The organism is Amycolatopsis sp. NPDC051128 (assembly GCF_040682715.1).
Classification (GTDB): Bacteria; Actinomycetota; Actinomycetes; order Mycobacteriales; family Pseudonocardiaceae; genus Amycolatopsis.
The window spans coordinates 1-55,047 of sequence record NZ_JBFBBN010000012.1; the positions used below are offsets into that span (position 1 = coordinate 1).

Annotated in this window: 64 protein-coding genes (1 of these 64 only partly in view); 47 read left to right on the plus strand and 17 right to left on the minus strand. The window is 70.7% G+C overall.

The genetic code is table 11. The annotated features are described in order from the left end of the window. Nucleotides 1–145: 145 nt before the first annotated feature. From thrB to prfA, 4 genes are all read left to right on the plus strand, one after another. The gene (gene thrB, locus AB0M82_RS14880) at nt 146–1,030 is read left to right on the plus strand and encodes a homoserine kinase (RefSeq protein WP_364721681.1); all 885 of its coding nucleotides are present in this window, start codon (nt 146–148) and stop codon (nt 1,028–1,030) included. A gap of 410 nt (nt 1,031–1,440) precedes the next feature. After that, nucleotides 1,441–3,450, plus strand: a complete 2,010-nt coding sequence (rho, locus tag AB0M82_RS14885) for a transcription termination factor Rho (protein WP_364721683.1) — start codon at nt 1,441–1,443, stop codon at nt 3,448–3,450. Nucleotides 3,451–3,632: 182 nt separating this feature from the next. Then, nucleotides 3,633–3,860, plus strand: coding sequence for a 50S ribosomal protein L31 (gene rpmE, locus AB0M82_RS14890; RefSeq protein ID WP_364721685.1), 228 nt, complete (start codon nt 3,633–3,635; stop codon nt 3,858–3,860). 97 nt (nt 3,861–3,957) lie between these two features. Continuing rightward, entirely contained in the window at nt 3,958–5,028 is a 1,071-nt protein-coding gene (gene prfA, locus AB0M82_RS14895; RefSeq protein ID WP_364721687.1) for a peptide chain release factor 1, read from the plus strand. Nucleotides 5,029–5,051: 23 nt separating this feature from the next. On the opposite strand, the gene AB0M82_RS14900 is transcribed toward prfA, so the two are convergent. Genes AB0M82_RS14900 through AB0M82_RS14915 form a run of 4 tightly spaced genes read right to left on the minus strand, consistent with a single transcriptional unit; the run spans nt 5,052 to nt 8,799 of the window. Continuing rightward, the gene (locus AB0M82_RS14900; RefSeq protein WP_364721689.1) at nt 5,052–6,515 is read right to left on the minus strand and encodes a hypothetical protein; all 1,464 of its coding nucleotides are present in this window, start codon (nt 6,513–6,515) and stop codon (nt 5,052–5,054) included. Between the two features lie 18 nt (nt 6,516–6,533). Then, nucleotides 6,534–6,965, minus strand: coding sequence for a GtrA family protein (locus AB0M82_RS14905; RefSeq protein WP_364721691.1), 432 nt, complete (start codon nt 6,963–6,965; stop codon nt 6,534–6,536). Beyond that, nucleotides 6,962–7,969 (minus strand): glycosyltransferase, encoded by a 1,008-nt coding sequence (locus tag AB0M82_RS14910; protein ID WP_364721693.1) that lies wholly within the window; start codon nt 7,967–7,969, stop codon nt 6,962–6,964. The genes AB0M82_RS14905 and AB0M82_RS14910 overlap by 4 nt, the downstream gene beginning before the upstream one ends. 32 nt (nt 7,970–8,001) lie before the next feature. Continuing rightward, nucleotides 8,002–8,799, minus strand: coding sequence for a TIGR03619 family F420-dependent LLM class oxidoreductase (locus AB0M82_RS14915; protein WP_364721695.1), 798 nt, complete (start codon nt 8,797–8,799; stop codon nt 8,002–8,004). 54 nt (nt 8,800–8,853) lie between these two features. Here AB0M82_RS14915 and AB0M82_RS14920 point away from each other — a divergent pair, with 54 nt between their 5' ends. The 17 genes from AB0M82_RS14920 (at nt 8,854) to AB0M82_RS15000 (ending at nt 24,861) form a co-directional block, all read left to right on the plus strand. Then, nucleotides 8,854–9,204: a MerR family transcriptional regulator gene (locus tag AB0M82_RS14920; RefSeq protein WP_364721697.1), complete on the plus strand. Its 351-nt coding sequence runs from the start codon at nt 8,854–8,856 to the stop codon at nt 9,202–9,204. Nucleotides 9,205–9,311: 107 nt separating this feature from the next. After that, nucleotides 9,312–10,178: a peptide chain release factor N(5)-glutamine methyltransferase gene (gene prmC / locus AB0M82_RS14925; RefSeq protein WP_364721699.1), complete on the plus strand. Its 867-nt coding sequence runs from the start codon at nt 9,312–9,314 to the stop codon at nt 10,176–10,178. Between the two features lie 581 nt (nt 10,179–10,759). Next, entirely contained in the window at nt 10,760–12,733 is a 1,974-nt protein-coding gene (locus tag AB0M82_RS14930; protein WP_364721701.1) for a M6 family metalloprotease domain-containing protein, read from the plus strand. Nucleotides 12,734–12,868: 135 nt separating this feature from the next. Next, nucleotides 12,869–13,519, plus strand: coding sequence for an L-threonylcarbamoyladenylate synthase (locus AB0M82_RS14935; RefSeq protein WP_364721703.1), 651 nt, complete (start codon nt 12,869–12,871; stop codon nt 13,517–13,519). 74 nt (nt 13,520–13,593) lie between these two features. Then, nucleotides 13,594–14,751, plus strand: a complete 1,158-nt coding sequence (locus tag AB0M82_RS14940; protein WP_364721705.1) for an MraY family glycosyltransferase — start codon at nt 13,594–13,596, stop codon at nt 14,749–14,751. A 47-nt stretch (nt 14,752–14,798) separates the two neighbouring features. Continuing rightward, nucleotides 14,799–15,242: a hypothetical protein gene (locus tag AB0M82_RS14945; RefSeq protein WP_364721707.1), complete on the plus strand. Its 444-nt coding sequence runs from the start codon at nt 14,799–14,801 to the stop codon at nt 15,240–15,242. A 542-nt stretch (nt 15,243–15,784) separates the two neighbouring features. Continuing rightward, on the plus strand, nt 15,785–16,570 hold the full coding sequence (gene atpB / locus AB0M82_RS14950; protein WP_364721709.1) for a F0F1 ATP synthase subunit A: 786 nt from the start codon (nt 15,785–15,787) through the stop codon (nt 16,568–16,570). A 55-nt stretch (nt 16,571–16,625) separates the two neighbouring features. Then, the gene (locus AB0M82_RS14955; RefSeq protein WP_364722021.1) at nt 16,626–16,883 is read left to right on the plus strand and encodes an ATP F0F1 synthase subunit C; all 258 of its coding nucleotides are present in this window, start codon (nt 16,626–16,628) and stop codon (nt 16,881–16,883) included. Between the two features lie 29 nt (nt 16,884–16,912). Continuing rightward, nucleotides 16,913–17,473, plus strand: a complete 561-nt coding sequence (locus AB0M82_RS14960; RefSeq protein ID WP_364721711.1) for a F0F1 ATP synthase subunit B — start codon at nt 16,913–16,915, stop codon at nt 17,471–17,473. A gap of 6 nt (nt 17,474–17,479) precedes the next feature. Next, nucleotides 17,480–18,304, plus strand: coding sequence for a F0F1 ATP synthase subunit delta (locus AB0M82_RS14965; RefSeq protein WP_364721713.1), 825 nt, complete (start codon nt 17,480–17,482; stop codon nt 18,302–18,304). Between the two features lie 57 nt (nt 18,305–18,361). After that, the gene (gene atpA / locus AB0M82_RS14970; protein ID WP_364721715.1) at nt 18,362–20,002 is read left to right on the plus strand and encodes a F0F1 ATP synthase subunit alpha; all 1,641 of its coding nucleotides are present in this window, start codon (nt 18,362–18,364) and stop codon (nt 20,000–20,002) included. An 11-nt stretch (nt 20,003–20,013) separates the two neighbouring features. Next, a complete protein-coding gene (locus AB0M82_RS14975; protein ID WP_364721717.1) occupies nt 20,014–20,964 on the plus strand; it encodes a F0F1 ATP synthase subunit gamma in 951 nt (316 codons plus the stop codon). After that, complete coding sequence (gene atpD, locus AB0M82_RS14980) at nt 20,964–22,391, plus strand: F0F1 ATP synthase subunit beta (protein ID WP_364721718.1); 1,428 nt, start codon at nt 20,964–20,966, stop codon at nt 22,389–22,391. Before AB0M82_RS14975 ends, atpD begins: the two co-directional genes overlap by 1 nt. A 157-nt stretch (nt 22,392–22,548) precedes the next feature. Next, on the plus strand, nt 22,549–22,914 hold the full coding sequence (locus tag AB0M82_RS14985; protein ID WP_364721719.1) for a F0F1 ATP synthase subunit epsilon: 366 nt from the start codon (nt 22,549–22,551) through the stop codon (nt 22,912–22,914). 25 nt (nt 22,915–22,939) lie between these two features. Then, nucleotides 22,940–23,374 carry a DUF2550 domain-containing protein gene (locus AB0M82_RS14990; RefSeq protein WP_364721720.1) on the plus strand — a complete coding sequence of 145 codons (435 nt, stop codon included), beginning with the start codon at nt 22,940–22,942 and terminating at the stop codon, nt 23,372–23,374. Between the two features lie 105 nt (nt 23,375–23,479). Then, entirely contained in the window at nt 23,480–24,718 is a 1,239-nt protein-coding gene (gene aroA, locus AB0M82_RS14995) for a 3-phosphoshikimate 1-carboxyvinyltransferase (protein WP_364721721.1), read from the plus strand. Then, nucleotides 24,718–24,861: a hypothetical protein gene (locus AB0M82_RS15000; RefSeq protein ID WP_364721722.1), complete on the plus strand. Its 144-nt coding sequence runs from the start codon at nt 24,718–24,720 to the stop codon at nt 24,859–24,861. The genes aroA and AB0M82_RS15000 overlap by 1 nt, the downstream gene beginning before the upstream one ends. Before the next feature lie 166 nt (nt 24,862–25,027). Here AB0M82_RS15000 and AB0M82_RS15005 read toward each other — a convergent pair whose 3' ends face one another. After that, the gene (locus tag AB0M82_RS15005; protein WP_364721723.1) at nt 25,028–25,600 is read right to left on the minus strand and encodes a cob(I)yrinic acid a,c-diamide adenosyltransferase; all 573 of its coding nucleotides are present in this window, start codon (nt 25,598–25,600) and stop codon (nt 25,028–25,030) included. A gap of 61 nt (nt 25,601–25,661) precedes the next feature. Here AB0M82_RS15005 and murA point away from each other — a divergent pair, with 61 nt between their 5' ends. Next, nucleotides 25,662–26,936: a UDP-N-acetylglucosamine 1-carboxyvinyltransferase gene (gene murA / locus AB0M82_RS15010; RefSeq protein ID WP_364721724.1), complete on the plus strand. Its 1,275-nt coding sequence runs from the start codon at nt 25,662–25,664 to the stop codon at nt 26,934–26,936. A 7-nt stretch (nt 26,937–26,943) separates the two neighbouring features. Here the strand turns inward: murA and AB0M82_RS15015 are convergent, their stop codons facing one another. Then, nucleotides 26,944–27,537: a TetR/AcrR family transcriptional regulator gene (locus tag AB0M82_RS15015; RefSeq protein WP_364721725.1), complete on the minus strand. Its 594-nt coding sequence runs from the start codon at nt 27,535–27,537 to the stop codon at nt 26,944–26,946. Between the two features lie 94 nt (nt 27,538–27,631). Between AB0M82_RS15015 and AB0M82_RS15020 the strand changes: the two genes are divergently transcribed. Beyond that, nucleotides 27,632–28,069: a nuclear transport factor 2 family protein gene (locus AB0M82_RS15020; protein WP_364721726.1), complete on the plus strand. Its 438-nt coding sequence runs from the start codon at nt 27,632–27,634 to the stop codon at nt 28,067–28,069. Continuing rightward, nucleotides 28,062–28,880, plus strand: a complete 819-nt coding sequence (locus tag AB0M82_RS15025) for an NAD(P)H-binding protein (RefSeq protein ID WP_364721727.1) — start codon at nt 28,062–28,064, stop codon at nt 28,878–28,880. Before AB0M82_RS15020 ends, AB0M82_RS15025 begins: the two co-directional genes overlap by 8 nt. Nucleotides 28,881–28,884: 4 nt before the next feature. Here AB0M82_RS15025 and AB0M82_RS15030 read toward each other — a convergent pair whose 3' ends face one another. Both AB0M82_RS15030 and AB0M82_RS15035 read right to left on the minus strand, forming a co-directional pair. Next, a complete protein-coding gene (locus tag AB0M82_RS15030) occupies nt 28,885–29,508 on the minus strand; it encodes a LysE family translocator (protein WP_364721728.1) in 624 nt (207 codons plus the stop codon). Next, complete coding sequence (locus AB0M82_RS15035) at nt 29,508–30,134, minus strand: LysE family translocator (RefSeq protein WP_364721729.1); 627 nt, start codon at nt 30,132–30,134, stop codon at nt 29,508–29,510. The genes AB0M82_RS15030 and AB0M82_RS15035 overlap by 1 nt, the downstream gene beginning before the upstream one ends. 106 nt (nt 30,135–30,240) lie before the next feature. Between AB0M82_RS15035 and AB0M82_RS15040 the strand changes: the two genes are divergently transcribed. From AB0M82_RS15040 to AB0M82_RS15050, 3 genes are all read left to right on the plus strand, one after another. After that, nucleotides 30,241–30,771 carry a PH domain-containing protein gene (locus tag AB0M82_RS15040; RefSeq protein ID WP_364721730.1) on the plus strand — a complete coding sequence of 177 codons (531 nt, stop codon included), beginning with the start codon at nt 30,241–30,243 and terminating at the stop codon, nt 30,769–30,771. A 52-nt stretch (nt 30,772–30,823) separates the two neighbouring features. After that, nucleotides 30,824–31,315, plus strand: coding sequence for a hypothetical protein (locus AB0M82_RS15045; RefSeq protein WP_364721731.1), 492 nt, complete (start codon nt 30,824–30,826; stop codon nt 31,313–31,315). An 83-nt stretch (nt 31,316–31,398) separates the two neighbouring features. After that, a complete protein-coding gene (locus AB0M82_RS15050; protein ID WP_364721732.1) occupies nt 31,399–33,417 on the plus strand; it encodes a protein meaA in 2,019 nt (672 codons plus the stop codon). Here the strand turns inward: AB0M82_RS15050 and AB0M82_RS15055 are convergent. Beyond that, nucleotides 33,410–33,967, minus strand: a complete 558-nt coding sequence (locus tag AB0M82_RS15055) for a cysteine hydrolase family protein (protein ID WP_364721733.1) — start codon at nt 33,965–33,967, stop codon at nt 33,410–33,412. The two genes, AB0M82_RS15050 and AB0M82_RS15055, sit on opposite strands and share 8 nt — an antisense overlap. A 72-nt stretch (nt 33,968–34,039) precedes the next feature. Between AB0M82_RS15055 and AB0M82_RS15060 the strand changes: the two genes are divergently transcribed. The 4 genes from AB0M82_RS15060 (at nt 34,040) to AB0M82_RS15075 (ending at nt 36,828) form a co-directional block, all read left to right on the plus strand. Continuing rightward, nucleotides 34,040–34,990 carry a helix-turn-helix domain-containing protein gene (locus tag AB0M82_RS15060; RefSeq protein WP_364721734.1) on the plus strand — a complete coding sequence of 317 codons (951 nt, stop codon included), beginning with the start codon at nt 34,040–34,042 and terminating at the stop codon, nt 34,988–34,990. Nucleotides 34,991–35,008: 18 nt separating this feature from the next. Continuing rightward, entirely contained in the window at nt 35,009–35,782 is a 774-nt protein-coding gene (locus AB0M82_RS15065; RefSeq protein ID WP_364721735.1) for an enoyl-CoA hydratase-related protein, read from the plus strand. 72 nt (nt 35,783–35,854) lie between these two features. Beyond that, entirely contained in the window at nt 35,855–36,355 is a 501-nt protein-coding gene (locus AB0M82_RS15070; RefSeq protein WP_364721736.1) for a helix-turn-helix domain-containing protein, read from the plus strand. Further along, nucleotides 36,352–36,828: a DUF2867 domain-containing protein gene (locus AB0M82_RS15075; RefSeq protein ID WP_364721737.1), complete on the plus strand. Its 477-nt coding sequence runs from the start codon at nt 36,352–36,354 to the stop codon at nt 36,826–36,828. Before AB0M82_RS15070 ends, AB0M82_RS15075 begins: the two co-directional genes overlap by 4 nt. Here AB0M82_RS15075 and AB0M82_RS15080 read toward each other — a convergent pair. Next, nucleotides 36,800–37,345, minus strand: a complete 546-nt coding sequence (locus tag AB0M82_RS15080) for an NUDIX hydrolase (RefSeq protein WP_364721738.1) — start codon at nt 37,343–37,345, stop codon at nt 36,800–36,802. The genes AB0M82_RS15075 and AB0M82_RS15080 overlap by 29 nt on opposite strands. Nucleotides 37,346–37,381: 36 nt before the next feature. Between AB0M82_RS15080 and nucS the strand changes: the two genes are divergently transcribed. The 10 genes from nucS (at nt 37,382) to AB0M82_RS15130 (ending at nt 46,897) form a co-directional block, all read left to right on the plus strand. Further along, complete coding sequence (nucS, locus tag AB0M82_RS15085; protein WP_364721739.1) at nt 37,382–38,041, plus strand: endonuclease NucS; 660 nt, start codon at nt 37,382–37,384, stop codon at nt 38,039–38,041. 1 nt (nt 38,042) lies between these two features. Further along, a complete protein-coding gene (locus AB0M82_RS15090) occupies nt 38,043–38,255 on the plus strand; it encodes a DUF1653 domain-containing protein (RefSeq protein WP_364721740.1) in 213 nt (70 codons plus the stop codon). A gap of 383 nt (nt 38,256–38,638) precedes the next feature. Continuing rightward, on the plus strand, nt 38,639–39,415 hold the full coding sequence (locus AB0M82_RS15095) for a hypothetical protein (RefSeq protein WP_364721741.1): 777 nt from the start codon (nt 38,639–38,641) through the stop codon (nt 39,413–39,415). A 190-nt stretch (nt 39,416–39,605) separates the two neighbouring features. Then, a complete protein-coding gene (locus AB0M82_RS15100; protein WP_364721742.1) occupies nt 39,606–41,303 on the plus strand; it encodes a sodium:solute symporter family protein in 1,698 nt (565 codons plus the stop codon). A gap of 9 nt (nt 41,304–41,312) precedes the next feature. Next, nucleotides 41,313–41,594, plus strand: coding sequence for a hypothetical protein (locus AB0M82_RS15105; RefSeq protein ID WP_364721743.1), 282 nt, complete (start codon nt 41,313–41,315; stop codon nt 41,592–41,594). A gap of 47 nt (nt 41,595–41,641) precedes the next feature. Next, entirely contained in the window at nt 41,642–42,646 is a 1,005-nt protein-coding gene (locus AB0M82_RS15110) for a DUF3558 domain-containing protein (protein WP_364721744.1), read from the plus strand. A 64-nt stretch (nt 42,647–42,710) separates the two neighbouring features. Beyond that, nucleotides 42,711–43,712: a dihydroxyacetone kinase subunit DhaK gene (dhaK, locus tag AB0M82_RS15115; protein WP_364722023.1), complete on the plus strand. Its 1,002-nt coding sequence runs from the start codon at nt 42,711–42,713 to the stop codon at nt 43,710–43,712. Then, a complete protein-coding gene (dhaL, locus tag AB0M82_RS15120) occupies nt 43,712–44,341 on the plus strand; it encodes a dihydroxyacetone kinase subunit DhaL (protein ID WP_364721745.1) in 630 nt (209 codons plus the stop codon). The genes dhaK and dhaL overlap by 1 nt, the downstream gene beginning before the upstream one ends. Then, on the plus strand, nt 44,338–45,009 hold the full coding sequence (gene dhaM / locus AB0M82_RS15125; protein ID WP_364721746.1) for a dihydroxyacetone kinase phosphoryl donor subunit DhaM: 672 nt from the start codon (nt 44,338–44,340) through the stop codon (nt 45,007–45,009). Before dhaL ends, dhaM begins: the two co-directional genes overlap by 4 nt. A 118-nt stretch (nt 45,010–45,127) precedes the next feature. Continuing rightward, nucleotides 45,128–46,897, plus strand: coding sequence for a 3-hydroxybutyryl-CoA dehydrogenase (locus AB0M82_RS15130; RefSeq protein WP_364721747.1), 1,770 nt, complete (start codon nt 45,128–45,130; stop codon nt 46,895–46,897). Here the strand turns inward: AB0M82_RS15130 and tsaA are convergent, their stop codons facing one another. From tsaA to AB0M82_RS15145, 3 genes are read right to left on the minus strand one after another with little or no spacing between them, the layout of a single operon-like run. Beyond that, nucleotides 46,898–47,314, minus strand: coding sequence for a tRNA (N6-threonylcarbamoyladenosine(37)-N6)-methyltransferase TrmO (gene tsaA / locus AB0M82_RS15135; RefSeq protein WP_364721748.1), 417 nt, complete (start codon nt 47,312–47,314; stop codon nt 46,898–46,900). It abuts the gene before it with no gap. Nucleotides 47,315–47,329: 15 nt separating this feature from the next. Then, nucleotides 47,330–47,758 carry a nucleoside deaminase gene (locus tag AB0M82_RS15140; RefSeq protein WP_364721749.1) on the minus strand — a complete coding sequence of 143 codons (429 nt, stop codon included), beginning with the start codon at nt 47,756–47,758 and terminating at the stop codon, nt 47,330–47,332. Further along, a complete protein-coding gene (locus AB0M82_RS15145; RefSeq protein WP_364721751.1) occupies nt 47,755–48,594 on the minus strand; it encodes an LLM class flavin-dependent oxidoreductase in 840 nt (279 codons plus the stop codon). The genes AB0M82_RS15140 and AB0M82_RS15145 overlap by 4 nt, the downstream gene beginning before the upstream one ends. 93 nt (nt 48,595–48,687) lie before the next feature. On the opposite strand from AB0M82_RS15145, the gene AB0M82_RS15150 reads away from it, so the two are divergent. Both AB0M82_RS15150 and AB0M82_RS15155 read left to right on the plus strand, forming a co-directional pair. Further along, nucleotides 48,688–49,152, plus strand: a complete 465-nt coding sequence (locus AB0M82_RS15150; protein ID WP_364721753.1) for an Lrp/AsnC family transcriptional regulator — start codon at nt 48,688–48,690, stop codon at nt 49,150–49,152. Beyond that, nucleotides 49,136–49,660, plus strand: a complete 525-nt coding sequence (locus AB0M82_RS15155; protein ID WP_364721755.1) for an adenylate kinase — start codon at nt 49,136–49,138, stop codon at nt 49,658–49,660. The genes AB0M82_RS15150 and AB0M82_RS15155 overlap by 17 nt, the downstream gene beginning before the upstream one ends. 2 nt (nt 49,661–49,662) lie before the next feature. Here AB0M82_RS15155 and AB0M82_RS15160 read toward each other — a convergent pair whose 3' ends face one another. Continuing rightward, on the minus strand, nt 49,663–50,139 hold the full coding sequence (locus AB0M82_RS15160) for an Lrp/AsnC family transcriptional regulator (protein ID WP_364721757.1): 477 nt from the start codon (nt 50,137–50,139) through the stop codon (nt 49,663–49,665). 58 nt (nt 50,140–50,197) lie between these two features. Here AB0M82_RS15160 and AB0M82_RS15165 point away from each other — a divergent pair, with 58 nt between their 5' ends. After that, nucleotides 50,198–51,316, plus strand: coding sequence for a PLP-dependent transferase (locus AB0M82_RS15165; protein WP_364721759.1), 1,119 nt, complete (start codon nt 50,198–50,200; stop codon nt 51,314–51,316). 86 nt (nt 51,317–51,402) lie between these two features. Here AB0M82_RS15165 and AB0M82_RS15170 read toward each other — a convergent pair whose 3' ends face one another. After that, nucleotides 51,403–51,618, minus strand: a complete 216-nt coding sequence (locus AB0M82_RS15170; RefSeq protein WP_364721761.1) for a zinc ribbon domain-containing protein — start codon at nt 51,616–51,618, stop codon at nt 51,403–51,405. A 108-nt stretch (nt 51,619–51,726) separates the two neighbouring features. Here AB0M82_RS15170 and AB0M82_RS15175 point away from each other — a divergent pair, with 108 nt between their 5' ends. Together AB0M82_RS15175 and AB0M82_RS15180 are read left to right on the plus strand one after the other, a co-directional pair. Next, entirely contained in the window at nt 51,727–52,851 is a 1,125-nt protein-coding gene (locus tag AB0M82_RS15175) for a nucleotide pyrophosphatase/phosphodiesterase family protein (protein ID WP_364721763.1), read from the plus strand. Between the two features lie 272 nt (nt 52,852–53,123). Then, a complete protein-coding gene (locus AB0M82_RS15180; protein ID WP_364721765.1) occupies nt 53,124–53,429 on the plus strand; it encodes a hypothetical protein in 306 nt (101 codons plus the stop codon). Nucleotides 53,430–53,460: 31 nt separating this feature from the next. Here AB0M82_RS15180 and AB0M82_RS15185 read toward each other — a convergent pair whose 3' ends face one another. Then, nucleotides 53,461–54,000, minus strand: a complete 540-nt coding sequence (locus AB0M82_RS15185; protein ID WP_364721767.1) for a GNAT family N-acetyltransferase — start codon at nt 53,998–54,000, stop codon at nt 53,461–53,463. Between AB0M82_RS15185 and AB0M82_RS15190 the strand changes: the two genes are divergently transcribed. Further along, the gene (locus AB0M82_RS15190) at nt 53,999–54,760 is read left to right on the plus strand and encodes an alpha/beta hydrolase (RefSeq protein WP_364721769.1); all 762 of its coding nucleotides are present in this window, start codon (nt 53,999–54,001) and stop codon (nt 54,758–54,760) included. The genes AB0M82_RS15185 and AB0M82_RS15190 overlap by 2 nt on opposite strands. On the opposite strand, the gene AB0M82_RS15195 is transcribed toward AB0M82_RS15190, so the two are convergent. Continuing rightward, on the minus strand, nt 54,748–55,047 hold the final stretch of the coding sequence (locus tag AB0M82_RS15195) for a phosphotransferase (protein ID WP_364721771.1). The gene runs 522 nt beyond the window's last position; the window shows 300 of its 822 coding nt (coding positions 523–822); its start codon lies off the right edge, out of view; the stop codon is at nt 54,748–54,750. The genes AB0M82_RS15190 and AB0M82_RS15195 overlap by 13 nt on opposite strands.

Below are 55,047 nucleotides of genomic sequence, written 5' to 3' on the forward strand. Positions count from 1 at the left end.
GTGGCCTGCTCATGAGCATCGCCCCCATGCCCCCGGCGCTGGCCCTGGCCGGTATGGGAGCGTTCACCGCAGCCGTAGAGCTGACACCCGCACTGCGCCACATTGGGTGCGTCCAACGCAACCAACGCCACATTGGGGCGCATTCATGACCGCGTTCAAGGTGACCGTCCCGGCCTCCAGCGCGAACCTCGGGCCCGGCTTCGACGCCTTCGGCATGGCGCTGGGCCTGCACGACGTCGTGGAGGTGCGGGCCACCGGCTCGGGGCTCAAGGTCGAGGTGTTCGACGCCGGCGCGGGCGGGGTCGCGGACGTCTCCACCGACGAGACCCACCTGGTGGTGCGCGCGATCCGGCGGACCTGCGCGCACCTCGGTGTCGAGCCGCCCGGCCTGCACCTGAGCTGCTTCAACGCGATCCCGCACGCGCGCGGGCTCGGCTCGTCCGCGGCCGCGGTGGTGTCCGGCGTCGCCGCCGGGTACGCGCTGGCGGGCCGGGAAATCGACGCGTCCGGCGCGCTGCAGCTGGCCGCCGGCTTCGAAGGCCACGCCGACAACGCCGCGGCGAGCCTGTTCGGCGGGCTCGTCGTGGCCTGGTGCGACGGCGGGGAGTTCCACGCCGAGCGGCTGACGCCGCACGCGTCGATTCGCCCGGTCGTGGCCGTGCCGTCGGTGCGCTCGGCCACCGCGACCACGCGCGGCCTGCTGCCGGCCACCGTGCCGCACGCCGACGCCGCGCACAACGCCGGCCGCGCCGCGCTCGCCGTGCACGCGCTGACGGCGAAACCGGAGCTCCTGCTGGCCGCCACCGAAGACCGGCTGCACCAGCACTACCGCGCTCCCGCGTATCCGGCGAGCACCGCGCTGGTGAGCACGCTGCGTGCACACGGCGTGCCTGCCACGATCTCCGGCGCCGGTCCGACGGTGCTCGCGCTGACCACCGCCGGAACACTCCCGCCGGAGGTGGACGTCACGGGCTTCGAAGTCCTCGAGCTGCCCGTGGATCTCACGGGTGTGCAGGTTGCGGCTCAGTAAAGGCTGGGTCACGTGCACGGGGTGGAGGCCGCCACGCGGGGGGTGGTTGTTGCACCCGGCACTCGCGCGGTCTACCCTCGGGGGCGTTCGATCACCGTGCGTTTCCGCACCCGATGCCGGTCCCGGGAAATCTCCCGGATCGCATCCTTCGTCGATCCGCCGAATCCGCACCGCCTGGCACGCGGGGTAACGCGGAGGGACGCAGGCGGGTTTCCGGTCTCGGCGGTGCCGAATTCCGTGTCCTCCGAATGGAGGACGCAAACCCCTGTGGTGGAGGCGCTCCCGCTGTGTTTCGCACGGCCGAAGAGCTCATCTCCCGTATCAGGGGGCAGATACGCCGGTTCGCGATCAGAAGCGAGCGGCAGTCCGCTGATCCGCCTGGAGGCGTGGATCGGTCAGGAAGGACATGTGTGAGCAACACCGATCTTTTGAGCGAAGTGGGTAGCGACACGGCCGGATCGAACGGCACCGCCCCCGCTCCCAAGCGGACGGTCGGCGGGCTGACCGGCAAGACCGTCGCCGAACTGCGTTCGCTGGCTGGGGAACTCGGCGTCGGCGAGACGACGGGCATGCGCAAGGGTGACCTGATCGCCGCGATCCGCGAGCGTCAGGGCAAGTCCCGCAAGCCGCGTGCGGCGGCCGAGACGCTGCCGCTCGAGGGCGTCGGCGAGCCGCCCAAGGCGGCCGCACCCAAGGCCGAGGCGCCCGCCGCCCCGGTCGAGACCAAGCCGGAGCCGAAGGCCGAGGCCAGGGCCAGCGCGCCGCCGGCGGACGTCCAGCCGCAGGCCGAGCGCCCGCAGCAGGACAAGCAGGACGGCCAGCAGGGTCAGGACGGCCAGCCCGAGGAGGGTGGCCGCAGCCGCCGTCGTCGTGGCTCGAACCGCGCCGCCGGGGCTCCCGACGGCCAGAGCGGGGGCGACCGTCAGCAGAGCGGCGAGCGCCAGCAGAGCGGCGAGCGCCAGCAGAGCGGCGAGCGCCAGCAGGGCCAGAGTGGCGACCGCCAGCAGGGCGGCGGCAACCGCGACCAGCAGCGTCAGGGCGGCAACCGCAATGACAGCCGCCAGGACGGCAACCGCCAGGACGGCGGCCGTCAGCGCAACCAGCAGGACGGCAACCGCGGTGGCGGGCAGGAAAACAACCGCGACAACCGGGCCCAGCAGCAGGACGACGACGAGGAAGGCGGCCGCCGCGGCCGTCGCTTCCGCGATCGCCGTCGCCGGGGCAGCGGGGGCGGCCAGCGTGACGCCGGCTCGCCGGACACCGAGATCCGCGAGGACGACGTCCTGCTGCCCGTCGCGGGCATCCTGGACGTGCTGGACAACTACGCGTTCGTGCGCACCTCCGGCTACCTCGCCGGCCCGAACGACGTGTACGTCTCGCTGTCGCTGGTCCGCAAGTACGGCCTGCGCCGCGGTGACGCCATCACCGGTGTCGTGCGCCAGCCGCGCGACGGCGAGCAGCAGCGGCAGAAGTTCAACCCGCTGGTGCGCGTCGACTCCATCAACGGCCTGGAGCCGGACGAGGCCAAGCGCCGCCCCGACTTCACCAAGCTGACCCCGCTGTACCCGAACGAGCGGCTGCGCCTCGAGACCGAGTCGCACAAGCTCACGACCCGCGTGATCGACCTGATCATGCCGGTCGGCAAGGGGCAGCGTGCCCTGATCGTGTCGCCGCCGAAGGCCGGTAAGACCACGATCATGCAGGACATCGCGAACGCGATCTCCACGAACAACCCCGAGTGCCACCTGATGGTCGTCCTGGTCGACGAGCGTCCGGAAGAGGTCACGGACATGCAGCGCTCGGTGAAGGGCGAGGTCATCGCCTCGACCTTCGACCGGCCGCCGGCGGACCACACCTCGGTCGCGGAGCTGTCCATCGAGCGGGCCAAGCGCCTGGTCGAGATGGGCCACGACGTCGTCGTGCTGCTCGACTCGATCACCCGCCTGGGCCGGGCCTACAACCTGGCGGCCCCGGCGTCCGGCCGGATCCTGTCCGGTGGTGTCGACTCGACCGCGCTCTACCCGCCGAAGCGGTTCCTCGGCGCGGCGCGCAACATCGAGAACGGCGGCTCGCTGACCATCTTCGCCACGGCGATGGTGGAGACCGGTTCGACGATGGACACGGTCATCTTCGAGGAGTTCAAGGGCACCGGTAACGCGGAGCTCAAGCTCGACCGGAAGATCGCCGAGCGCCGCGTGTTCCCGGCTGTCGACGTCAACCCGTCCGGTACTCGTAAGGACGAGCTGCTGCTCAATCCGGACGAGCTGGCCGTGACCGTGAAGCTGAGCCGGGTGCTGCACGCGCTCGACTCGCAGCAGGCCATCGACCTGCTGATCTCGCGGCTCCGCAAGACGAAGACGAACACCGAGTTCCTGATGCAGGTGTCGAAGACCGCCCTCGGCGGCGGCGAAGACGACTGAGTCCTGACTGCGGAAGGGCCTTCCCGGGGTGCCTGGGGAGGCCCTTCCGCGTCGGGAATAGCTGGTCAGCGGGGTACGTTCCAGTACTCGTCAGCCCGTCTGGCAGAATCACCCGCTGAAGTCCGGCGCCGGTTCACCCCGAGAGAACTGCTGGGGACCCGGAGCCAACGAGAGAGGACACCATGAAGAGCGGTATTCACCCCGAGTACGTGGTCACGAACGTGAACTGCGACTGCGGTAACAGCTTCACCACGCGCAGCACCAAGACCAGCGGCAACATCCACGTCGAGATCTGCTCGAACTGCCACCCGTTCTACACGGGCAAGCAGAAGATCATGGACACCGGTGGCCGGGTCGCGCGCTTCGAGGCTCGCTACGGCAAGCGCCAGAAGTCGGCCGACGCCAAGTAGCTTGATCAACGGCGCCCACCCGGTCATCCGGGTGGGCGCCGTTTCTTTGAACAGGCACGGTCGTGTTTGGTCTTTCCCGGGCTGAGAGGTGGCAGAGGTGGATTCGAGCTCGCTCAAGGGGCTGCTCGCCGAACACGCGGAGCTGGAGACGCAGCTGGCGGATCCGGCGGTGCACGCCGACCAGGCGCGCGCCCGCAAGCTCGGCCGCCGCTACGCCGAGCTGACGCCGGTGGTGCGGGCCGTCCACGAGCTGGACACCACCCGCGACGACCTCGCGGCCGCGCGGGAGATGGCTTCGGAGGACGCGGAGTTCGCCGCGGAGGCCGAGGAGCTGGCCGCGCGGATCCCCGAGCTGGAGTCGAAGCTCACCGAGCTGCTGCTGCCGCGCGACCCGTACGACGGCTCCGACGTCGTGATGGAGATCAAGTCCGGCGAGGGCGGCGAGGAGTCGGCCCTGTTCGCCGGCGACCTGCTGCGGATGTACCTGCGCTACGCCGAGCGCCACGGCTGGAAGGCCGAGGTCCTCGACTCGGTGGACTCCGACCTGGGCGGCTTCAAGGACGTCACGCTGTCGATCAAGAGCCGGACGGCCGACGTCGACGGCGTCTGGTCCCGCCTCAAGTTCGAGGGCGGCGTCCACCGCGTCCAGCGCGTGCCGGCGACCGAGTCACAGGGCCGCATCCACACGTCGGCGTCCGGGGTGCTGATCTACCCGGAGCCGGAGGAGGTCGAGGTCGAGATCGACCCGAACGACCTGCGCATCGACGTGTTCCGCTCGTCGGGCCCCGGCGGCCAGAGCGTCAACACGACCGACTCGGCGGTGCGGATCACCCACCTGCCGACCGGCATCGTCGTGTCCTGCCAGAACGAGAAGTCCCAGATCCAGAACCGCGCGCGGGCCCTGCAGGTGCTGCAGGCCCGGCTGCAGGCGATCGCGGAGGAGGAGGCGGCCGCCAAGGCGTCCGACGCTCGCCGTTCGCAGGTCCGCACGGTCGACCGCTCGGAGCGGATCCGCACGTACAACTTCCCGGAGAACCGGATTTCGGACCACCGGGTGAACTACAAGTCGTACAACCTGGACCAGGTCCTGGACGGCGACCTCGACGGGGTGTTGAACGCACTGGCGACGGCGGACCGCGAGGAACGCCTGGCCTCGCAGTCCGGCTGACGATCCCCGGCCCCGCCGCCCGCTCAGCGGACGGCGGGCTCCTCCGGCTCGCGGAACGCGTCGAACACTTCGGTCGCCGGCTCCGGCTCCTCCTGAGCAGCTTCTTCTCGCACCGGCGGAGCCGGCCGGGGGAACAAGCTCAGCACCGCGAACACCGCCGCCAGGAAGGTCGGGAACAGCGTCAGCAGCTGGTGCTTCACGCCCTCGACGCCCTCCCCGAGCGCGGACAGCCCGAACTGCCCCACCGCGAACAGCAGCAGGAAGAACACCACGACCCCGTACTCGCGCCCGCGACGGCGGAAGGCCCGGACCCCCGCCCAGCCGATCAGCAGCCAGAACGGGACCAGCAGGAACAGCCCCAGCGGCGCCGCCAGCGCGGACAGCCCCGACAGCACCGGCACGCGGTGTTCCTGGGACATCGGCGGCAGCCCGGACGTGTCGGCGAAGCTGCCCAGCCGCGCCGGGCGGGCCGTGAGCGTGTCCACCGCGCCCTGCTGGAGGATCTGCAGCGTGCGCAGCGGGTGCGAGGAGTAGTACTGGACCACGTTGCGGCGGCTGATCTTGTCGCGGAAGCCGTTGTAGTCCGCGTCCTTCCAGGGGCTCGCTTCCCACCAGCCCGTGCCGACGAACTTCTTCGCGCTCGGCGGCAGGCCCAGCGCCGCCAGGTCGGCGCCCGTGTCGTGCTTGCCGTCCACGATGCTGTCGAACACCACGTGGTACATGTTCGCTTCGCGGTACTCGGCGTTCGCCGGATCGCCCTGCGACTGCACCAGCGCCGTGCCGGTGCCGACGACCACCAGCACGCCCAGCGGCAGCGCCCAGCGCGCGAGGCCCCGCTTCCCGAGCGGCCGGATCAGCGCCAGCGCCAGCACGAACAGCGGGATCAGCAGCAGCGTCTGCGACTTCGCGTTGATGCCGATCAGCGCGCCCACCACGGTCAGCGCCGCGCCCCAGTACCGCCAGGCGCCCGTGCGGTGCATCAGCAGCAGCCCGCCCGCGATCAGCAGCATCCCCAGGAACCCGGCGCCCTCGCTGAGCACCGAGGCGAAGTAGCCGAAGAACGCCGAATCGGCCATCACGAGCAGCAGCAGCACCGCGGCGATGACGCGGTTACGGCGGCTCAGCTCCAGGCCGAGGACGGTGGCCGCGACACCCACCGCGACGAGCACGCACGTGATCGCGCCGAGCACCAGCAGGTTGAGCTCCGCCGACGAGCCGAGCACCTTCCCCAGCTTGCTCGCGAACCAGTCGAGCCACGCCTGGCTCGAGATGTAGTCGCTGCGGCAGGCCTGACCCGGCCCGTAGCTGAAGTGCACGTAGAACTCGGATTTGAGCTCGGGGTGCCGGCCGCCGAGGTCGCACAGCAGCCGCCAGCCGTCGCCGTTGTCGGCCATCCCGATCGGCCTCGGTACGAGGAACCGCACCAGCAGCACGCCGAGGGAAAGGACGAAGACGCCCAGGCCGAAGCGCAGTTCACGGAATCGCACCCGGAACAGCGTACGAGATCACGCTGAGTCGGCGGGTGTCGCACCGGGAACCGGGCTCACCGGCCGGTGCCGGAACACGACGTAGTGGTAGAGCAGGTAGTTCCAGAACAGCCCGACGACGATCGCGGCGCCCTTCGGCACCAGCAGGTTGACACCGGGGAACAGGTGGCTCACCAGCCGGATGACGAAGAACTGCACCACCCAGAGCCCGAACGCGGTGACCCCGAAGAACAGCAGTGCCTGGCGGCGGAGGTCGCCGTCCTTCGCCCGGAACGTGAAGTTCCGGTTCAGCGTGAACGACAGCAGCATGCCCGCCGTCGTCGAGCCGAAGTTGGCGAGGAACGTCGGCACGCCCAGCGTCGCCAGCAGCGCGTAGCCCAGCACGTCGACGAGCGTGTTGCCGATCCCGACGATCCCGAAGCGCACCTGCGTGGCCGTGACGAGCCTCATCGGGCGGCGCTCCGGCTGTCTTCGCCCGCTTCCGCGCCGGCGGGCTCCCCGGCGCCGGTGCGCACCGACGCCACCGTGTACAGCGGCCGGTTCTGCACCTGCGAGTACGTGCGGCCGACGTAGCTGCCGAGCACGCCGAGCATGATGATCTGGATGCCGCCGAGGAAGAACATCGCGATGGTGATGAACGCCCAGCCGGGCACCGCGGTCTCCGGCGCGAACAGCTTCACGCCGATGACGTAGAGGACGCCGACGAAGCTCGCCAGCGAGATCAGGTACCCCATCCGCGTGATCATCCGCAGCGGCGTCACCGAGAACCCGAGGATCCCGTCGGCGGCGAAGCGCAGCATCTTCGTCAGCGGGTAGCCGGTGACGCCGGCGTGCCGCTTGTCGCGGTCGAACAGCACCGCCGTCTGCTTGAACCCGACGTAGCTGACGAGGCCGCGCAGGAACCGGTCGCGTTCGCGGTACTTGCGCAGCTCGTCGACGACCTTGCGGTCGACCAGGCGGAAGTCGCCGGTGTTCTTCGGGATGTCGACCGCCGCCATCTTCCGCAGGAACCAGTAGAACGCGCTCGCGGTGAACCGCTTGAACGTCGGGTCCTGGCGCGACCGGCGCTGCGCGTAGACGACGTCGTAGCCCTCTTCCCACTTCTCGAGCAGCTCGAGCGCCACCCGCGGCGGGTCCTGCAGGTCGCTGTCCATGATGATCACGGCGTCCGCGTCGACCAGGTCGAGCCCCGCGGTGACGGCCATCTGGTGCCCGAAGTTGCGGGACAGCTCGACGACCGTGACGCGCGTGTCGCGCGCGCCCAGTTCGGTGAGCCGGGCCAGGGAGCCGTCCCGGCTGCCGTCGTCGACGTAGACGAAGCTGAACTCGTACCGGCCGGCCACCGGCGCGGTGACCTCGTCGACCGTGCGGTGCAGCAGGTCGATGTTCGCTTCCTCGTCGTAGATCGGGAAGATGAACGCGACCCGGTGGCGCTTGGTCGGCTCGGTCGGCACTGGCGCTCCCGTGGGTCGGCGTCTCGGGCATCCTAAGGTCCGGCGACGGCCTCGGCGAACGTGGTCATCCGCTGCTCACAGGCCTCGGCCGGGCCGAAGTGGACGGCCACCGCGTCCGCCCCCGCCAGGATATACGCGCGATATCGCGCGACGGCGGCGGCGAGATCGGTCCCGTCCCATTCCATTCTGGCGACGCACCGTGTTTCGCGGCCGTTTACCAGGCCGCGGAGCCGTTCGACGCGCTGGCCGAATTCGGCGGGGGACAGTCCGGCGCTCATCCACCCCGAACCGATCCGCGCGGCGCGGCGCAGCGCCACGACGGAGTTGCCGCCGACCGTGATCGGCACGGGCCCGGCCGGCCGCGGCTCGAAGTACCCGCCGCCGGGGCCGCGGCCGGTGCGGAACAGGTCGGCGAGCAGGTCGAGGGTCGCGTCGGTCCGCCTGCCCCGCTCGCCGAAGTCGGCGCCGACCTCGGCGAACTCGGGTTCGTTCCAGCCGCTGCCGACCCCGAGGTCGAACCGGTGCCCGGCGAGCCGGTCGAGCGTCGCGACCTGCTTGGCCAGCGCGAACGGCTCCCGCAGCGGCACGATCAGCACCGACGTCCCGAGCCGGATCCGGCTGGTCCGCGCGGCGACGTGGGCGAGCGTGACCAGCGGCTCGTAGACACCGCCGAACACCTCGCCGTACGCGCCCGGCGGGATGAGGTGGTCGGGCAGCCAGGCGGTCCGGTAGCCGAGGCCCTCGGCGAGCCGGGCCAGCTCGGCGGGCCGCGCGGGATCGAGGTCCGGCTGCTCGTTCGGCAGCACGACGTCCAGGAAATGTTCGGTCATGCCCACGACGTTAGGCATTGACATCGGTGTGAAGGTCAACCTTGCGGGGGTCACGTGCGGATCGGCGAGCTCGCGGAACACACCGGCGTCAGCACGCGGCTGTTGCGCTACTACGAGCAACAGGGCCTGCTGACGGCGTCGCGCGACAGCAACGGCTACCGGGCCTACGACGAGGACGCCGTCGTCCGGGTGCGGCAGATCCGCCGTCTGCTCGAGGCGGGGCTGAACACCGAGGTCATCGCTTCGGCGCTGCAGTGCGCGAGCGGCGAGGAGGCCCACTTGGACGTGTGCCCGGACCTCTCACGGCTGCTGCGCCGCGAACTGACCGCGATGGACGACCGGATCGGCGTGCTCGAGCGGCGGCGCCGCACGCTGGCCGGATACCTCGACACGGCCGAGCGCTGAACCGCCCGCCGGGCTCTCTCGATACGCTGGACGGCGTAGGACCGGCGCGTGTCCTCACGTGGGAGTTCCTCCTGGTGTGCCAGGCTTGACGAGGTGAAGGACGACGAGTGAACCGGCAGCCGCTGCGCCTGGCCATCATCGAGGCCACCCGGATTCTCGAACGCGCCGGCGTCGCTTCGCCGCGGTTCGACGCCGAGGTGATCGCGGCGCACGTGCTCGGGGTCGAACGCGGGCGGCTGCCGATGGTGCCGCTGGTCGATCCGCCGGTCGTCGAAGCCATCGGGCAGCTCGTCCAGCAGCGCGCCAAGCGGATCCCGCTGCAGTACCTGACCGGCTGGGCGGCGCTCGGGGACATCACCGTCGCGGTCGGGGCCGGGGTCTTCGTGCCGCGGCCGGAGACCGAGCTGCTGCTCGAGTGGGGCGTCAAGTTCCTGCTGGGGCGGGAGTTCCCCGTCGTGGTGGACCTGTGCACCGGCTCCGGTGCCCTCGCGCTGGCGGTCGCGAACGCGCGGCCGGACGCGGTCGTCTACGCCGTGGACGTCGACCCGCAGGCGCTGGCCTGGGCCCGCCACAACGCCGACGTGCACGCCGACGCCGGCAACACCCCGATCCGGCTGTACTCGGGCGACATCAGCGACCCGACGATGTTCGCCGAGCTCGACGGCCTGGTCGACCTGGTGCTGTGCAACCCGCCGTACGTCCCGGAGGGCACGCCGGTGCCCCCGGAGGTCGCCGAGCACGACCCGCCGCGCGCGGTCTTCGCGGAGGAGAGCGGGCTGGCGGTGATCCGCCACGCGATCGCGGCGGGCGCGAGGCTGCTGCGCCCGGGCGGCGGCCTGGCGATCGAACACGACGACACGCACGGCTCGGCGGTCCCGGCACTGGTCCGGGCGCGGCGCGTGCTGACGGGCGTCGAGGACCACGCGGACCTCACGGGCCGGGCCCGTTTCGTCACGGCTCGCCGCCTGGGCTGAGCAGCCCCCGTTTTCCACGCTACCGGCGGGCACCGACAGTTCCGGAGCCTTTGGCCGGGTGCCGGAGCGGGCGCCCCCGCCGATGCCCCGGGGTTCCGGCGAAGTCTCTTGGCGAGGGGGTTCCTTGGTCGCGAATGACTCATTCGCGCAGGGCCGGGTAGTTAAGGATTCCTCTGCCGCGCAAGCGGTCAACGGAACGGCCGTGAATGGCCCATTGAGGGACATAGAGTCCCTCAATGCGACATTCACGGCCGTGGGCGAGCCCCTGAAATCGGGTCAATCGGGCTAATCGGGCAGCTTGACAGCTCGCTGCCGCAGCTAACTGCCCGGCCTTGCCCGAATGAGTCATTCGCGACACCAAGCCGGGTGGGGAGGCCGCCCGGATGCGGCGGGAAGCGACTTTGCCGAGCCCCTCGCCGAGGTCGCTCGGGAAACCGCGGCCGTCATGACAAACCGGCCAGACTTTCGTTGTGGGGCAAGCGGGTAAACCTCCCGTCGCGGCAGAACTCCGACAGCGCGGCTCAATACGGTCGATCACCGGGAACCACCACCCCCGTGGGTTCCCAGTGAAGGAGCCGCAGATGCGCCCCAGAACCCCGAAAGCGCTCGCCCTGCTCGCCGCGGTCACCGTCCTGACCGGGCTCGGCACGGGCACCGCGGCGGCGGAGCCGCTCTCCCGTGACTGGCCGGCCCCGGTCGACGCCGCGCGCTGGGAGAACCAGGACCACATGACCTGGTCCGACTACCGCAAGGTGCCCGGCACCGACTGGGCCGACCCGGCGCTCGAGCCGACCCAGCGCACCTTCAAGGGCGCCGTCGTCCTCGCCGACTACCCGGACCAGGACTTCGTCGTCACGCAGCCCGCGCGCTCGACCGTGTTCGGCAACCCCTCGCCGGCCGCGGCGGACCTCCCGCGGGCCCAGGTCGCGCAGTACTACCAGGACTTCCTCAACAAGCCGGAAGCCCTGAACAACGGCCACACCATCAACGAGTACTGGATGGAGGACTCCGGCGGCCGGTTCGGCGTTCAGCTCACCGCGTTCGGGCCGTACCGGATGCCCGGCAAGTCCTACGAGTACGGCATGGAGTTCCAGCCCGGCGCGTGCCCGCCCGGCGCGAACTGCGCTCGCGACCTCCGCAAGGACGCGGGTGACGCCTGGCGCGCCGACGTCGGCGACACCGCGAAGCAGTTCGACTTCGTCTTCTACCTCTCCGCCGGCCAGGACGAGAGCTCGACCTGGCAGGAGTTCGGGGAGATGAAGTTCGGCACCAAGGAGAACGTGCCGGACGCCTTCGGGCCGCCGAACCACGACCTGCCCAACTACGCCGCCACCCGGTACGTGCCGTGGACGTCGTGGAAGTCCGCCGCCAGCATCTGGCCGAACGCCCAGAACGGCAGCTCCGTGCAGGCGGAGAGCTCGGGCCAGTCGACCTACGCCCACGAGTTCAGCCACATCCTGGGCATCGGCGACAACTACAACAACCCGTTCGGAAACCCGCCTTCGCGCGCTTACAGCGGACCGTGGGACATGTTGTCGCGCGGCACGTTCAACGGTCCCGGCGGCCCGCACACCCGCTGGCAGATCCCGGCGACGCAGGGCAGCTCGATGGGCGCCCAGCACCAGCTGCGCAACAAGCTGAAGCTCGGCATCGTCGACCCGGCGGACGTGCTGCGGCTCGACCGGAACGAGCTGGCGAAGACCGGCCCGGTGTCGGCCCGCCTGACCGCCCGCGCGGCCGAGGCGCGGCCGGGCACGTTCACCGGGCTGAACATCAAGCTCACCGGCGGGGACAAGGCGCCGAAGTGCGACCGCGCCACGGACCCGTTCTGCGACGGCGGCGGCTACGACAACTACACCGTCGAAGTCGTCGACCGGATGGGCGCGGACTCCTTCACACCGGACTCGGGCGTCATGATCACCAAGACGAAGGACAAGGACGACGCCCCGTTCGACTGGGTGATCGACGCCAACCCGGCCGACATCGGCATCACCGACTACACGAAGCCGGACGGGACGCCGGTGAAGATCACCATCGGGGACTACCGGCAGCTCAACGACGCCCTGTTCAAGGCGGGCACCGGCGCGGCGAGCCCGTACGAGTACACCGACGAGGCGAACCGGCTCCGGTTCCTGATCACCGGCCTCGACCGGGACCGCCAGGGCATCCTGTCGTACACCGTCACCGTCGCTTCGCTGGACGGCTCGGGCGCCCAGGCGCGTGGTGCGGCGCTGACCCCGGCCGCGCCCGCGTTCGCCCGCGGCGGGCTCGCGACCTGCGACTTCGGCCTGCTCAACACGGGCTCGGCGAAGGGCGCGAAGGCGCCGTACGACACCGACACCTACCGGCTGAGCGTGTCGACCGACGCCAAGGGCTGGCAGGTCCGGTTGCCGAACGAGCTGGCCACGGCGAAGTTCGGCGGGCAGGTGAAGGTGCCGGCCTACGCCAAGCGGACGCGGGACGGCGACTTGGCCGCGCGGGTGAAGCTGACCGCGACGTCGGTGAGCGACCCGTCGAAGACCGCGACGGCGAGCTGCACCGCGTTCGGCTTCTGACGCGTCCGGCCGGGCCACCGCGCGGCGGCCCGGCCGGTCACGGCGGCGGCACGCGCACCGCGGCCGGTTCGTGGGCGGGCCGTGACCTCCCGGGTGTGACGGACCGCGGCTCCGGGCAGCGCTAGGCTCGTCCCCATGAGCGTGGTCTACGACTGCAGCAAGCGGGAGTCCCGTGCCGACGGACTGGCCGCGGCGGCGGGTGCGGTGCGGTCGAGCAGGCTGGTCGTCCTGCCGACCGACACGGTCTACGGGATCGGCGCCGACGCCTTCGACGCGGGCGCCGTCCAGGCGCTGCTTCGCGCGAAGAACCGCGGCCCGGACATGCCGGTCGGCGTGCTCGTCGGCTCCTGGTCCACTGTGGACGGGCTGGTGCTCGGCGTGCCGCCGCAGGCCCGCGCGCTCATCGAAGCCTTCTGGCCAGGTGACCTGTCCATCGTGCTGCCGCACGCGCCGAGCCTGCAGTGGAACCTCGGCGACGCCCGCGGCACCGTGATGCTCCGGATGCCGCTGCACCCGGTGGCGCTGGAACTGCTGCGCGACGTCGGGCCGATGGCCGTCTCGAGCGCCAACGTCTCCGGCCGGCCGCCGGCCAGCACCGCGCAGGAGGCGCAGGAGCAGCTCGGCGACTCGGTCGCGGTGTACCTCGACGGCGGGTCGAGCGGCGAGCCCGTCGCGTCGACCATTGTGGACCTCACCGGCGCCGAACCGGTGGTGCTGCGCGAGGGCGCCGTGAGCAAGGGAGCCGTCGCGGAGGTGCTCGGTGTGCCCGCGGAATCGTTGGCCTGAAGCCGGATCAAGGCGAAAACCGCGACACGATAGCGTGTCGCGGGTGACCCCGACCCCGCGAGCGTGACGTACCCGTGCCGCCCACATCCGGTCTTCTCCCGATCCGGGAATACATCCTCGTCGCGCTGACCGCGACGGCCGTGACCTACCTGCTCACCGGCGTCGTGCGCCGGATCGCGATCCGGGTCGGCGCGATCGCCAACCCCCGGGCGCGTGACGTCCACGTCGCCCCGATCCCGCGGATGGGCGGCGTCGGCATCTACCTCGGCGTCGCCGGCGCGATGGGTCTCGCCCACCAGCTGCCCGCGCTGTCGCACGGCTTCGACGCCTCGTTCGACTCGGTCGGCGTGCTGCTGGCGGCGGGCGTGATCTCGCTGATCGGCGCCCTCGACGACCGCTTCGAGCTGGACGCGTGGACAAAGCTGGCCGGCCAGGTGATGTGCGCCGGGATCCTGGTCATCTTCGGGGTGCAGTGGGTGTCGTTCTGGGTGCCGTGGGGCGGCACCGACGCCTCGTTCGGCTCAGTGCTGGTGCTCGACAAGAACCAGGGCGCGCTGCTCACCGTGGTGATGGTCGTGGTGATGGTCAACGCGATGAACTTCGTCGACGGCCTCGACGGGCTGGCCGGCGGCCTCGGCTTCATCGCGGCGACCGCGACGTGCGCGTTCTCCCTCGGCCTGCTCGACAGCTCCGGCGGCGACGTCGGCACCTACCCGCCCGCGCTGATCGCGGCCACGCTCGCCGGCGCGTGTCTGGGCTTCCTGCCGTACAACTTCCAGCCCGCCAAGATCTTCATGGGCGACTCGGGCTCGATGATGATCGGGCTGATGCTCGCCGGCGCGACGACGTCGGCGTCCGGGCGCGTGCCCTACCCGCAGTTCAGCGGCAAGGACGCGATCGCGCTGCTTTCGCCGTTGGTGGTCGTGGCGGCGGTGCTGTTCGTCCCGATGCTGGACTTGATCATGGCGGTCGTCCGGCGCACGCGCCGCGGCGAAAGCCCTTTCGCGGCCGACAAGATGCACCTGCACCACCGGCTGCTGGAGATCGGGCACTCCCAGCGTCGCGCGGTGCTGCTGATCTACTTGTGGGCCGGCATCCTCGCGTTCGGCGCGGTCTCGGTGACGCTCTTCGACGACGCGGCGGCGCTGTGGATCATCGGGGTCGGCCTGGCGTTCGCGGTGGTGGTCTCGATCGTCCCGCGGCTGCGCTCGCGCAACCAGCCGGGGACCTAGCCGGCCGGGGTCTCTACACTCGGGATGAACCGAGCAGGGAGCCAGGTGTGAGCGAGACCGAACCGCAGGACCAGGAAAACCCGCACGCCAAGGTGGTGCTGCAGGCGGCCCGCGCGATGACGAAGGCCTCGCTGCTGGTGACCCCGCCGGCGGTGCTGGTCTGCATCGCGCTGTTCAGCATCCTCAACGGCCTGCCCGGCTTCCTGGGCTCACTGGTCGGCGGGGTGCTGGCGTTGCTGGCTTCGCTGTCGACGCTGGGCCTGATGCGCTTCAGCGCGGGCCAGGACCCCATGTTCGTGATGGTGATCGCGCTCGGCGGGTACGTCGTCAAGGTCGTGCTGCTGTTCGGCGCGCTGACGCTGCTGAAGGGCGTCACCGCGCTGCACCCGCTGTCGCTCGGGATCACGATGATCGTGGCCATCATGCTCGCCGCTGCCGCCGAGTTCGCCGCCTTCCGCAAGACCAAGATCCCGACGATCATCCCGTCCTGACACCGGCCCGGTTCGCCGCCCAGCCCGTTACGGACCGTGAATACGCCTTCGACCGCCCGAGTGTGACGGGGACCACAACGTGCGCTTTCGCGCGGCGGGCCCGAACATCGCCGGGACCTCGCCGAGGCTGCCGCCAGCGCCGTTCCGGAATGGGTCCCGGCCGGGTGCGGACCTGGGTCCCGGGACGACCCGGGACCTAAGTCCTGCGCTGATCGGTTGGTTAGGAGTACGCCCGTCCGGCACTGATTGACCTGCTGGTATGGTCCGCGTCAAGGGTGGCGGCCTCGGCCGTACGCTTCCTGAGACGAACCGCGATCAGCAGTGTGGCGACCGTGTAGTTCCGCCTTCCGGCCGCTGGTCCGAAGTAGACCGCAGGGCAGTGTTCACGCGAGACAACCCCGTGTGCAGAACGTGAAGCCGTGTTCATCGCACAGTGGGGCAGCCGCCTCCGACGTCCCGATACGTATCGGGTACGTTAAGTCCAGATCGTGACGATTCCCCCGGCGGAGTGAACGCCGGCCGGGAGAACCGGAAGGAGCCCAGTGGGCGCGCTGGTATTGGCCGAGGGTGCGACGTTCGCGCCGCCCGGCGCCGAAAGCTTCGAGTTGCCGGCGTTGTTCGGCGGAGTCACCAAGCCGATGCTGCTCGTCGTGCTTTCGGTTGTCATCATCGCCTCGTACTTCCTGCTGGCGACCCGCAAGCTGCAGGTCGTGCCGGGCAAGGGACAGTTCGTCGCGGAGTCGATCTACGACTTCAGCCGCAACAACATCGCGCGCGAGCAGATCGGTTCGAAGGATTTCAAGCCGTTCGTGCCGCTTGTTTTCGCACTGTTCACCTTCATTCTGGTGAACAACCTCTACGGGATCATCCCGCTCCTGCAGTTCCCGACCATGGCGCGGTTCGGCTTCCCGGTCGCCCTGTCGGTCCTCGTCGTCTACCCCGTGTACCACTTCGTGGGGTTCAAACGGCACGGCTTCAAGGGTTACTTCAAGAAGGAACTCGCGCCGCCGGGTGTGCCAGGTCCGGTGCTGCCGCTCTTCGCGCTCATCGAGTTCGCGGAGAAGTTCTTCCTCAACCCGCTCACGCTCGCCATCCGTGTTTTCGCCGCCATGTTCGCCGGTCACCTGATCCTGGCGGTGTTCACCCTCGGCGGCACCTTCCTGCTGACCGAGACGTCGGGCTGGGCGCTGAAGCCGGTTTCGCTGGTGGCGTGGATCTTCGCCATCGGCATGACGTTCCTCGAGGCCTTCATCCAGGTGCTGCAGGCCTACATCTTCGCCCTGCTGTCGGCCGGGTACATCGGCGCCGCGCTGGCGTCGGAGCACTGAGAACACAAGCCCCCGATCCGCGCGAGCGCGTGGACCGAAGTGAAGGGAAATGCACGTGAGCAACATCGTTCTGGCCCAGGCCGCCGCTGAGGCCGCCAACATCAACCCCGGCCTCGCCGCGATCGGCTACGGCCTGGGCGCGATCGGCCCGGGCATCGGTGTGGGTCTGATCTTCGCCGCCGTCATCAACGGCACGGCGCGTCAGCCGGAGGCGCAGGGCAAGCTGCAGGGCATCGGCTTCTCGACCTTCGTGCTGACCGAGGTGCTCGCCCTGATCGGCATCGTCATCTACTTCATCGCCTCCGCAGGCTGAGTCACACTCATCTCGCTTAAGGAGACGCCGTGCTGAACAGTGCCTTGGTCCTCGCCGCAGAGGGCGAAACGCACAACCCGATCATCCCCGACATCTCGGAGCTGATCCTCGGCATCGTCGCCTTCCTGATCCTGCTGTTCATCCTCAAGAAGTACGTCGTCCCTCGTTTCGAGGCCGCGTACGAAGAGCGTGCGCAGAAGATCGAGGGAGGCATCGAGAAGGCCGAGCGGGCCCAGGCCGAGGCCGAAGAGGCGCTGGCCAAGTACAAGGCCCAGCTGCAGGACGCCCGGACCGAAGCCGCGAAGATCCGCGACGACGCCCGGCTCGAAGCCGAGCAGATCAAGGCGGAACTGCGGGCCGACGCGGAGGCCGAATCCCAGCGCATCGTCGCCCAGGGGCAGGCCCAGCTGCAGGCCCAGAAGGCGCAGATCATTGCCGAGCTGCGGGCCGACATGGGCCGCAACGCCGTCGAGCTGGCCAGCCGCATCGTCGGCGAGTCGCTCGAGGACGAGGCGCGCCGTCGTGGCACCGTCGACCGGTTCCTCGCGGAGCTGGAGACCGCCGGTGCCTCCAACGGAGCGGGGAAGTAGACCGTAATGACGCTGCATGCTGCGAGCCGTGAAGCGCTCGGCCTCGCCGAGGAACGCCTCGGCGAGGTTCTGGCCGCCGCGGGAGCCGACGCGGCCACAGTCGGCGACGAGCTGCTCTCCGTCGTCGACCTGCTGGACCGGGAGATCGGCCTGCGCCGGGCGGTGAGTGACGCTTCGGCGACGCCGGAGTCACGCTCCGAGCTGGTGCGCCGGCTGTTCGACGGCAAGCTGTCCGAACCGGCCCTCAAGGTGCTCGACGCCGTGGCGGGCAGCCGCTGGTCCAGCCCTCGTCAGCTGGTCGACGGACTCGAGTCGCTCGGGCACTCCGCGCTGCTCACCGCGGCCGAAAAGACCGGCAACATCGACGCCGTCGAGACCCAGCTGTTCCAGGTCGCGCGCGTGGTGGCCCACCACCCGGAACTCGAGACCGCACTGTCGGACCTGGCCGGTCCCGCGGATGCCAAGCGGAACCTGGTGCGCGGGCTCTTCGCCGACAAGGTGGACGTGGTCACCGAGACCCTCGTCGAGCAGGTCGTCCGCCGGGCCAAGGGGCGCGGTGTCGGCGTCGGCCTCGACGCGCTGGTCAAGCTGGCCGCGGAGCGGCGTCAGCGCTCGGTGGCCTACGTGACCAGTGCGAGCGTCCTGACCGACGAGCAGACCGCCCAGCTGGGCGCGAAGCTGAACGCCATCTACGGGCGGTCGATCGCGCTGCACGTCGAGGTCGACCCCAGTCTCGGCGGCGGGCTCGTCGTCCGCGTCGGCGACGAGGTCATCGACGGGAGCGCGGCGGGGCAGCTCGCGGCGTTGCGCAGGCGACTGGCCCGGGCATAGCCCCAGGCCACACAAGACTTTGCATACTGGCAAGAACGAAGCGAGAGCGGGAAAGACATGGCCGAGCTGACGATCTCCTCGGATGAGATCCGTAGCGCGATCGAGAACTACGTCTCGAGTTACGCCCCGGACGTGAGCCGGGAAGAAGTTGGCGTCGTGATCGACGCGGGTGACGGTATCGCCCACGTCGAGGGCCTCCCCTCGGCCATGGCCAACGAGCTGCTCGAGTTCCCCGGCGGCGTCCTGGGCGTCGCACTGAACCTGGACGCGCGCTCCATCGGTGCCGCGATCCTCGGTGACTTCGAAAGCGTCGAAGAGGGCCACCAGGTCAAGCGCACCGGCCAGGTCCTGTCGGTGCCGGTCGGCGACGGCTACCTCGGCCGCGTCGTCAACCCGCTGGGCCAGGCGATCGACGGTCTCGGCGACATCGAGACCTCCGACCGCCGCGCGCTGGAGCTGAAGGCCGCCTCGGTGGTCGAGCGCCAGCCGGTGTCGGAGCCGCTGCAGACCGGCATCACCGCCATCGACGCGATGACCCCGATCGGCCGTGGCCAGCGCCAGCTGATCATCGGTGACCGCAAGACGGGCAAGACCGCCGTCGCGGTGGACACGATCATCAACCAGAAGGCCAACTGGGAGACCGGCGACCCGAAGAAGCAGGTTCGCTGCATCTACGTCGCCGTCGGCCAGAAGGGCTCGACGATCGCCGCGGTCAAGAAGTCCCTCGAGGACTCGGGCGCGATGGAGTACACCACCATCGTCGCGGCACCCGCGTCCGACTCCGCCGGCTTCAAGTGGATCGCGCCGTACACCGGCTCGGCCATCGGCCAGCACTGGATGTACGAGGGCAAGCACGTCCTCATCGTCTTCGACGACCTGACCAAGCAGGCCGACGCGTACCGCGCGATCTCGCTGCTGCTGCGCCGCCCGCCGGGCCGCGAGGCGTTCCCCGGCGACGTCTTCTACTTGCACTCCCGCCTCCTCGAGCGGTGCGCGAAGCTCTCGGACGAGCTGGGCGCCGGCTCGCTGACCGGGCTGCCGATCATCGAGACCAAGGCCAACGACGTGTCGGCCTACATCCCGACGAACGTCATCTCGATCACCGACGGTCAGTGCTTCTTCCAGTCGGACCTGTTCAACGCCGGCCAGCGCCCGGCCATCGACGTGGGCATCTCGGTGTCCCGCGTGGGTGGTGCCGCGCAGGTCAAGGCGATGAAGGACGTCGCGGGCTCGCTCCGCATCGACCTGTCGCAGTACCGCGAGCTGGAGGCCTTCGCGGCCTTCGCCTCGGACCTCGACGACGCCTCGAAGGCGCAGCTCGAGCGCGGTGCCCGGCTGTACGAGGTGCTCAAGCAGCCGCAGTACTCGCCGATCCCGGTCGAGGAGCAGGTCCTCACGGTGTACCTGGGCACGAACGGGCACTACGACTCGGTCCCGACCGAGGACGTCCGCCGGTTCAACCACGAGTTCATCGACTCGGCCCGCCGCAAGCACGCGGACCTGATCAAGGGCATCCGCGAGTCGGGCAAGTTCCCGCAGGAGACCCGCGACGCCGTGGTCGAAGCGGTGAACGAGTTCAAGAAGGAGTTCACCACCTCCGAGGGCAAGTCCCTGGTCGAGGCGGACGCCGACGCGATGGACGCCGACAAGGTCGGGCACGAGACCGTCAAGGTCAACAAGCCCGCCCCGAAGAAGTGAGCTGATAGCTCATGGCCGCACAACTCCGGGAACTCCGGTCGCGCATCAAGGCGACCAAGTCGATCGGCAAGATCACCAAGGCGATGGAGCTCATCGCCACCGCGCGCATCACGAAGGCGCGGGCGAAGGTCGCCGCTTCCCGGCCGTACGCGGACGAGATCACCAAGGTGCTCTCGGCGCTGGCCGGTGCGGCGGCCAACCTCGACCACCCGCTGCTGGTCGAGCGCCCGAACCCGAAGCGGGCCGCCGTCCTGGTCGTGACCAGTGACAAGGGCCAGTGCGGTGGGTACAACTCCAACGTGCTGCGCGCCACCGAAGAGCTGCTCGCCCTGCTCCGCGCAGAGGGCAAGGAGCCGCAGGTCTACGTCACCGGCAACAAGGGGCTGAACTACTACCGGTTCCGCGACCGCCCGGTCGAAGACAGCTGGACGGGCTTCTCCGACCAGCCGACCTACGCCGGCGCGGTGGCGGCGGGTGAGGCCCTCGTCCAGTCGTTCATGGCGGGCGTCGACGACGAGCACGGCAACGCCGACGGCATCACGGGTGTCGACGAGATCCACATCGTCTACACCGAGTTCGTGTCGATGCTGACGCAGCGCCCGACCGCCAAGCGCGTCGCGCCGCTCGAGGTCGAGTACACGGACGGCGAGGAGGGGCAGCAGCAGCCGCAGCCCGGCGAGCTGCTTCCCAGCTACGAGTTCGAGCCGAGCGCCGAAAAGCTGCTGGGCGCGCTCCTGCCGAAGTACATCAACACGCGCATCTACGCGGCGTTGCTCGAGTCGGCGGCGTCCGAGCTGGCCGCGCGCCGAACGGCCATGAAGGCCGCGTCGGACAACGCGAACGAGCTGGTGGGCAACCTGACGCGGGAGATGAACCAGGCCCGGCAGGCGCAGATCACCCAGGAGATCTCCGAAATCGTCGGTGGCGCGAACGCGCTCACCGCAGCAGGAAGTGATGATTGATGACCAGTACTGAAGCCCCGCGCGCCAAGGGGCGCATCGTGTCGGTGACCGGTCCGGTCGTCGACGTCGAGTTCCCGCGCGGTTCCGTTCCCGAGCAGTTCAACGCGCTCAAGGTCGAAATCGAGTTCGAGCAGCTGCGCAAGACGGTGACCCTCGAGGTCGCCAGCCACCTGGGCGACAACCTCGTCCGCACCATTTCGCTCCAGCCGCAGGACGGTCTCGTCCGCGGGGCCGAGGTCACCGACACCGGCGGCCCGATCACCGTGCCGGTGGGCGACAAGGTCAAGGGCCACGTCTACAACGCGCTCGGCGAGTGCCTCGACGAGCCCGGCTACGGCGACGACCTCGAGCGCTGGGGCATCCACCGCAGCGCGCCGTCCTTCGACCAGCTCGAAGGCAAGACGGAGATGCTGGAGACCGGCCTCAAGGTCGTCGACCTGCTCACCCCGTACGTCCAGGGTGGCAAGATCGGCCTGTTCGGCGGCGCCGGCGTCGGCAAGACGGTGCTCATCAAGGAGATGATCACCCGTGTCGCCCGGAACTTCGGTGGTACGTCGGTGTTCGCCGGGGTCGGCGAGCGCACCCGTGAGGGCAACGACCTCTTCCTGGAGATGAGCGAAGACGGCGTCATCAACGACACCGCCCTCGTGTTCGGCCAGATGGACGAGCCGCCCGGCACGCGTATGCGCGTCGCGCTGTCCGCGCTGACCATGGCGGAGTACTTCCGCGACGTCCAGAACCAGGACGTGCTGCTGTTCATCGACAACATCTTCCGGTTCACCCAGGCCGGCTCCGAGGTGTCGACCCTGCTGGGCCGCATGCCGTCGGCCGTGGGTTACCAGCCGACGCTGGCCGACGAGATGGGCCAGCTGCAGGAGCGGATCACCTCGACCCGGGGTCGCTCGATCACCTCGATGCAGGCGATCTACGTCCCCGCGGACGACTACACCGACCCGGCCCCGGCCGCGACGTTCGCCCACCTGGACGCCACCACCGAGCTCTCCCGGTCGGTGTTCCAGAAGGGCATCTTCCCGGCGGTGGACCCGCTGGCGTCGACGTCGACGATCCTCGACCCGGCCATCGTCGGTGAGGACCACTACCGCGTCGCCTCCGAGGTCATCCGGATCCTGCAGAAGTACAAGGAGCTGCAGGACATCATCGCGATCCTCGGTATGGACGAGCTCTCGGAAGAGGACAAGCTGACCGTTCAGCGCGCGCGCCGCATCGAGCGGTTCCTGTCGCAGAACATGCTGGTCGCCGAGGCGTTCACGCAGATCCCGGGCTCGACGGTGCCGCTGTCGGAGACGATCGAGTCGTTCGACCGCATCACCAAGGGTGACTTCGACCACTACCCGGAGCAGGCGTTCCTGGGCATCGGTGGCCTCGAGGACCTCGAGAAGAAGTACAAGCAGATCACCAAGAAGTAACGCCCTGACGACGGCGGGGGCAGTGTCCATTCCGGACTCGGGCCCCCGCCGTTCGCCTATTCGAAGTGATCCGGCCCCTCGCGGGACGACGTGCGGCGGCGGGGCCGGAGACAGACCTATTACACTCGGGAGTAACACCCCGAGCTAAGGAGTGCACGTGGCTGAGATGTCCGTGGAGCTGGTGGCTGTCGAGCGCCGTCTCTGGTCGGGTACCGCCACTTTCGTGGTCGCCCAGACCACCGAGGGTGAGATCGGCATCATGGCCGGTCACGAACCCGTGCTCGGGCAGCTCGTCGAGGGTGGCGTGGTCAAGGTGACGACCACCGACGGTGAGACGGTCTGCGCGGCCGTGCACGGCGGCTTCCTCTCGGTGACCGGCACCGGCGTGAGCATCCTCGCCGAGAGCGCCGAACTGTCCGACGAGATCGACGTCGACGCGGCGAAGGCGGCACTGACCGGCGACGACGAAACCGAGCGGACAAGGGCTTCGGCCCAGCTCCGCGCGGCGGGTCAGTCGGCCTGAGCGCGAGACGGGCAGGAGCCGGGCCGTGGAGATCCTCGTGGTCGTAGCCGGGCTCCTGATCGTGCTCGCCGTGCTGGCCGCCTGGTACGGCCAGCGGTGGATCCGGATGCGTCGCGGTGGCGGTGTGAGCGTCGCGCTGCGGTGGAGTCCGGACAGCGCGCGCTCGAGCTGGCACCTGGGGCTCGGCCGCTACGAGGGCGACGAGTTCGTCTGGTACCGGGTGTGGAGCCTGCGGAGCGGCCCGGACCGCGTCTTCCAGCGCGAAAGCATGCAGATCGCCGACCGCCGCGACCCGTCCGGCAGCGAGGCCTACGCGGTTCCCGAGGGTTCGACGGTGCTGCGCTGCGAGTCGGAGACCCAGGAGGCGATCGAAATCGCCATGGGGCCGGGCGCGCTCACCGGGTTCCTCTCCTGGCTGGAGTCCGCCCCGCCCGGGCGACGCCTCCCGCGCGCCTCCTGATCACGCGAGTGACGCGCCCGATCACGCGAGTTACGGGTCAGATCACGCGAGTTACGGGTCAGATCACGTGAGTTCCGGGTTTCCGACAGGCCGTAAACTCGCTGTGTGACCCTCGTCGAGATCCCCGGCTCCAAGTCCGTCACCGCCCGAGGCCTGTTCCTCGCCGCCGCCGCGCGCGGCACCACCGTGCTCGGCCGTCCGCTGCACTCGGACGACACCGAGGGCTTCGCCGAAGGGCTCGTGAAGCTCGGCTATCGCGTCGACCGGCAGCCGGGCGCGTGGACCATCGAGGGCAGGCCGCAGGGCCCTGGCGTGGCCGAGGCGGACGTGTTCTGCCGCGACGGCGCCACGACGGCCCGGTTCCTGCCCGCGCTGGCCGCGGCCGGCACGGGGACGTTCCACTTCGACGCGTCCGGCCAGATGCGCCGGCGCCCCCTCGGGCCGCTGACCGACGCGCTGCGGGAGCTGGGCGTCGACCTGACCTTCGAGGGCGAGCCCGGCCACCACCCGCTGACGGTCCGCGCGAACGGCATCAAGGGTGGCGAGCTGACCCTGGACGCGGGCCTGTCGTCGCAGTTCCTGACGGCTTTGCTGCTGGTCGGGCCGCTGACCGCGGAGGGGCTGCGGATCACGGTGACGGACCTGGTGTCGGTGCCGTACGTCGAGATCACGCTGGAGATGATGCGCCGCTTCGGCGTCGACGTCCGCCGCGAGGGGAAGACGTTCGTCGTCCCGCCGCAGCCGTACCAGGCGTGCGAGTACCCGGTGGAGCCGGACGCGTCGACGGCGAGCTACTTCCTGGCCGCGGCGGCGGTCACCGGCCACACGGTGACCATCCCGGGCCTGGGCTCGTCGGCGCTGCAGGGCGACGTCCGGTTCGCTTCGGTGCTGGAGCGGATGGGCGCGCACGTCCAGCTGGCGGAGGACTCGGTGACCGTCGAGGGTCCGTCGGACGGCCTGCGCGGCATCACGGTGAACATGCGCGACATCTCGGACACGGTCCCGACCCTGGCGGCGATCGCGCCGTTCGCCACCGGGCCGGTCCGCATCGAGGACGTCTACAACACGCGCATCAAGGAGTGCGACCGGCTGGACGCGTGCGAAGAGAACTTGCGCGCGATGGGTGTCCCGGTGGAGACGGGTCGCGACTGGATCGAGATCCAGCCGGCTCAGCCCACGGGTGCGCTGGTGAAGTGCCGGCGGGACCACCGGATCGCGATGGCGTTCAGCATCACGGGATTGCGCACCGACGGCGTGACCCTGGATGATCCGACGTGCGTGAAGAAGACGTTCCCCGGCTTCCACGAGGCGCTGGGGACCCTGCGGAAGAGCTGGGGAATCTGATGGCCGAAGAGAACCGCTGGGCCAAGCTGCCGGAGCGCGTGAAGCCGGAGGACATGGTCACGACGCAGCCGGTGGAGCCGGACTTCGACGGGACCCCGGAAGCCGACCTGGAACGCTACTGGGCGGCCCACCTCGGCGGCTGAGCTAGGGCGTGTTTCTCGGATCCGTGTTCGCGATAGCCGGGCCCAGGCGGCCCCTGGCGGCACCGCGGGATCGCCCGAGTACAACCCGGTACGAGGGCGTTCCCGCGGCACCGCCAGGAACCACCTGGATCCCGACTCTCATCGAACGAGATCCAAGAAACACGCCCTAGGGCTGCCCGCCCGGCTGCCACAGCACGTCGCCATCGGGGTTGGCCAGCCGGGCCAGGATGAACAACAGGTCCGACAGCCGGTTCAGGTACTTCAGCGCCACCGGGTTCGTCGTCTCCGGCTCCGCCTCGTACAGCGCCCAAGCGGACCGCTCGGCCCGGCGGGACACCGTCCGGGCCTGGTGCAGGAACGCCGCACCGGGCGTGCCGCCCGGCAGGATGAACGACGTCAGCTTCGGCAGGCGCTCGTTGAACTCGTCGCACCAGCCTTCGAGCCGCTCGACGTACTTCTCCGTGATCCGCAGCGGGGGGTACGGCGGGTCGTCGGAGATCGGGAGGCAGAGGTCGGCACCGACGTCGAAGAGGTCGTTCTGGACCGCGCGCAGCACGTCCGCGACCTCGTCCGGCAGCCCGCCCATCGCGATCGCCAGGCCGAGCACCGAGTTCGTCTCGTCCGTGTCCGCGTACGCGCCCAGCCGCGGGGACGTCTTGGGCACGCGGGAACCGTCGCCGAGCGCGGTCGTGCCGTTGTCGCCGACCTTGGTGTAGACGCGGTTGATGCGAACGACCATGAACCCACCATAGCGGCCCCCGCCCGGGCCGAATCCGGGCGAGAGGGCATGATTGGCGGCCATGAGCGAGCACTTCGACGTGCATGGCGGAGCCCGGCTGGTCGGCGAGGTCGACGTGGTCGGCGCGAAGAACAGCGTGCTGAAGCTGATGGCCGCCGCCCTCCTCGCGGAGGGCACCACGACCATCACGAACTGCCCGCAGATCCTCGACGTCCCGCTGATGGGCGACGTGCTGCGGAGCGTCGGCTGCGAGGTCGTCATCGAAGGCGACACCGCCACCATCACGACACCGGCCGAGCTGTCGCACCGCGCGGACTCGGCGGCGATGGGCAAGCTGCGCGCGTCCGTCTGCGTGCTGGGCCCGCTGGTCGGCCGGCTGAAGCAGGCCGTCGTGGCGTTGCCGGGCGGTGACGCGATCGGCTCGCGCCCGCTGGACATGCACCAGAACGGCCTGCGCAAGCTGGGCGCGACGAGCACGATCGAGCACGGTTGCGTCGTCGCGAAGGCCGAAACCCTGGTCGGTGCGCAGATCTGGCTGGACTTCCCGAGCGTCGGCGCGACCGAGAACATCCTGATGGCGGCCGTGCTGGCCGAGGGCACCACGGTGATCGACAACTGCGCGCGCGAGCCCGAGATCATCGACATCTGCACGATGCTCATCGAGATGGGCGCGAAGATCGACGGCGCCGGGACGTCGACGCTGACCGTGCACGGCGTGGAGCAGCTGCACCCGACCGAGCACCGCGTGATCGGCGACCGGATCGTGGGCGCGACGTGGGCGTTCGCCGCCTCGATGACCCGCGGCGACATCACCGTGCGCGGGGTCAACCCGCACCACCTCGACCTGGTGCTGAACAAGCTGCAGCTGGCCGGCGCGGACGTCGAGACGTTCGGCGACAAGGGTTTCCGCGTGGTCCAGCCGGAGCGTCCCAAGGCGGTCGACTGGGTCACGCTGCCGTACCCCGGTTTCGCGACCGACCTGCAGCCGTTCGCGGTGGCGCTGTCGGCGGTGTCGGAGGGCACGTCGATGATCACGGAGAACGTCTACGAGGCGCGGTTCCGGTTCATCGAGGAGATGATCCGCCTGTCCGGCGACGCGCGCACGGACGGTCACCACGCGGTGGTCCGCGGCGTCGAGAGGCTGTCGAGCGCGCCGGTCTGGGCGTCGGACATCCGCGCGGGCGCCGGCCTGGTGCTGGCCGGCCTGTGCGCGGACGGCATCACCGAGGTCTGGGACGTCTTCCACATCGACCGCGGCTACCCGCACTTCGTGGAGAACCTGAACCGCCTGGGCGCCCGCATCGAACGGGTCAGCGGCGAACCGGCCCGCACGTAGCCCGGCTTCACGTCGCCCGGGCGCCCAGCCCGCGCAGGGCGTACTCCACCAGCCGGTCCAGGTAGTCGGGCCCGGCCGGGGCCTGCCGGACCAACAGGCGCCAGTAGATCGGTGCCGCCAGCACGTCGAGCGCCATTTCGACGTCGAGGTCGGCCGGCAGTTCGCCCCGGTCGATCGCGCGGCGCAGCATCACCTCCGCGAGGTCACGCCGTGGTCCGCCGATGCTCGTGCGCGTGCTGTCGGCCATCTCCGGGTTCCGCGCGCCCTCGGCGACCAGGTCCGGCAGGATCCGCGAGAACAGCGGGTGCGTGAGCCAGTCCAGCACCGCCCGCATGGTCACGCGCAGGTCGCCGCGCAGTGAGCCGGTGTCCTCGAGGTCCGCGCGCGGCACGCTGAACTCCGCGACGACCGCGGTGACCATCTCCTGCTTCGACCGCCACCGCCGGTATAGCGCGCTCTTGCCGACGCCGGCGCGCTTGGCCACCGCTTCCATCGACAGCCTGCCGTAGCCCTGGTCGGCGAGTTCCCGGAGAACCGCCTCGGTGATGGCCTGCGTGACCTCGGCCTGGAGGACCGCGGCGCCGGTCGGGGTGCGTCCCATGGGCGGAGTCTAACGGGTGGACGGAACGGTACCGTCGCGTCTACGGTGGACGTCGGGACGGTACCGTACCGTCCAAACGTTCAAGGAGATTCCCATGCAGCCAGCAGACCTGGTCGAGCGAGGGCTCGCCCTGTTGCTCCAGCACGATATGGCCGGCTTCGCCGGACTCTGGGCCGAGGACGGCGTCCTCGAGTTCCCGTTCGCCTCGGCGGGCTACCCGCCACGAGTGGAGGGCCGCGACGCGATCCGCGAGTACCTCCGCGACTACCCGAACCTGCTGGACATCCGCGAGGTCACCGCCAAGACCGTGCACGAGACCGCCGACCCGGCGGTGGTCGTCGCCGAGTTCACCGTCGCCGGGGTGGCGGTGGCGAAGCAGACGCCGTACGAGCTGTCGTACATCGCCGTGATCACCGTCCAGGACGGCGAAATCCGCCGTTATCGCGACTACTGGAGCCCGCTCGCCGCGGCCGAGATTCTCGGTGGCGTCGACGAGCTGACCGCGGCCTTCGCCGGTGGCGGCCGTGGCTGACGTCCTGGTCCTCGGCGGCACCGGCACCACCGGCCGCCGGGTCGTCGCGGGCCTGCGCGCGAACGGCGTCACGGCGCGGGCCGCCACCCGCAAGCCCGGCGAACCCGGCCAGATCCGGTTCGACTGGACCGATCGCGCCACCCACGCCGGCGCCCTGCGCGGCGCCACCGCCGTGTACCTCATCGCGCCGATCGGCGAGGCCGAACCCGCGCGGCTGGTGGCGCCGTTCCTGGCGGACGCGCTCGACGCCGGGGTCCGCCGGGTCGTCCTGCTCAGCTCGTCCGCCGTCACCGACGAGACGCCCGGGCTCGGCGAGCTGCCGAGGCTGGTGCGCACGATGCCCGAGTGGGCCGTGCTCCGGCCGTCGTGGTTCATGCAGAACTTCACCGGTGAGCACCTGGTCGCCCAGGGCGTGCGGGACGGCGAAATCGTCACCGCCACCGGTGCCGCCCGGGTCGCGTTCGTCGACGCCGGCGACATCGCGGCGGTGGCCGTCCGGGCGCTGACCGACCCCGGACCGCACAACACCGAACACGTCCTGACCGGGCCCGCCGCCTTGAGCTACGCCGAAGCCGCCGGGATCGTCGCCGCGCACACCGGACGTCCGGTCCGGCACCGCGCGGTCGGCACCGCCGAATTCGCCGCGCGGCTGACGGCTTCCGGGATGCCGGCCGGCTTCGCCGCCGTCCTCGCCGCACTCGACGAGGACATCCGGCGCGGCGCCGAAGACCGCGTCACCGCGGCCGTCGAGCAGGTCACCGGCCGGCCCGCCCGGTCGTTCGAAACCTTTGTGCGGGAAGAGATCCGGTGAAGCTTCAGGCCTCGGCCGCCAGCGCGGCCCCGAAGCCGAGCAGCGCGGTGCCGGTGACCCCGTCGAGGGTGCGGCGGACCCGGCGCCGCCGCAGCCAGCCCCTGACCCGGTGCACGAACAACAACAGCAGCACCTGCCACACCACGCCCAGGGCCGCGACGGTGTACGCCAGCAGCAGCGAGTCGCCGAGCGTCGACGCCGGGGTGAGGAACTGCGGCAGCACCGACAGGTACAGCACGATCACCTTGGGGTTGGTGATGTTGGACAGGAACCCTTCGCGGAAGCGCCGTCCCCGGGAAGCGCGGGCTTTCCGGACGTCTTCGAGTGTTTCGTAGTCGCCGCGCCAGGCGCCGCGCAGGGCCTGGATGCCGAGGAAGACCAGGTAGGCCGCACCGAGCCACTTCACGGCCTCGAACACCGGCTGGGAGCGCGTGAGCACCGCGCCCAGCCCGAGCGCGGCCGCCGTGCCCTGCAGGACGTTCGCGACGCTGATGCCGGCGCAGGCCCAGCCGCCGCCGCGGGCGCCGCCGGTCAGGGCGTTCTTGAGCACGACCATCGTGTCCGGGCCCGGCAACATCGCCAGGAACGCCATCATCCCGGCGAAGCCGAGGTAGGTGCTCCACGTCATCAGGACTCCAAGGCGAGGGCCGCGCCGAAGCCGAGCAGCGCGGTGCCGGTGACGCCGTCCAGCGTACGGCGGACCCGGCGACGGCCCAGCCACGTCCGCACGCGGTGCACGAACACCAGCAGCACCAGCAGCCACAGCCCGCCGAGCACGGCGACGGTGTAGGCCAGCGCCAGCGCGTCCCACGTCGTGGTGCGCGCGGGGTCGAGGAACTGCGGCAGCACGGACAGGTACAGCACCAGCACCTTCGGGTTGGTGACGTTCGAAAGGAACCCTTCGCGGAACCGCCGGAAGCCACCGTCCCGACGGCGCTGGGTCTGCTCGACAGGGTCGTAGTTCCCGCGGAACGCGCCGCGCAGCGCCTGGACGCCGAGGAAGACGAGGTAGGCCGCGCCGACCCACTTGAGCGTGAGGAACAGCGGCTGCGACTTCGCGATGAGGACGCCGAGCCCGAGCGCGGCGGCGCTGCCCTGCACGGCGTTGCCGGTGAAGATGCCGAGCGACGCGAGCAGCCCGCCCCGGAACCCGCCGGAGAGGGCGTTCTTCAGCATGACCATCGTGTCCGGGCCCGGCGCGAGCACGATCAGGACCACGATGACCAGGTAACTTCCGTACGAACTCCACGTCACGGCTGCCCACGCTAATCGACGGTGGCGGTGCGGTCTCGCGGATTTTCGTCACAGCGTTCAGGCTCGGCATTCGGCGGAGAGCGCCACGGCAGAGTAGATTTCGGCCATGTCAGCAGGGGAAATCGATCTTCTACCCGGTGAGCGTGTGCTCTGGGCGGGAGAGCCGGTCCAGCGCCCGTTCTTTGTCGCCGCGGACGGGGTGATCGCCCCTGCCGGACTCGTCCTCGCCGCCGTCGCGACCTGGTTTCTGCTCGCGAAGGAACCGATCGGCCCGGTGATGGCCGGCGCCGTGGTCGTCCTCGTGCTCGGCCTCTACGCCGCGGTGGGTCGTTCGGTGGTCCGGTACCTCGCGCTCGGGCGCACGACCTACGCCGTGACCGACAGCCGGATCATCGCGCGCTCGGGCCTGTTCCGGCAGAAGGAACGCTCCAGCGAACTGGCCGGTCTTTCGCCGCCGGTCCTCAAGCCGGGACCGTCCCGCACCGGCACCCTCTCCTTCGCCGGGCCGGGGGCCGTGACGCTGATGGGCGTCGGCGAGCCCAAGCGCGTCCGCGACCTGCTCGCCAAGGCCATCGACGAGGCCAAGGCCCGGCAGGCGCCGCCGGAAGCGGACGCTTCCGACACTTCGGCCGCCTGAGGGCAACCGGCACGGCCTCCCGGAGCGTCAGCCTCGCAAAGAGGAGGTCGCGGTGGACGAACCCTTGATCGTCCTGGAACCGGGTGAGCGGCTGCTGTGGTCGGGGCGGCCGCGGCGGGTCGTCCCGGTCGGCTGGGAGTGGTGCCGGCTCGTTGTCGGCTCGTTCCTGATGGCGGTGATCATCTCCCTCGCCGGAGTGCACGTGCTTCCCGTGCTCGCGTGGTTCGTGATCGTCTGGGTACCGGTGCTCGTCCGGCTGTGGACGACGTATCGCGCGACGTACGCGGTGACCGACCAGCGGGTCGTCGTGGCCGATCGCATCTCGGGCCACACCCGCAAGTGGATGGAGGTGACCACCCCGGCGGTCACCTCGCTGCGCGGCGACGGCGTCGGCACGCTCACCTTCCACCCGCTGTTCGAGACGGTGGACATTCTCGGCTTCGGCTTACCGAAGCAGAACCAACCGCGTCCGATCGCGCTGTTCGCCGTGCCGGACGCCGAAGAGCTTCGCGACCTGATCGTGGGGGAGCGGGCCGCCGACTGAGTACCCAGACGTGTCCGATGGCACTGCCACCATAAGTTACCGGCCGGTACACTCGACGCAACATCCACCGCCGGAGGTGCTCAGTGCCGTATCCAACGGACCGCGAACGAGACCGCCCGTGGGTGATGCGGACCTACGCGGGGCACTCCTCCGCGGCCGCGTCGAACGAGCTCTACCGGCGCAACCTCGCCAAGGGGCAGACCGGGCTCTCGGTGGCGTTCGACCTGCCCACCCAGACCGGCTACGACCCGGACCACCAGCTCTCCCGCGGCGAAGTCGGCAAGGTCGGCGTGCCGGTGTCGCACATCGGCGACATGCGGCGCCTCTTCGACGGCATCCCGCTCGCCGAAGCCAACACGTCGATGACGATCAACGCGCCGGCCATGTGGCTGCTCGCGTTGTACGTCTCCGTGGCGCGCGAGCAGGCCGAGGCCGAGGGCCGGGACGTCGATGAAGTCCTGGCGAAGCTCACCGGCACCACGCAGAACGACATCATCAAGGAGTACCTGTCCCGCGGGACCTACATCTTCCCGCCGGGGCCGAGCCTGCGGCTGATCACCGACATGATCGCGTGGACCGTGCACCACGTGCCGAAGTGGAACCCGATCAACATCTGCAGCTACCACCTGCAGGAAGCCGGTGCGACGCCGACGCAGGAGGTCGCGTACGCGCTGTGCACCGCGATCGCCGTGCTCGACGCCGTCCGGGACTCCGGGCAGGTCGAGCAGGCCGACATGGCCAAGGTCGTCGCGCGGATCTCGTTCTTCGTCAACGCCGGCGTCCGGTTCGTCGAGGAGATGTCCAAGATGCGCGCGTTCACCGCGCTCTGGGACGAGCTCACCCGGGACCGTTACGGCGTAACGGATCCGAAGGCGCGCCGGCTGCGCTACGGCGTCCAGGTCAACTCGCTCGGCCTCACCGAGGCCCAGCCGGAGAACAACGTCCAGCGGATCGTGCTCGAGATGCTCGCGGTGTCGCTCTCCCGCGGCGCCCGCGCCCGCGCGATCCAGCTGCCCGCGTGGAACGAGGCGCTCGGCCTGCCCCGGCCGTGGGACCAGCAGTGGGCACTGCGCATGCAGCAGGTGCTCGCGTTCGAGACCGACCTGCTGGAGTACGAGGACATCTTCGACGGCTCGCACGTCATCCAGGCCAAGGTCGACGAGATCATGGCCGGCGCGCGCGAGGAGATCGCCCGCGTGCAGGACCTCGGTGGCGCGGTCGCCGCCGTCGAGAGCGGCTACATGAAGTCGCAGCTGGTCACGTCCCTGGCCGAGTACCGCCGGGGGATGGAGAACGGGGAGCGGGTGCTGGTCGGTGTCAACAAGTTCGCGACGACCGAGCCGTCGCCGCTGCAGGCCGAGGGCGCGAAGGCGATCGAAACGATCGATCCCGCCGTCGAGAAGGCCGCCGTCACCGCGATCGAGGAGTGGCGCACTCAGCGCGACAACGACGCCGTCGAGCGGACGCTGGCCACGTTGAAGGAACGCGCGCAGACCACGGCGAACCTCTTCGAGGCCACTGTGGACTGTGCGCGGGCCGGGGTGACCACCGGCGAGTGGTCCGGCGCGCTGCGCGAGGTGTTCGGCGAATACCGGGCGCCCACCGGCGTTTCCGCGTCCGCCGTCGCCGGTGTGGGCGACCCGGCGCTGGAGCGGGTGCGGGAGCGCGTCCGCGCCACCGAAGCGGAGCTGGGCCAGCGACTGCGGATCCTCGTCGGCAAGCCGGGGCTCGACGGGCACTCCAACGGCGCCGAGCAGGTCGCCGTCCGGGCCCGCGACGTCGGCTTCGAGGTGATCTACCAGGGGATCCGGCTGACGCCCGAGCAGATCGTCGCGGCCGCGGTGCAGGAGGGCGTGCACGTCGTCGGGCTCTCGGTGCTCTCCGGCTCGCACCTGGAGGTCGTTCCGCACGTCGTCGACGGTCTGCGCGCCGCGGGCGCGGGCGACGTGCCGGTGATCGTCGGCGGCATCATCCCGCCGGACGACGCCGCGCTCCTCACCGAGCGCGGCATCGCCCGCGTGTTCACGCCGAAGGACTACGAACTCACCGAGATCATGGCTGGCATCGTCAGCCTGATCCGGGAGCGCCACGGGCTCAGCTGAGCTCCGCCAGGATGTCCTTTGTGGACTTGACGGTCGCGAAGCCGCCGCCGTGCAGGTTGGTCGCCGTCGCGCGGCTCAGCTCGCCGGCGGTGAGCACGCGGCCGTCCGGGCCCTCGAGGTCGAACGTGAACGTCGCGTCGAGCGCGAAAGTGACGTCGTAGCCGAGGTTCCCGCCCATCCGCGCGGTGGTTTCGCAGCAGAAGTTCGTCTGGATCCCGCCGAGCACGAAGCTCGTGATGCCGCGCTTGCGCAGCCACGCGTCGAGGTCGACGTCGCCGATGAAGGCCGAGTTGACCTTCTTGCCGAACACCAGGTCCGGCCGCGCGCCGTCGAGTTCCGGCTTGAAGTCGTTGCCCGGCTGACCGGGTCGCAGCGGCGAGTCCGGCTTCGTGGAGTCGTGGTGCACGAGCACGACGGGCAGCCGCCGCTCCTGCCACGCGTCGAGCAGCGCCTTGATGTTCGCTTCGGCGCCGGGGTTGTCGCGCGGCCCCCAGACGGGCTCGTCGAACCCGCGCTGGACGTCGATCAGGATGAGTGCTGTTTCGGTCATGCCGTCGAGTCTCGCGGGCCGGGTGGGCCGAGGGGGAGTGGCAGAACATGCGCGATGCGGTACTTTTCTGCCATGCGGACAATCGGCGTTCTCCTGCTGCCGGGCACCCGGATGTTCGACCTCGCGGTGATCGCCGAGGTCTGGGCCCAGGACCGGACCGACAGCGGGATCGGCCCCTTCACGGTCCGGCTGTGCAGCCAGGGCCGGGTGCGGACCGCGGTCTCGCCGTTCGGTGACGTCGCGGCCACGCACGGGCTCGCCGGGCTCGACGGCTGCGACCTCGTGCTGGCGCCGGGCCGCGACGACCCGCTCGCGTCGGTGCCGCCGGCCGCCGTCGCGGCGCTGCGCCGGGCGCACCGGGCCGGGACGACCGTCGCCGCGTTGTGCTCCGGCGCGTTCACCCTGGCCGCCGCCGGCCTGCTCGACGGCCGCCCGGCGACCACGCACTGGCGCGACTTCGACGCCCTGACCCGCGTCGCGCCGCGGGCGGACCTCCAGCGCGACGTGCTCTACGCCGACGACGGCGATGTCCTGACGTCGGCGGGCGTCGTCGGCGGCCTCGACCTCTGCCTGCACCTGGTCCGCCGCGATCACGGCGCGGACGTCGCCGCCACCCTCGCGCGCCGCCTCGTGATGCCCCCGGCCCGCGAGGGCGGGCAGCGCCAGTACGTCGACAGCCCGCTGCCGCCGGCGGCGGCGGCCCAGCCCGGCATGGCGTCCACCATGGACTGGGCGCTGGCGCGGCTCGGCGCCGACATCGGCGTCGAGGACCTGGTCGGGCACGCGCGGATGAGCGCGCGGACGTTCCACCGGGAGTTCGCCGCGGCCACCGGCGTGACGCCGGGCCGCTGGCTGCGCGTCCAGCGCGTCCGGTACGCGCAGCGGCTGCTGGAGACGACCGAGCTGCCGGTCGAGCGGGTCGCCCAGCGGTCCGGGCTGGGCACGGCGGCGAACCTGCGGCGGCGGATGCGGGCCGAGGTCGGCGTCGCCCCGGACAGTTACCGGCGCACATTCCGCTCCTGAGGGTTTACCGTCAGGGGTATGGCCGAGTACGAGCACATCCTCGTGAAGCGGGACGGTGACACGGTCACCATCACCATGAACCGCGCGGCACGGCGCAACTCGCTGTCCGCGGACCACCTCGCGGAGCTGCTCGCCGCGTTCCGCGAGGCGGGGACGTCCGACGCGACCGGCATCGTGCTGGCCGGCGCCGGGCCGGTGTTCTCCGCCGGGCACGACTTCGGCGACGTCGCCGCGCGCGACCTGATGGGCGTGCGCGAGCTGCTGACGCTGTGCACGGACCTGATGAAGACCATGCAGTCGGTGCCCCAGGTCGTCGTCGCGCGGGTGCACGGCCTGGCGACGGCGGCGGGCTGCCAGCTCGTGGCGTCGTGCGACCTCGCCGTGGCGGCCGAATCGGCGGGCTTCGCCCTGCCGGGCGGCAAGGGCGGCTGGTTCTGCCACACCCCGGCGGTGCCGGTGGCGCGCTCGATCGGCCGGAAGCGGCTGATGGAGCTGGCGCTGACCGGCGACGTCATCGACGCGCCCACCGCGCTCGACTGGGGCCTGGTCAACCGGGTCGTCCCCGACGACGAGCTGGACGACGCCGTCGCGGAGCTGCTGGGGCGCGCGACCCGCGGCAGCCGGGCCAGCAAGACGATGGGCAAGGTCACGCTGTACGCCCAGCTCGACCGGCCCGAGGCCGACGCGTACGCGATCGCGCTGGAGGTCATGGCCTCGGCGTCACAGCTGCCCGGCGCCCGCGAAGGCATGGCGGCTTTCCTGGAGAAGCGCAAGCCCTCCTGGCCCGACTGACCCGATCCGGCACTTTCACGTGAAAGTGCCGGATTCGTGCTCGCTGGCCGTACCATACGGTATGGTATGGCCATGGCAGGCAAGCGGGACTGGCTGGACGCGGGGTTGGCGCTGCTGGCGGAGCAGGGTGCGCCTTCGGTGACCATCGAGCGGCTGACCGAGCGGCTCGGCTTGTCGAAGGGCTCCTTCTACCACCACTTCAAGGGCATGAGCGGCTACCGGACCGCGTTGCTGGCGCACTTCGAAGCCGAACGCACCACCCGGTTCATGGAGCAGGCCGAGGCGGCGGAGGACGACCGGCTGGGCGCGCTGCTGAAGCTCGTCCTCGCGCCCGGACCCGGCCTCGGGCTCGAGATCGCCATCCGGGCCTGGGCCCTGCAGGACGCCGAAGCGAGGGTGGTCCAGGAGCGCGTCGACCGGACCCGCGTGTCCTACCTGACCGAGATCAGCGGCGACGCCGGCCTGGCGCAGGCGCTGTATCTGATCGTCGTCGGCGCCGGGCAGGTCGTGCCGCCGCTGTCCGGCCGGCAGCTCAAGAGTGCGTTGGAACTCGTTCTGGGGAGAAGAAGATGAAGATGACCGACCTCGCGCCCTTCCTCGACGGCGCCGACTACGTCGAGTTCAAGGAGATCGAAAGCGAGAACAGCCTGCGCGAGTTCGTCGCGGGCGTGTTCGGCTGGTCGCCGTGGTGGGTGAAGGGCCTGTTCGGCGTCCGCTACCTGCTCGCCAAGGCGCTGCGGCTGGACACCGCGTCGGTCCCGCGCTCCGGCCGGCTCCGGCCGGAGACCGTCGGCTTCGAGCCCGGCGATCGGGTCGCGTTCTTCACCGTGCGGTCCGGCGATCCCGAGCGCTACCTCGTCGCGGGCGTGGACGACAGTCACCTGACCGGGTACCTGACGGTCGAGGCGCTGCCCCGCGGGTTCCGGCTCGGCACCATCGTGCACTTCCACAACCGGGTCGGCCCGGCCTACTTCGCGGTGATCAAGCCGTTCCACCACCTGGTGATCCGCGGGATGCTCAGTGCCGGAGCCGCTCGAACAGCATGAACCGGGCCCACGCGGCGATCGACTGCGCGTCGGTGATCTCGTCGGCGAGGATCATCTTCTCGACGTCCGCGCGTGCGAACCAGGCGCTGCGCATGTCCTGCTCCTCGTGCTCGCGTTCCGGCTCGCCCTCGGTGATGTCAGTGGCGAGGAACACCCAGCCGCGCTGGCTGCTCATGCCGGCGGCGACGTCGAGCTTGCCCAGCGGGACCATCGAGCCGGCCCGCAGCCCGGTCTCCTCGCGCAGCTCGCGCACGGCGAGGTCGGCCGGCGGCACGTCGGCCAGGCCCGGCGCGGTGCCCTGCGGGAACTCCCAGCGCCGCTCGCCCAGCGGGTAGCGGAACTGCTCGACCAGCCGGAACCGGTCGCCGTCCTGGGGGATGACGAGCGCGTAGGCCGGCTTGTCGATCACGCCGTAGATGCCCGCCGAGCCGTCGGGACGGCGGATCTCGTCCTCCCGCACGGTCATCCAGTTGTTCCGGTACACCTCGCGGGACGCGACACGCTGAATGGGGTCCACCCGACCAGTATCCCGAACCTGTCCTACCCTCCTCGAGTGCGTCTCGTGATCGCGCGGTGCCAGGTCGACTACGCCGGCCGGCTGACCGCCCATTTGCCGATGGCCACCCGGCTGTTGCTCGTCAAGTCCGACGGCTCGGTGTCGGTGCATTCCGACGACCGTGCGTACAAGCCGTTGAACTGGATGAGCCCGCCCTGCTGGCTGATCGAGGACGGCAAGCTCTGGATCGTCGAAAACAAGCAGGGCGAGAAGCTGGTGATCTCGATCGAGGAGATCTTCCACGACCACGCCAAGGAACTCGGCGTGGAACCGGGCCTGCAGAAGGACGGCGTCGAAGCGCACCTGCAGGAACTGCTGGCCGAGCACATCAAGACCCTCGGCGACGGCTACACGCTGGTCCGCCGCGAGTTCCCGACGGCGATCGGCCCGGTCGACATCATGGCCCGCGACGCCGACGGGCGGTCGGTGGCGGTCGAGATCAAGCGCCGCGGCGAGATCGACGGCGTCGAGCAGCTCACCCGCTACCTGGAGCTGCTCAACCGCGACCCGCTGCTGGCCCCGGTGCAGGGCGTGTTCGCGGCGCAGATCATCAAGCCACAGGCTCGTACCCTCGCCGAGGACCGCGGTATCCGCTGCTTGACGCTGGACTACGACGAGCTCCGCGGCATCGAGTCCGACGAGTTCCGGCTGTTCTGAGGTGGCTGTCGAGCCTGGGCGCTACGTCCACTACAAGGGCGGCGAGTACGAGGTGCTCGGCGTGGCCCGGCACAGCGAGACCGAAGAGGAGCTGGTCGTGTACCGCGCGCTCTACGGCGAAATGGGGCTGTGGGTCCGCCCGGAGGCGATGTTCACCGAGACCGTCGAGACCGCCGACGGTGTCGTGCCGCGGTTCCGGCGCCGGGCGGACTGAGCCCGCACCGGTGAAAATTGGTCGTGCGGCTGCCCGAAGGGGCGGACGTGGTGGCGATACCGAATCGATGCGGAATTCCGGTATCTGATTCCGTGTTGACAACTCCGCCAGGAAATCGTTGACCCGATAGGTCTCGGCGAAGTGATTTGATCCTTTCCGGCTCTTGCCTTTCTGCGCTATTCGGGTGAGCTCGGGATCTTATTCGCCGTACGCGTGCGACACTCGATTCGAGGGGTTCCGCCGGTGGGTCCGGCGTGGCCGGAGGGTGGCGCGCACGGCCGTCTTTCTTCGTCGTGCCAACGTTTCAGTCCGCCTTCGAGCTCGTGTGCGCACGTCATCCGGCCGGTGTGCGCGCGTTTTCAGCCTGCACGAAGGAGGATGTCATGCGTTATCGACCACTCGGTTCCGATCCGGCCGACCCGCGCCTGGGCCGGTTCATTCCGGACGACTGGCGGCACGTCGAACGGTATCCGCTGACCGCGTTGTCCGACGAAGAGCGGCCGACCCGCTCGCCCGTCGTGATCGGCGTCAACTGGTACTCCGCGTTCGACAAGCCGGAGCGGGACGAGACCTCCGGCGAGTTCTTCATCGCGAAGGCCGGCGTCAAGAAGCTCGGCCGGGTCCGCGGCGGCCACTGCGTGTGCCTCGAGCCGGGCGGCACCCCGGACACCGACGCCTGGTACGCGTTCTACGACCAGGGCCACGAAGGCGCCTGCGTCGGCTTCGGCTGGTCGCGCTGCATGTCGATCTACAACGGCGTCGACTACACGGCGCGCTGGCTCTGGGACGCGGCGAAGAAGCGCGACGAGTGGCCCGAGACCAACCCCGGCGACGAAAACGGCACGTCGGTCCGCGCCGCGGCCGAGGTCCTGCAGGAAGCCGGGCACGTCGTCTGGGACCCGGCCTGCGCCGAGGACGACTGGCGGGCGCGCGAGCACTACGCGCCCGTGGCCACGGAGGGCATCAAGGCGTTCCGCTGGGCGCAGTCGGTCGACGACGTGCACACCGTGCTCGCCAACCCGCGCGCCGACGAGCTCGGCGCCGTGCCGCTGCTCAACTCGTGGGGTCCGGGCTACCCGCACCGGACCTACCTGCCCGACGAGGTGCTCGCCAAGCTGATCGAGGAGGAAGGCGAGATCGCCGTCCCGGCCGATCGGTGATCGAAAGCCGCTCCCGCGGTGGTTGAACGAGGGCGCGTTTCCCCTGGTCATAACCGGGGAAACGCGCCCTCTGTCTACTTTGGACGCGTCAGCGTGCCGAGCCTGAATCCGTGCAGTACTGTCGCGATCCGGCAGGGTGCTGGTGATTCCTGTCGGAAATTGTCCTGCTGGAATTCCGGAGGTGGGTCGGGTGCTCGTCCTAGCCGATGCGAACCTGCGACTCGACGCGAACGCGATCGACTACATCGAGTTGGCGTTCTACTTCGTCCTCGTGCTCGGCATCGGGTACCTGGCGCGGCGGCAGGTGTCGAGCAGCCTCGACTTCTTCCTGTCCGGCCGTTCGCTGCCCGCCTGGGTCACCGGCCTGGCGTTCATTTCGGCGAACCTCGGCGCGGTCGAGGTCATGGGCATGTCGGCCAACGGCGCCCAGTACGGCCTGCCGACCGTGCACTACTTCTGGATCGGCGCCATCCCGGCGATGCTGTTCCTCGGCATCGTGATGATGCCCTTCTACTACGGCTCCAAGGTCCGCAGCGTCCCCGAGTTCATGCGGCGGCGCTTCGGCAAGCCGGCCCATCTGGTCAACGGCATCAGCTTCGCCTCGGCCCAGATCCTCATCGCGGGCGCGAACCTGTTCCTGCTGGCCAGTGTCGTGAACCTGCTGCTGGGCTGGCCGCTGTGGGTGTCGATCATCGTCGCCGCCGCGATCGTGCTCTCCTACACCGCGCTCGGCGGCCTCTCCGCGGCGATCTACAACGAGGTCCTGCAGTTCTTCGTCATCGTCATCGCGCTGGTCCCGCTGACGATCATCGGCCTGGTCAAGGTCGGCGGCTGGCAGGGCCTGGTCGACAAGGTGACGAACAGCCCGGGCGGCGGCGCGCAGCTGCACTCGTGGCCCGGTGACAACCTGACCGGCTTCGGCAACAACCTCCTGTCGATCCTGGGCATCGTCTTCGGCCTCGGCTTCGTGCTCTCCTTCGGCTACTGGACGACGAACTTCGTCGAGGTCCAGCGCGCGATGGCGTCGAAGAGCATGTCCGCCGCGCGGCGCACGCCGATCATCGGCGCGTTCCCGAAGATGCTGGTTCCGTTCATCGTGATCATCCCCGGCATGATCGCCGCGGTCACCGTGAACGAGTACGTCCAGGACAAGAAGATCCTCCTGGAGGGCGGCTCGGCGCCCAGCGGTGTCACGTTCAACAACGCGCTCCTGCTGCTGATGCGCGACCTGCTGCCCAACGGCATGCTCGGCATCGCCATCGCCGGGCTGCTGGCCTCCTTCATGGCCGGCATGGCGGCCAACCTGAGTTCGTTCAACACCGTGTTCACGTACGACATCTGGCAGACGTACGTGAAGAAGGACAAGCCGGACCACTACTACCTGAACCTGGGCCGCGTGGTGACCTCGGCCGGGACGATCCTCGCGATCGGCACCGCCTTCATCGCGTCGAACTCCGGCAACATCCTGGACTACCTGCAGGATCTGTTCTCGTTCTTCAACGCACCGCTGTTCGCGACGTTCATCCTCGGCATGTTCTGGAAGCGGATGACGCCGCACGCCGGGTGGAGCGGCCTGGTGCTCGGCACCGCGTCCGCGATCACGGTCTGGGGCCTGTCGCAGGCCGGGGTGCTCGGGCTGGAGGGCCAGGGCACCAGCTTCGTCGCCGCGGGGACGGCGTTCGTCGTCGACATCGTGGTGAGCGTCGTGGTGTCGCTGGCGACCAAGCCGAAGCCGGACGAAGAGCTGGTCGGGCTCGTCTACTCGTTGACCCCGAAGGAAACGCGGCAACACGACGCCACCGGCGAGAACGCGGGCTGGTACCGCAAGCCGGGCCTGCTCGCCGGCATCGTGCTCATCCTGACCATCGCCCTCAACGCCATCTTCTAGGAGGTCGGAATGGCTACCGAGTCCGAGCCGCGTGCGCACAAGGCGGGCGCCTTCGACATCCGGCTGATCATCGCCCTGCTGGTCGGCGTCTACGGCGTCATCCTCACGGTGATGGGCCTCGGCTTCACCTCCGACGAGGAGATCGCCAAGGCCGCCGGGGTGAACATCAACCTGTGGGCCGGCATCGGCATGCTGGCCGTCTCCGCGCTGTTCGTCATCTGGGCCAAGGTCCGGCCGCTCGTCGTGCCCGCCGAACCCGGAGCCGGCGAGACCGCTCCCGCCGGTGAATAGCCGGGTTGTCCGGACAGCGGCACTCGGGTGCCGCTACCGTGCTCCGCGTGTTCCCTGACGTTCGGCACCGCCGTCTCCCGAAGCTGTTCCTGCTGGTCACCGTCCTCGCGCTGCCACTGACCGCGTGCGGGCAGGACCTCGGCCGGTCCAACTTCGCGCGGACGACGGTGCCTGCCGCGGTCGGCACCGGGCAGGCGTCCGACGGCCCGATCACCGACGCCGCCGTGGCGGCGAACGTGCTGCGCACGATCCAGCCGTGCCAGTTCCTGACCAAGGACGCCCTCGGCGCGCTCGGGCTCGGCACGGTCGAAGAGGACCCGTCGCCGTCGTCGATCGCCTTCGACACCTGCGGCAACAAGGTGAAGGACCCCGGCGGCAAGGAGATCCGGTTCGAGCTCGAGATCGGCAACACCCTGGTGCCGCGGGCCGACAAGACGACCGGGCAGGTCGGCGGGCTGCCGTTGCGCGTGAACAAGACCGGCGACACCGACTGCACGGTCGCGGCGATGACGGCGCTGAACCCGGACGCGGCGCTCACGCTGTCGGTCATCTACCCCGGCGATCCCTGCCGTCCCGGGCAGACGCTGATGGCGGCCGTCGTCCAGAAACTGCACGACTCGCCGGACAAGTATTCGACGCCGCCGGGCACCGTGCTGACCGCCGACCCGTGCGCGATGGCCGACACCGCCGTGGTGGCTTCCGCCGTGCCGTCGGCGAAGCCCGCGCCCTCGGGCCTGCACTCCTGTGAGTGGACGGGCACCCGGAAGGACCCGGCGGTGACCGTCGAGTTCCTGCCGGGCCTGCCCCCGCTCGTGGGCGACGGTTACTCCAAGGTGGACCTCGGCAACGGGATCACCGGTTACCAGAAGCAGGGGAGCACGAGCTCGTCGCGGTGCACGGTGGAATGGCAGCACCGGCCGTGGCAGGGCGACGACGTCGAACTGGCCCAGGTGGACTACGAGAGCAACGACGCCAAAGCGGACGCCGACGACCCGTGTGGCAAGGCGGTCACCGTCGCGAAGAACGTGGTCACGAAGCTCCCCAAACCCTGATCTGGCGGTCGGCCGCGCGGCGATGTAGGAAGGGGACACCCACCCGCCGATGCCGGAGGCTGCCGTGAAGAAGATCATCAACGATCCGGCGAACGTGGTCGCGGAGTCGCTGCGGGGCCTGGCCGCCGCGCACGCCGACATCCTCCGCGTCCAGTACGACCCGGACGTCGTGATCCGGGCCGACGCCCCGGTCGCGGGCAAGGTCGCCGTCATCTCCGGTGGTGGGTCCGGGCACGAGCCGCTGCACGGCGGCTTCGTCGGCCACGGCATGCTCGCCGCCGCCGTGCCGGGCGCGGTGTTCACCTCGCCGACACCGGACGCCGTGCAGGCCGCCGTCACCGCGACGACCGGCGACGCGGGCGCCCTGCTCATCGTCAAGAACTACACCGGCGACGTGCTGAACTTCGAGACGGCCGCCGAACTGGCCGCCGCCGAGGGCCTCGACGTGCGCAGCGTCGTCATCGACGACGACGTCGCGGTCAAGGACTCGACGTACACCGCGGGCCGCCGCGGCGTCGGCGGCACGGTGCTGCTGGAGAAGATCACCGGCGCCGCCGCCGAGCGCGGTGACTCGCTCGATGCCGTGACCGCGCTGGCGCGGAAGGTGATCGGCCAGGTGCGGTCGATCGGGGTCGCGCTGACGGCGCCGACCGTGCCGCACGCCGGCACGCCGAGCTTCGACCTCGGCGAGGGTGAGGTCGAGTTCGGCATCGGCATCCACGGCGAGCCCGGCCGCGAGCGGATCCCGGCCGAGCCGGCCGACGCGCTGGTGGCGCGGATGGTCGAGGCGGTCGTCTCGGATCTCCCGTTCGCGGCCGGTGACCGCGTGCTGCTGTTCACCAACTCGATGGGCGGCACCCCGCTCGTCGAGCTCTACCTGGCGCACGGCATCGCCGAGCGGCTGCTGGCCGACCGTGGGATCGTGGTCGAACGCCGGCTGGTCGGGCCGTACATCACCAGCCTGGAGATGCAGGGGATGAGTCTGACGTTGCTGAAACTGGACGACGAGCTGACCGGGCTCTGGGACGCCCCGGTCAACACCGCGGCGCTGCGGTGGGGACTCTGATGCCCTGCGAGTCCGAAGGTGTCGCGGCCGCCGTGCGCGCCGCGGCGGCGGTGGTCGCCGAGCACCGCGTGGAGCTGATCGACCTCGACCGCGCGATCGGCGACGGCGATCACGGCGAGAACCTGAACCGCGGGTTCGCGGCCGTCGTCGCGGCGCTCGACACGGGGACGCCGGACACGCCGGGCGGGGTGCTGAAGCTCGTCGCGACGACGTTGATCTCGAAGGTCGGCGGAGCCGCGGGGCCGTTGTACGGCACGGCTTTCCTGCGTGCCTCGGCCAAGCTCGGCGCGGCCGCCGACCTCGACGTCCCGGCGCTGCTGGACGCGCTGCGCGCCGGGCTCGAAGGCGTCCAGGCCCGCGGGAAGGCGGTGGGCGGCGACGCCACCATGGTCGACGCCCTGATCCCCGCGGTGGCGGCCGCGGAGAAGGCGGCCGAGGACGGCGGCGACGTCGCCGCGGTGCTGACCGCGGCGGCCGACGCGGCCGACCGCGGCGCGGAGTCCACAGTGGATCTGGTGCCGCGGAAGGGCCGTGCGTCCTACCTCGGCGAGCGCGCGGTGGGGCACCTCGACCCGGGCGCGCGGTCGTCGGCCCTGCTGCTGCGCGCGTTCGCGGAGGCCGCCCGGTGAGTGTCGGAATCGTGCTCGTGTCGCACAGTGCGAAGCTCGCCGAGGGCTTGGCCGAGCTGGCCGCCCAGATGGCGCCGGACGTCACCATCGTGCCGGCCGGGGGCCTGTCCGACGGTTCGATCGGCACGGACTACGACGAGGTCGTCGCCGCCACCCAGCGCGCCGACTCCGGGGCCGGCGTCGTGCTGCTCTACGACCTCGGCAGCGCGCAGATGACCGCCGAGCTCGCCGTCGAATCGCTGGCGGACCCTTCGGCCGCGATCGTCGCGGACGGCCCGCTGGTCGAGGGCGCGATCGCGGCGGCGGTCGCGGCGCAGGCCGGCCGGGACCGCAAGGCGGTCGCGGAGGCCGTCGCGGCGGCCGGGTTGCCCGAGGATCTGGCGCCTGCCGAAGCGACGGACGGCGGCGCCGAAATCGAGCTGGAGCTGCGCAACGAGGTCGGGCTGCACGCGCGCCCGGCCGCGGTGCTGGTGCGCTCGCTGAGCGAGTTCGACGCCGAGGTCACCGTGCGGCTCGGCGACCAGGAGGCCGACGGTCACAGCGTGCTGGCCCTGATGTCGCTCGGCGCCCGCCAGGGCGACCGGATCCGCGTGCAGGCGCGCGGCCCGCAGGCTTCCGCTGCCCTGGACAAGGCTAAAGAGCTGGTGGACGGCAATTTCGGCGAGTGAAGCCCCGTCGCCGACCGGGTGACATGAGCGGTACTGACTCGATTCCGTCTGGGCTCCGGTGGTCCCGCGTGGCAGTATCAAGGCTAATTACCAGCGAGTAACATCTCTGGAGGCCTCGATGGCGCGGGACATCTCGACGGTCGGAGTGGTCGGCCTGGGCACGATGGGGGCCGGAATCGCCGAAGTGCTCGCGCGCAGCGGGCTCGACGTCGTCACGGTCGAGCTCGACGAAGCGGGGGTCGCCCGGGGTCGCGGGCACCTGCGGCACTCCACCGAGCGGGCACTGTCCGGCGGCAAGCTGGATCCTTCCGGAAGAGACGCGCTGCTGGGCCGGATCCGGTACAGCACCTCGCTGTCGGATCTGTCCGAAGTGGACCTGGTGATCGAGGCGATCCCGGAAAGCCTCGAGCTGAAGGCCGACGTCTTCGCCGAGCTGGACAAGATCACCCGGCCCGAGGTGGTGTTCGCGTCCAACACTTCGTCGCTCTCGATCACCGAGATCAGCGTGCACACCGCCCGGCCCGGCAAGGTCGTCGGGATGCACTTCTTCAACCCGGCGCCGGTGCAGAAGCTCGTCGAGATCGTGAAGACCGTCGTGACCGAGCCGGAGGTGGTCACCGAGGTCGTCGCGTTCGCCGAACGGCTCGGCAAGGTGCCGGTGGTGATCGGCGACCGGGCCGGGTTCATCGCGAACGCGCTGCTGTTCGGGTACCTCAACCACGCGGTCCGGATGTACGAACAGCGCTACGCCACCCGCGAGGACCTCGACGCCGCGATGCGCTACGGCTGCGGCTACCCGATGGGCCCGCTCGCGCTCCTCGACCTGATCGGGCTGGACACCGCGAACGAGATCCTCGACACGATGTACCACCAGTCCCGCAACCGCCTGCACGCGCCGGCGCCGCTGCTCAAGCAGATGATCACGGCGGGCCTGCTGGGCCGCAAGACCGGCCGCGGCTTCTACACCTACGACGCCCCGGACTCGCCGAACGTGGTGGCGGACGGGGTGGCGACGTCCACTGTGGACGGCGTCGCGCCGCGCCCGGTCGCGCGGGTCGGCGTGGTCGGCACCGGCACGATGGCCACCGGCATCGCGGAGGTGTTCGCCAAGCGCGGCCTCGACGTCGTGCTGCGCGCCCGGAGCATGGAGAAGGCGCAGGCTTCGGTGGCGAAGGTGAAGAAGTCGCTCGACAAGGCCGTGGTCAAGGGCAAGCTGTCCGAAGAGGACGCGGTTCTCGCACTGGCACGGATCACCCCGGTGACGGACTTCGAAGCACTGGCCGACGTCGACCTGGTCGTCGAGGCGGTGGCCGAGATATTGTCGGTGAAGCAGGCGGTGTTCGCGGCGCTGGACGAGGTCGTCCGCCCCGGCGCGGTCCTGGCGACGACGACGTCGTCCCTCCCGGTGATCGAGTGCGCGGCGGCGACGTCCCGGCCGTCCGATGTGGTCGGTCTCCACTTCTTCAACCCGGCGCCGGTGATGAAGCTGGTCGAGGTGGTCTCGACGATCGCGACCGCACCGGACGTGGTGGCGACGGCGAGCGCGGTCTGCGCCACGGTCGGCAAGCACGCCGTCCACTGTGGAGACCGGGCGGGCTTCATCGTCAACGCGCTGCTGTTCCCGTACCTCAACGACGCGGTGAAGATGCTGGAGGCCCACTACGCGGGGGCGAACGACATCGACACGGCCATGAAGGTGGGCTGCGGCCTGCCGATGGGCCCGTTCGAACTGCTGGACGTCGTCGGCCTCGACGTCTCGCTGGCGATCCAGCGGACGTTGTTCAACGAGTTCCGCGAAGAGGGTTTCGCGCCGGCGCCGCTGCTGGAGCACCTGGTGACGGCAGGCCGGCTGGGCCGGAAGACCGGAAAGGGCTTCAAGGACTACTGATCAGCGCTCGGCCACCTGGCCGAGGACCGGCTTCACGTCGAGCACCGGAGTGCCGTCGATCGCTTCCAGGCCCGTCACCGTGAGCGTGCCGTTCTCCACCGCCGTCACCGTGACCGTGTGGAGGCCGATCGGGTTCGGGCGGTCCGGGGAGCGTGTCGAGAACACGCCTTCGCGGCGGCGGTCGCGGTCGCCGCGCGGGTGCACCGACTGGACCTTCCGGTCGGCCGCGTGCAGCCACGTGAGCAGCACCAGCCGGTCACCCGGCCGGAGGTCGGCCGCCGCCGGGTGGAACTCGGGGTCGAACACCACGCGGGCCGGTGGTGCGCCCTCGTCACCCTGCTTCGGGGCCGTGGCGAGGTCGGTCAGGGTCGACTCCACCTGGGCCACCGGGCGTACGTGGTAGCTCGTTCCGTCCATGACCGTCCCCCTCGGCTACTGGTAGTACCCCTCGACCGGCACGCGGGCTTCGTCGAACAGGGCAGGGCCCTCGAGCCGGTGCCCGCCCCAGGTGACCGGCGGACGCAGGGTGAGGAACTGCTCGGTCGACAGCGCGTACACGACCCGGCCCAGCCCGGACCGCTCGATCGCGCCGGCGCACATCCCGCACGGCTGCGTGCTGGTGAACATCGTGGTCGCCGCCGCGGTCTCCGGATCCAGGTGCCGCGCCGCCCAGCGGGCGAGTTTCAGCTCCGGGTGCGCGGTGATGTCGTCGTCCGTGAGCGAAGTGTTGCGCTCCTCGGCCAGGACGGTGCCGTCGGCGTCGGCCAGCAGGGAGCCGAACGGCGGGTTGCCGCGTTCCTCGCGTGCCTCACGAGCGAGCTCGATCGCCCGCCGGAGCAGGGCTGTTTCGGTGTCCTTCACCGGTTCTCCTTCCAGGACGCGGCCACCGCCGCGAGGTCGCGCCACGCCGTCTCCGGGCGCAGGGTTTCGGCCGGGTCCGCGTCGAACGGGTCGAGCACGACGGTGTCCGCGCCCAGTTCCCGCAGCCGCGCCAGGTCGTCGAGGACCTGGTCGAGGGTGCCCTCTCCGGCGCGCCGGTCCGGCCCGGTCACCGGAGATCCGGTCACCCGCAGCAGGATCCGTGGCGCGAAGGCCGGCACCGGCCGGTCGTCGGCGAGCTTTTCCAAGCGGCCCAACGTTTCCCGGAACCCGGACAGCGTGAGCCGCAGCGGGTGCCACGCGTCGCCGAGCTCCAGCGCCCGGCGCAGCCCCACGTCGCTGTGCCCGCCGATCCAGAGCGGGATCGGCCCCGCGCGGTAGTCGTCGTGATCGGCCCAGGCCGCGCGGATCGTCCGGAGGTACTCGCTGGTGAGCTTTCCGCGCTGCTCGAACGGCACGCCCAGCGCGTCGAACTCCTGTTTCGCCCAGCCGATGCCGACACCGAGGACCAGCCTGCCGCCGCTGAGCGCGTCGAGGTTCGCCGCCATCCGCGCCACCAGCAGCGGATGCCGGTACGGCACCACCAGCACGGTGGTGCCCAGGCGCACCCGCCGCGTGACCCCGGCCAGCCAGGACAGCGTCGTGAACGGCTCGTAGAACGGCGCCGGGTACTGCCCGGCGACGTCGGGTGTGATCGCGACGTGGTCGGACACCATCAGCAGGTCGAAACCGAGGCCTTCCACCGTTTGCGCCCACGCGCGCAGCACACCCGGGTCCGTGCCGGGCCCGAAGTTGGGGACGTTCACGCCGATCTTCACCGGAAAAGGCTATCGAGGGATAAGCCGTGAGCGGAAGGGAACGGTCACGGCGTCCGACGGCTTCGGCCGTGGATGTCACGGTATGTTCGCCGAATGACCGAGAGTCTCGACCCGACGGACTGGGCCATCCTGGTCGAGCTCCAGTGCGACGCCCGGCTGCCGCTCACCGAGCTGGGCCGCCGGGTGAACCTCAGTGCCTCGGCCGCGACCGAACGGCTCCGGCGGCTCGAGGCCGCCGGAGTGATCACCGGCTACCGCGCGGAAGTCGACCTCGGCAAGGTCGGCTACCCGGTGCTCGCCGTCGTCCGGCTCAAGTACCCCGGCAGCCGCCACGAGGCACTGCACAAGCTGCTCGGCGAGCGCGCCGAGATCCTCGAATGCCTCCGCACCACCGGCGACGACTGCTACACGCTCAAGGTCGCCGCGGCCTCGATGGCCCACCTCGAGCGCACCATGGACGAGCTGGCCCAGTTCGGCAGCACGACCACGAACGTCGTCTACAGCCAGACCCTGCCCTACCGCGGACCGCGCGAGCCCGCCCGTGACCTCGATTCCTGACCGCATCGTCATCGTCGGGGTGACCGGCTCGGGCAAGTCGACGCTCGCGGCCCGGATCGCCGAGCGGACCGGCCTGCCCTACCACGCCGCGGACGACATCGGCTGGCAGCCGGGCTGGGTCGGCACCCCCGACGAGGAGCAGCGCCGCCGGATCGCCGAGGTCTGCGCCCAGGAACGCTGGGTCCTCGACGCCGTCTACAGCAAGTGGCAGGACATCGTCCTGCCGCGCACCCAGCTGATCGTGGGCCTCGACTACCCGCGCTGGCTTTCGCTGAGCCGCTTGGTCCGCCGGACGTTGGTGCGGGCGGTGACCCGCCGGCGGATCTGCAACGGCAACGTCGAATCGTTCCGCCAGGTGTTCTCCGCCGACTCGATCATCCGCTGGCACTTCACCTCGTTCGCGCGCAAGCGGGCCAGCATCCGGGCCTGGGCCGCCGAGCCGCCCGGCCCCGCCGTGGTCCGGCTGACATCCCCGCGCGAGACCCGCCGCTGGCTCGAGACCCTCTGAGGTCAGGCCCCCGGCGGCAGCAGCGGGCCGCCGCTCCAATGCTGGAACACCAGGTTGGTGTGGACGCGGGCGACCTCGTCACGCGCGGTCAGCTCGTCGAGGACCAGACGCTGGAGCTCCCCGGCGGAGCTGGTCGCGACGTGCGCGAGGAAGTCGTCCGGCCCGGTCAGGTGGTAGACCGCGCGCACCTCCGGCAGGGAGAGCAGGTGCTCGACGAACGGGTCCACCAGCGGCCGCCGGTGCGGGCGCACCTGGACGAACAGGAACGCCTCCAGCGGCCGCCCCAGCTTGGCCGCGTCGACCTGCGCGTGCTGGCCGGTGATCACGCCGGTGTCCCGCAGCCGGGCCACCCGGTCCAGGCACGTCGACGGCGCGATGCCGACCGCCGCCGCCAGGTCCTTGTTGGTGATCCGGGCATCGTTCTGCAGCAGGCGCAGAATCTCAAGATCGACCGGACTCAGTTCGAGGGAATCGGGCATCGCCGAATGATATCCGAGAGTATTGCCTGCAGTCCGGGAAAAGCTCGACCATGCTGCCATGACTTCCTCGCTGCGCACGCGAGCCGTCCACGCCGGCCGTGACGATCTCACGGACCTCGGCGTGCACGCCGCTCCGCTCGACCTGTCCACGACCTACCCGTCCCGCGACAGTGCCGCCGAAGCCGCCCGGATCGACGCCTTCGCCGCCGGTGGCGAACTCGACGGCCCGCCGATCTACGGCAGGGTGGGCAACCCGACCGTGGACCGGTTCGAGCGGGCGCTCGCCGAGCTCGAAGGCTTCGACCACGGCGTCGCCTTCGCCAGCGGCATGGCCGCCGTCTCGGCCTGCCTGCTTTCCGCGGTGGCGCAAGGGAAACGCCACGTCGTCGCGGTGCGCCCGCTGTACGGCTGCAGCGACCACCTGCTCGAGTCAGGGCTGCTCGGCACCGAGGTCACCTGGGCCGCGCCCGGCGCCGTCGCCGCCGCGCTCCGGCCCGACACCGGGCTGGTGTTCGTCGAAACGCCGGCGAACCCGACGCTGGCCGAGGTCGACATCGCCGGGCTGGCGGCGGCCTGCGGGGACGTGCCGCTGGCCGTCGACAACACGTTCGCGACCCCCGTGCTGCAGCGCCCCGGCCACCACGGCGCGCGGCTCGTGCTGCACAGCGCGACGAAGTTCCTCGGCGGACACGGCGACGTGATGGGCGGGATCGTCGCGTGTGACGCCGCGGAAGCCGCGCGGCTCCGGCAAATCCGCTTCGCCACCGGTGGGGTGCTGCACCCGCTCGCCGGATATCTGTTGCTGCGCGGGCTTTCCACGTTGCCGCTGCGGGTCAACGCCGCGTCCGCGACCGCGGCGACGCTGGCCGAGCGGCTCGCCGCCCACCCGGCGGTGACGGCGGTCCACTACCCGCGGCTGGGCGGGCCGCTGGTGGCGTTCGAGGTCGACGGCGACCCGCACGCCCTGATCGGGGCGGTCCGGTTGATCACGCCGGCGGTCAGCCTCGGCAGCGTCGACACGCTGATCCAGCACCCCGGCTCGATCAGCCACCGGATCGTCGACGCCGGCGACCGGCGCGACGCCGGCGTGTCCGACCAGCTGATCCGGTTGTCCGCCGGGCTGGAGGACGTCGAGGACCTGTGGGCGGACCTGGAGCAGGCGCTGAAGGCGCTGTGACACCAGAGAGCTGACACCGGAGAGCTGACACCGGAGAGCTGAGACCGGAGAGCTGAGACCGGAGACGACCGGAGACCTGAGACCGGTCAGCCGCAGCAGCCGCCGCCACAGCAGCCACCGCCACCGCCACCGGCCGGGGCCGCGGAACCACTCGCGGCCCCGGTGAGGGCGACCGTGGTGAGCAGTTTGACGGTGTCGGTGTGGCCATCCGGGCAGGCCGCCGGTGCGCTGGATTCGCTCATCGGGCGCAGGAGCTCGAAGGTCTCGGTGCACTCGCGGCAGCGGTACGCGTAGGTCGGCATACCGCGATTATCGCCGGAGCAGCCCGCTGTGACACCCGGGGCCTCCGCCCGGGCCGGGGCGGCGCGACTCGGACCCCCGCGAACGCCGATGAGTGGGAAGCTGGGCGTGTGCAGCCGCCTTCGCTCGCCGACGTTCCCCACCTCGGCCAGGTCGTCCCGTCCCTGCTCGCCGCGCTCGGGGTGCCCGGCTGCGCGAACACGCTGGTGCTGCCGGAGGCGCGGAGTGCCGCGGTGCTGCTCGTCGACGGGCTCGGCTGGGAACTCCTCGCCGAGCACGACGCGGACGCCCCGGTGCTGGCCGAACTCGCCCGGGAGTCGCTGCGCGTGGGCTTCCCGTCGACGACGGCCGCCGGCGTGGCCGCGATCGGCACCGGGCTCGCGTCGGGCGAGCACGGCATGGTCGGCTACACCTTCGAAATGCCGGGCACGGGCGTGCTCAACGCGTTGCGCTGGTGCAGCCACGAGGACGGCGGCGACCTCCGCGGCGCGCTCCCGCCCCGCGAGGTGCAGCCGCTGCAAACGACGTTCGAGCGGGCCGCGGCGGCGGGGATCGACGCCGCGGTCGTGTCATCCGCGAAGTTCGCCGACACGGCCCTGACCCGGGCCACGCAGAGCGGTGCGCGGTACGCCGGGGTGCACGCGCTGGGCGACCTCGCCGCGCGGACGTTGTCGGTGCTCGACGGGCGGGCGTTCTGCTACTCCTACCACAGCGAACTCGACCTGCTCGGGCACGTGTACGGCCCCGGTTCGGCCGCGTGGCGGATGCAGCTGCGGCAGGTAGACCGGCTCGTCGAGTCCCTTGTGGACGGTCTGCCGTCCGGCGCCCTGCTCGCGGTGGTGGCCGACCACGGGATGGTCGCCGTCGACGACAAGCTCGACCTCGAAGACGTCCCGGAGCTCCTGGACGGGGTCCGGACGTTCGGCGGCGAGGTCCGGGCCCGGCACGTCTACACCGAGCCCGGCGCGGCCGGCGACGTCCTCGCGGCCTGGCGGGCGGTGCTGGGCGAGCGGGCCTGGGTGCGGTCGCGGGAAGAAGCCGTCGCCGAGGGCTGGTTCGGGCACACCGTCAGCGACCGGGTGCTGCCGCGGATCGGTGACGTCGTCGCGGCGGCCCGTGACCGGTTCGGGATGGTGCGGGGGCTCGCCGAAGCCGTAGAGACGTCGCTGATCGGGCAGCACGGCTCGCTCACCACGGCCGAACAGCTGGTGCCGCTGGCGCTCGCCCAGGGCTGAGCCGTACCGGAACGGCGAACTCGGCATCCTGCGGACGCTCGGGCAGCCGGCCGCGGTGGACGAACGCGCGGCCTGAGACCGGGCGGGCCGCACGTGTGATGGGAGAGGCATCACCCGTGATCGAGGAGGCATCACGTGTGATTGGCGGGGCATCACCCGCGCCTGGAGCGTCGGCTCGCGTGCCTGGAGGGTCGGCTCGCGTACCTGGGCGGTCGGGTTGCGTGCCTGGGCGGTCGGTCGGTGGCGGGTGGGGGCCCGGATACGGTTTGGGCGTGCCTCGACGCAACCGTCCCGGCCGCCGCTCGGACGGCGGGCCGCCCGAGCGCGACCTCGGTGCCGCGACCGGCTGGGCGCGTGCCGAGTCCGGGGCCGACGGCGACTGGCTGGTCCGGACCGTGCCCGGGGCCCAGGCCACCAAGTTCTACCGCTGTCCCGGCTGCGACCACGAGATCCGGCCGGGCACCCCGCACGTCGTCGTCTGGCCCGCCGACGAGACCGGCTCGGTCGCCGATCGGCGGCACTGGCACCGCACCTGCTGGGACGCCCGGGCACGCCGCCGCCCGCACCGCCGCTGGTGATTCGCTCTGGAGTTGTCAAACACCGCCCGGCTCAGCGCCGGTAGTGCCGCGACATCGCGCCCTCGTACATCTCCTCCGTGTACTCGGTGAAGCCGAGCCGCTCGGCCACCCGCAGCGACGGCTTGTTCGCGACGCTCACGCTCGCCAGCACCGGCAGGGTCGGCAGCTCGCGGGCGCACCACTCCAGCACCGCCAGGCCCGCCTCGACGGCGTAGCCCTTGCCCCACGCGGACGGCCGGAACCGGTAGCCGAGGTTGAGCACCTTCTCGCCGTGGAACTCCCGCAGCCGCACGCCGCACATGCCGAGCACCTCGGCGCCGCCGCGTTCGAGCACCGCGGGGTAGCCGAAGCCGTGCTCGGCCCAGTGCGCCAGCCAGCCCGAGAACATCTCCGACGCCTTCGGAACGTCGGGTGGCGCGGGATGGAAGCGGTTGGTGCGCGGGTCGGTGTGGATGTCGACCATCGCCCGCCGGTCCGCCTCGTTCGGCGGACGCAGCAGCAGCCGGTCGGTTTCGATGTCGGTGAACACATCGGCGAAGCTAACGCGGGGGTCCGACAAAATGACGGGCATGACCGAACTGCCGCTGGTCCTCCTCCACGCCTTTCCCCTGGACGCCCGCATGTGGGACGCGGTCCGCGAGCCCCTCGCTTCACACCTTCGGGTGATCACTCCGGATCAGCGCGGGCTCGGCCGCTCGCCGCTGCCGGACTCCGATCGCGAGCCGAGCCTCGAAGACGCCGCGCGCGACGTCGTCGCCCTGCTCGACCGCCTGGAGCTGGACCGCGTCGTGCTCGGTGGCTGCTCGATGGGCGGCTACCTCGCGATGGCCGTGCTCCGGCTGGCGCCGGAGCGGATCGGCGGCCTCGTGCTCATCGACACCAAGGCCACCCCCGACACGCCCGAGGCCGCCCAGGCGAGGCTGGACGTCGCCAAGCGGGTCGAAGACGAGGGCGTCGGGGGCTGGCTGGCCGAGGCCAACCTGCCGAACCTGCTGGCCGGATCGACGCGGGAGCGACGTCCCGAGATCGCCGAGACCGTCCGCGAGATCATCGAATCCCAGCCGCCGAACGGGATCTCGTGGGCGGCGCTGGCGCTGCGGACCCGGCCGGACTCCCTCGACCTGCTGCGGGACGCCGGGGTGCCGGCGCTGGTCATCGTCGGTGAAGAAGACCCGATCACCCCGGTGGCGGCCGCGAGCGCGATGGTCGAGGTCATGGCCGGCGCCACGCTCGTGGTGATCCCGGGCGCCGGGCACCTGAGCCCGCTGGAGGCCCCGGCGGACGTGGTCGAGGCGATCCTGTCCTGGCACCCCGCGACTCAGGAGAAGTAGGCGGCGAACGCCGAGCGGGCCGCGGGGAGCCGGTGCGGGAACCGGATCGCGATGACGTGCCGCCACACGACCGAGTAGAGCTCCCGCAGGCGCATCCAGGGCCCGAGCACGGCCTCGGGCACATCGCCCGGATAGGCGGCCAGGAGCTCCGGGCCACCCTGCCGGGCGAGGATCCCGAGGTCCCAGGCCAGCGACCCGCGCCAGGTGTCCTCGAAGTCCAGCCAGCACGGTCCGGCTTCGGTGGCGATCAGGTTTCCGGGGTGCGCGTCGCCGTGCAACGGCTGCAC

Bases quoted from the DNA above. Each gene is read 5' to 3' on its own strand.
- thrB (WP_364721681.1), top strand. From the start codon at position 146: ATGACCGCGTTCAAGGTGACCGTCCCGGCCTCCAGCGCGAACCTCGGG.
- rpmE (WP_364721685.1), top strand. From the start codon at position 3,633: ATGAAGAGCGGTATTCACCCCGAGTACGTGGTCACGAACGTGAACTGC.
- AB0M82_RS14905 (WP_364721691.1), bottom strand. From the start codon at position 6,965: ATGAGGCTCGTCACGGCCACGCAGGTGCGCTTCGGGATCGTCGGGATC.
- AB0M82_RS14915 (WP_364721695.1), bottom strand. From the start codon at position 8,799: ATGACCGAACATTTCCTGGACGTCGTGCTGCCGAACGAGCAGCCGGAC.
- AB0M82_RS14930 (WP_364721701.1), top strand. From the start codon at position 10,760: ATGCGCCCCAGAACCCCGAAAGCGCTCGCCCTGCTCGCCGCGGTCACC.
- AB0M82_RS14935 (WP_364721703.1), top strand. From the start codon at position 12,869: ATGAGCGTGGTCTACGACTGCAGCAAGCGGGAGTCCCGTGCCGACGGA.
- AB0M82_RS14965 (WP_364721713.1), top strand. From the start codon at position 17,480: ATGACGCTGCATGCTGCGAGCCGTGAAGCGCTCGGCCTCGCCGAGGAA.
- atpA (WP_364721715.1), top strand. From the start codon at position 18,362: ATGGCCGAGCTGACGATCTCCTCGGATGAGATCCGTAGCGCGATCGAG.
- AB0M82_RS14975 (WP_364721717.1), top strand. From the start codon at position 20,014: ATGGCCGCACAACTCCGGGAACTCCGGTCGCGCATCAAGGCGACCAAG.
- atpD (WP_364721718.1), top strand. From the start codon at position 20,964: ATGACCAGTACTGAAGCCCCGCGCGCCAAGGGGCGCATCGTGTCGGTG.
- AB0M82_RS15000 (WP_364721722.1), top strand. From the start codon at position 24,718: ATGGCCGAAGAGAACCGCTGGGCCAAGCTGCCGGAGCGCGTGAAGCCG.
- AB0M82_RS15005 (WP_364721723.1), bottom strand. From the start codon at position 25,600: ATGGTCGTTCGCATCAACCGCGTCTACACCAAGGTCGGCGACAACGGC.
- murA (WP_364721724.1), top strand. From the start codon at position 25,662: ATGAGCGAGCACTTCGACGTGCATGGCGGAGCCCGGCTGGTCGGCGAG.
- AB0M82_RS15015 (WP_364721725.1), bottom strand. From the start codon at position 27,537: ATGGGACGCACCCCGACCGGCGCCGCGGTCCTCCAGGCCGAGGTCACG.
- AB0M82_RS15020 (WP_364721726.1), top strand. From the start codon at position 27,632: ATGCAGCCAGCAGACCTGGTCGAGCGAGGGCTCGCCCTGTTGCTCCAG.
- AB0M82_RS15030 (WP_364721728.1), bottom strand. From the start codon at position 29,508: ATGACGTGGAGCACCTACCTCGGCTTCGCCGGGATGATGGCGTTCCTG.
- AB0M82_RS15040 (WP_364721730.1), top strand. From the start codon at position 30,241: ATGTCAGCAGGGGAAATCGATCTTCTACCCGGTGAGCGTGTGCTCTGG.
- AB0M82_RS15055 (WP_364721733.1), bottom strand. From the start codon at position 33,967: ATGACCGAAACAGCACTCATCCTGATCGACGTCCAGCGCGGGTTCGAC.
- AB0M82_RS15060 (WP_364721734.1), top strand. From the start codon at position 34,040: ATGCGGACAATCGGCGTTCTCCTGCTGCCGGGCACCCGGATGTTCGAC.
- AB0M82_RS15065 (WP_364721735.1), top strand. From the start codon at position 35,009: ATGGCCGAGTACGAGCACATCCTCGTGAAGCGGGACGGTGACACGGTC.
- AB0M82_RS15070 (WP_364721736.1), top strand. From the start codon at position 35,855: ATGGCAGGCAAGCGGGACTGGCTGGACGCGGGGTTGGCGCTGCTGGCG.
- AB0M82_RS15075 (WP_364721737.1), top strand. From the start codon at position 36,352: ATGAAGATGACCGACCTCGCGCCCTTCCTCGACGGCGCCGACTACGTC.
- AB0M82_RS15095 (WP_364721741.1), top strand. From the start codon at position 38,639: ATGCGTTATCGACCACTCGGTTCCGATCCGGCCGACCCGCGCCTGGGC.
- AB0M82_RS15105 (WP_364721743.1), top strand. From the start codon at position 41,313: ATGGCTACCGAGTCCGAGCCGCGTGCGCACAAGGCGGGCGCCTTCGAC.
- dhaL (WP_364721745.1), top strand. From the start codon at position 43,712: ATGCCCTGCGAGTCCGAAGGTGTCGCGGCCGCCGTGCGCGCCGCGGCG.
- AB0M82_RS15130 (WP_364721747.1), top strand. From the start codon at position 45,128: ATGGCGCGGGACATCTCGACGGTCGGAGTGGTCGGCCTGGGCACGATG.
- tsaA (WP_364721748.1), bottom strand. From the start codon at position 47,314: ATGGACGGAACGAGCTACCACGTACGCCCGGTGGCCCAGGTGGAGTCG.
- AB0M82_RS15150 (WP_364721753.1), top strand. From the start codon at position 48,688: ATGACCGAGAGTCTCGACCCGACGGACTGGGCCATCCTGGTCGAGCTC.
- AB0M82_RS15160 (WP_364721757.1), bottom strand. From the start codon at position 50,139: ATGCCCGATTCCCTCGAACTGAGTCCGGTCGATCTTGAGATTCTGCGC.
- AB0M82_RS15165 (WP_364721759.1), top strand. From the start codon at position 50,198: ATGACTTCCTCGCTGCGCACGCGAGCCGTCCACGCCGGCCGTGACGAT.
- AB0M82_RS15170 (WP_364721761.1), bottom strand. From the start codon at position 51,618: ATGCCGACCTACGCGTACCGCTGCCGCGAGTGCACCGAGACCTTCGAG.
- AB0M82_RS15190 (WP_364721769.1), top strand. From the start codon at position 53,999: ATGACCGAACTGCCGCTGGTCCTCCTCCACGCCTTTCCCCTGGACGCC.
- AB0M82_RS15185 (WP_364721767.1), bottom strand. From the start codon at position 54,000: ATGCCCGTCATTTTGTCGGACCCCCGCGTTAGCTTCGCCGATGTGTTC.